Source organism: Pseudoalteromonas sp. SCSIO 43088 (assembly GCF_023650795.1).
GTDB classification, from domain to species: Bacteria; Pseudomonadota; Gammaproteobacteria; order Enterobacterales; family Alteromonadaceae; genus Pseudoalteromonas; species Pseudoalteromonas shioyasakiensis.
In genome coordinates this window covers 173,014-229,532 of sequence record NZ_CP072675.1, presented here as the reverse complement: position 1 = coordinate 229,532, position 56,519 = coordinate 173,014, and the positions used below count along the sequence as shown (strand labels likewise).

61 protein-coding genes and 4 tRNA genes (2 of these 65 only partly in view) are annotated in these 56,519 nt (G+C 42.0%); 28 read left to right on the top strand and 37 right to left on the bottom strand.

All coding sequences use genetic code 11. The annotated features are described in order from the left end of the window. Together J8Z28_RS01145 and J8Z28_RS01140 are read left to right on the top strand one after the other, a co-directional pair. Positions 1 to 146, top strand: partial view of a succinylglutamate desuccinylase/aspartoacylase family protein gene (locus tag J8Z28_RS01145; protein WP_250659719.1) — the final stretch only. 973 nt of this gene lie to the left of the window's left edge; the window shows 146 of its 1,119 coding nt (coding positions 974–1,119); its start codon lies beyond the left edge, outside the window; the stop codon is at positions 144 to 146. Positions 147 to 332: 186 nt separating this feature from the next. Continuing rightward, positions 333 to 1,370, top strand: a complete 1,038-nt coding sequence (locus J8Z28_RS01140; protein ID WP_054563462.1) for a phospholipase A — start codon at positions 333 to 335, stop codon at positions 1,368 to 1,370. A 43-nt stretch (positions 1,371 to 1,413) separates the two neighbouring features. On the opposite strand, the gene J8Z28_RS01135 is transcribed toward J8Z28_RS01140, so the two are convergent. Beyond that, on the bottom strand, positions 1,414 to 2,307 hold the full coding sequence (locus J8Z28_RS01135) for a bifunctional GNAT family N-acetyltransferase/hotdog fold thioesterase (protein ID WP_166340648.1): 894 nt from the start codon (positions 2,305 to 2,307) through the stop codon (positions 1,414 to 1,416). Between the two features lie 228 nt (positions 2,308 to 2,535). Between J8Z28_RS01135 and J8Z28_RS01130 the strand changes: the two genes are divergently transcribed. Further along, a complete protein-coding gene (locus J8Z28_RS01130) occupies positions 2,536 to 3,225 on the top strand; it encodes a spermidine synthase (RefSeq protein WP_054563460.1) in 690 nt (229 codons plus the stop codon). 7 nt (positions 3,226 to 3,232) lie between these two features. Here J8Z28_RS01130 and dtd read toward each other — a convergent pair whose 3' ends face one another. From dtd to J8Z28_RS01115, 3 genes are read right to left on the bottom strand one after another with little or no spacing between them, the layout of a single operon-like run. Further along, entirely contained in the window at positions 3,233 to 3,670 is a 438-nt protein-coding gene (gene dtd, locus J8Z28_RS01125) for a D-aminoacyl-tRNA deacylase (RefSeq protein ID WP_130167197.1), read from the bottom strand. Further along, a complete protein-coding gene (locus J8Z28_RS01120; RefSeq protein WP_250659718.1) occupies positions 3,658 to 4,611 on the bottom strand; it encodes an alpha/beta fold hydrolase in 954 nt (317 codons plus the stop codon). The genes dtd and J8Z28_RS01120 overlap by 13 nt, the downstream gene beginning before the upstream one ends. Positions 4,612 to 4,636: 25 nt before the next feature. Continuing rightward, positions 4,637 to 5,509 (bottom strand): virulence factor BrkB family protein, encoded by an 873-nt coding sequence (locus J8Z28_RS01115; RefSeq protein WP_054563457.1) that lies wholly within the window; start codon positions 5,507 to 5,509, stop codon positions 4,637 to 4,639. 86 nt (positions 5,510 to 5,595) lie between these two features. Here J8Z28_RS01115 and J8Z28_RS01110 point away from each other — a divergent pair, with 86 nt between their 5' ends. After that, a complete protein-coding gene (locus tag J8Z28_RS01110; RefSeq protein WP_054563456.1) occupies positions 5,596 to 6,252 on the top strand; it encodes a DUF2959 domain-containing protein in 657 nt (218 codons plus the stop codon). A gap of 133 nt (positions 6,253 to 6,385) precedes the next feature. Continuing rightward, entirely contained in the window at positions 6,386 to 7,477 is a 1,092-nt protein-coding gene (locus J8Z28_RS01105) for an MBL fold metallo-hydrolase (RefSeq protein ID WP_250659717.1), read from the top strand. A gap of 15 nt (positions 7,478 to 7,492) precedes the next feature. Here J8Z28_RS01105 and J8Z28_RS01100 read toward each other — a convergent pair whose 3' ends face one another. From J8Z28_RS01100 to typA, 3 genes are all read right to left on the bottom strand, one after another. Next, positions 7,493 to 7,918 carry a BLUF domain-containing protein gene (locus J8Z28_RS01100; RefSeq protein ID WP_054563454.1) on the bottom strand — a complete coding sequence of 142 codons (426 nt, stop codon included), beginning with the start codon at positions 7,916 to 7,918 and terminating at the stop codon, positions 7,493 to 7,495. A gap of 215 nt (positions 7,919 to 8,133) precedes the next feature. Further along, positions 8,134 to 8,439, bottom strand: coding sequence for a hypothetical protein (locus J8Z28_RS01095; protein WP_062566667.1), 306 nt, complete (start codon positions 8,437 to 8,439; stop codon positions 8,134 to 8,136). Between the two features lie 111 nt (positions 8,440 to 8,550). Further along, positions 8,551 to 10,374 carry a translational GTPase TypA gene (typA, locus tag J8Z28_RS01090; protein WP_054552393.1) on the bottom strand — a complete coding sequence of 608 codons (1,824 nt, stop codon included), beginning with the start codon at positions 10,372 to 10,374 and terminating at the stop codon, positions 8,551 to 8,553. A gap of 508 nt (positions 10,375 to 10,882) precedes the next feature. On the opposite strand from typA, the gene glnA reads away from it, so the two are divergent. The 5 genes from glnA to J8Z28_RS01065 all read left to right on the top strand — a co-directional run bounded on the left by glnA (position 10,883) and on the right by J8Z28_RS01065 (position 15,983). Continuing rightward, positions 10,883 to 12,289 carry a glutamate--ammonia ligase gene (gene glnA / locus J8Z28_RS01085; protein WP_062566669.1) on the top strand — a complete coding sequence of 469 codons (1,407 nt, stop codon included), beginning with the start codon at positions 10,883 to 10,885 and terminating at the stop codon, positions 12,287 to 12,289. Positions 12,290 to 12,422: 133 nt separating this feature from the next. After that, the gene (locus tag J8Z28_RS01080) at positions 12,423 to 12,944 is read left to right on the top strand and encodes a DUF4124 domain-containing protein (RefSeq protein WP_239963931.1); all 522 of its coding nucleotides are present in this window, start codon (positions 12,423 to 12,425) and stop codon (positions 12,942 to 12,944) included. An 80-nt stretch (positions 12,945 to 13,024) separates the two neighbouring features. Beyond that, the gene (glnL, locus tag J8Z28_RS01075; RefSeq protein ID WP_250659716.1) at positions 13,025 to 14,095 is read left to right on the top strand and encodes a nitrogen regulation protein NR(II); all 1,071 of its coding nucleotides are present in this window, start codon (positions 13,025 to 13,027) and stop codon (positions 14,093 to 14,095) included. Positions 14,096 to 14,113: 18 nt separating this feature from the next. After that, positions 14,114 to 15,499 (top strand): nitrogen regulation protein NR(I), encoded by a 1,386-nt coding sequence (ntrC, locus tag J8Z28_RS01070; protein ID WP_062566672.1) that lies wholly within the window; start codon positions 14,114 to 14,116, stop codon positions 15,497 to 15,499. Between the two features lie 25 nt (positions 15,500 to 15,524). Next, positions 15,525 to 15,983 (top strand): cyclic nucleotide-binding domain-containing protein, encoded by a 459-nt coding sequence (locus J8Z28_RS01065; RefSeq protein WP_054563446.1) that lies wholly within the window; start codon positions 15,525 to 15,527, stop codon positions 15,981 to 15,983. Here J8Z28_RS01065 and J8Z28_RS01060 read toward each other — a convergent pair. Beyond that, on the bottom strand, positions 15,980 to 16,642 hold the full coding sequence (locus tag J8Z28_RS01060; protein WP_250659715.1) for a hypothetical protein: 663 nt from the start codon (positions 16,640 to 16,642) through the stop codon (positions 15,980 to 15,982). The genes J8Z28_RS01065 and J8Z28_RS01060 overlap by 4 nt on opposite strands. A gap of 57 nt (positions 16,643 to 16,699) precedes the next feature. Further along, a complete protein-coding gene (locus tag J8Z28_RS01055) occupies positions 16,700 to 16,987 on the bottom strand; it encodes a hypothetical protein (RefSeq protein WP_250659714.1) in 288 nt (95 codons plus the stop codon). 235 nt (positions 16,988 to 17,222) lie between these two features. Here J8Z28_RS01055 and J8Z28_RS01050 point away from each other — a divergent pair, with 235 nt between their 5' ends. From J8Z28_RS01050 to J8Z28_RS01030, 5 genes are all read left to right on the top strand, one after another. Further along, positions 17,223 to 17,597, top strand: coding sequence for an RNA-binding S4 domain-containing protein (locus J8Z28_RS01050; protein ID WP_250660362.1), 375 nt, complete (start codon positions 17,223 to 17,225; stop codon positions 17,595 to 17,597). Between the two features lie 70 nt (positions 17,598 to 17,667). Next, on the top strand, positions 17,668 to 18,087 hold the full coding sequence (locus J8Z28_RS01045; protein ID WP_250659713.1) for a hypothetical protein: 420 nt from the start codon (positions 17,668 to 17,670) through the stop codon (positions 18,085 to 18,087). A 220-nt stretch (positions 18,088 to 18,307) separates the two neighbouring features. Beyond that, positions 18,308 to 21,058, top strand: coding sequence for an aconitate hydratase AcnA (gene acnA / locus J8Z28_RS01040; protein ID WP_250659712.1), 2,751 nt, complete (start codon positions 18,308 to 18,310; stop codon positions 21,056 to 21,058). Positions 21,059 to 21,410: 352 nt separating this feature from the next. After that, a complete protein-coding gene (locus J8Z28_RS01035; protein ID WP_130167795.1) occupies positions 21,411 to 22,298 on the top strand; it encodes a DUF4097 family beta strand repeat-containing protein in 888 nt (295 codons plus the stop codon). 81 nt (positions 22,299 to 22,379) lie between these two features. Further along, positions 22,380 to 22,625 (top strand): hypothetical protein, encoded by a 246-nt coding sequence (locus tag J8Z28_RS01030; protein ID WP_130167794.1) that lies wholly within the window; start codon positions 22,380 to 22,382, stop codon positions 22,623 to 22,625. Here the strand turns inward: J8Z28_RS01030 and J8Z28_RS01025 are convergent. From J8Z28_RS01025 to J8Z28_RS01005, 5 genes are all read right to left on the bottom strand, one after another. Beyond that, positions 22,622 to 23,164 carry a DUF4124 domain-containing protein gene (locus J8Z28_RS01025; RefSeq protein WP_062566678.1) on the bottom strand — a complete coding sequence of 181 codons (543 nt, stop codon included), beginning with the start codon at positions 23,162 to 23,164 and terminating at the stop codon, positions 22,622 to 22,624. The two genes, J8Z28_RS01030 and J8Z28_RS01025, sit on opposite strands and share 4 nt — an antisense overlap. Before the next feature lie 12 nt (positions 23,165 to 23,176). Further along, entirely contained in the window at positions 23,177 to 23,905 is a 729-nt protein-coding gene (locus J8Z28_RS01020; protein WP_062566679.1) for a substrate-binding periplasmic protein, read from the bottom strand. A gap of 100 nt (positions 23,906 to 24,005) precedes the next feature. Then, complete coding sequence (locus tag J8Z28_RS01015; RefSeq protein WP_062566680.1) at positions 24,006 to 24,746, bottom strand: phosphoadenylyl-sulfate reductase; 741 nt, start codon at positions 24,744 to 24,746, stop codon at positions 24,006 to 24,008. Between the two features lie 38 nt (positions 24,747 to 24,784). Continuing rightward, on the bottom strand, positions 24,785 to 26,482 hold the full coding sequence (gene cysI, locus J8Z28_RS01010; RefSeq protein WP_250659711.1) for an assimilatory sulfite reductase (NADPH) hemoprotein subunit: 1,698 nt from the start codon (positions 26,480 to 26,482) through the stop codon (positions 24,785 to 24,787). Positions 26,483 to 26,530: 48 nt separating this feature from the next. Then, a complete protein-coding gene (locus J8Z28_RS01005) occupies positions 26,531 to 28,345 on the bottom strand; it encodes an assimilatory sulfite reductase (NADPH) flavoprotein subunit (RefSeq protein ID WP_175083531.1) in 1,815 nt (604 codons plus the stop codon). A 347-nt stretch (positions 28,346 to 28,692) separates the two neighbouring features. On the opposite strand from J8Z28_RS01005, the gene J8Z28_RS01000 reads away from it, so the two are divergent. Next, complete coding sequence (locus tag J8Z28_RS01000; RefSeq protein ID WP_130167791.1) at positions 28,693 to 30,333, top strand: endonuclease; 1,641 nt, start codon at positions 28,693 to 28,695, stop codon at positions 30,331 to 30,333. Between the two features lie 60 nt (positions 30,334 to 30,393). Here J8Z28_RS01000 and J8Z28_RS00995 read toward each other — a convergent pair whose 3' ends face one another. The 10 genes from J8Z28_RS00995 to murB all read right to left on the bottom strand — a co-directional run bounded on the left by J8Z28_RS00995 (position 30,394) and on the right by murB (position 36,458). Continuing rightward, positions 30,394 to 30,708, bottom strand: coding sequence for a hypothetical protein (locus J8Z28_RS00995; protein WP_130167790.1), 315 nt, complete (start codon positions 30,706 to 30,708; stop codon positions 30,394 to 30,396). Between the two features lie 67 nt (positions 30,709 to 30,775). Then, entirely contained in the window at positions 30,776 to 31,498 is a 723-nt protein-coding gene (locus tag J8Z28_RS00990) for a hypothetical protein (protein ID WP_250659710.1), read from the bottom strand. Between the two features lie 418 nt (positions 31,499 to 31,916). Next, the gene (tuf, locus tag J8Z28_RS00985) at positions 31,917 to 33,101 is read right to left on the bottom strand and encodes an elongation factor Tu (protein ID WP_054564107.1); all 1,185 of its coding nucleotides are present in this window, start codon (positions 33,099 to 33,101) and stop codon (positions 31,917 to 31,919) included. A 136-nt stretch (positions 33,102 to 33,237) separates the two neighbouring features. Continuing rightward, positions 33,238 to 33,313: transfer RNA gene (locus tag J8Z28_RS00980), tRNA-Thr, on the bottom strand. A gap of 13 nt (positions 33,314 to 33,326) precedes the next feature. Beyond that, positions 33,327 to 33,401: transfer RNA gene (locus J8Z28_RS00975), tRNA-Gly, on the bottom strand. Between the two features lie 44 nt (positions 33,402 to 33,445). Next, a tRNA-Tyr gene (locus J8Z28_RS00970) sits at positions 33,446 to 33,530 on the bottom strand. Positions 33,531 to 33,570: 40 nt separating this feature from the next. Then, positions 33,571 to 33,646: transfer RNA gene (locus J8Z28_RS00965), tRNA-Thr, on the bottom strand. A gap of 117 nt (positions 33,647 to 33,763) precedes the next feature. After that, positions 33,764 to 34,462 carry a type III pantothenate kinase gene (locus tag J8Z28_RS00960; protein WP_062564702.1) on the bottom strand — a complete coding sequence of 233 codons (699 nt, stop codon included), beginning with the start codon at positions 34,460 to 34,462 and terminating at the stop codon, positions 33,764 to 33,766. Then, positions 34,459 to 35,451, bottom strand: a complete 993-nt coding sequence (gene birA, locus J8Z28_RS00955; RefSeq protein WP_062564701.1) for a bifunctional biotin--[acetyl-CoA-carboxylase] ligase/biotin operon repressor BirA — start codon at positions 35,449 to 35,451, stop codon at positions 34,459 to 34,461. Before birA ends, J8Z28_RS00960 begins: the two co-directional genes overlap by 4 nt. Then, positions 35,448 to 36,458 carry a UDP-N-acetylmuramate dehydrogenase gene (gene murB / locus J8Z28_RS00950; protein WP_062564700.1) on the bottom strand — a complete coding sequence of 337 codons (1,011 nt, stop codon included), beginning with the start codon at positions 36,456 to 36,458 and terminating at the stop codon, positions 35,448 to 35,450. Before murB ends, birA begins: the two co-directional genes overlap by 4 nt. Positions 36,459 to 36,603: 145 nt before the next feature. Here murB and J8Z28_RS00945 point away from each other — a divergent pair, with 145 nt between their 5' ends. Continuing rightward, positions 36,604 to 38,448, top strand: coding sequence for a M1 family metallopeptidase (locus tag J8Z28_RS00945; RefSeq protein WP_062564699.1), 1,845 nt, complete (start codon positions 36,604 to 36,606; stop codon positions 38,446 to 38,448). 52 nt (positions 38,449 to 38,500) lie between these two features. Here J8Z28_RS00945 and J8Z28_RS00940 read toward each other — a convergent pair whose 3' ends face one another. Continuing rightward, positions 38,501 to 39,130, bottom strand: coding sequence for a DUF2057 domain-containing protein (locus J8Z28_RS00940; protein ID WP_062564698.1), 630 nt, complete (start codon positions 39,128 to 39,130; stop codon positions 38,501 to 38,503). A 105-nt stretch (positions 39,131 to 39,235) separates the two neighbouring features. On the opposite strand from J8Z28_RS00940, the gene J8Z28_RS00935 reads away from it, so the two are divergent. The 8 genes from J8Z28_RS00935 (at position 39,236) to J8Z28_RS00900 (ending at position 46,786) form a co-directional block, all read left to right on the top strand. Beyond that, positions 39,236 to 39,607 (top strand): histidine triad nucleotide-binding protein, encoded by a 372-nt coding sequence (locus tag J8Z28_RS00935; protein WP_062564697.1) that lies wholly within the window; start codon positions 39,236 to 39,238, stop codon positions 39,605 to 39,607. 230 nt (positions 39,608 to 39,837) lie between these two features. Then, complete coding sequence (locus J8Z28_RS00930) at positions 39,838 to 40,494, top strand: helix-turn-helix transcriptional regulator (RefSeq protein WP_250659709.1); 657 nt, start codon at positions 39,838 to 39,840, stop codon at positions 40,492 to 40,494. Between the two features lie 112 nt (positions 40,495 to 40,606). Continuing rightward, positions 40,607 to 42,763, top strand: coding sequence for an ATP-binding protein (locus J8Z28_RS00925; RefSeq protein ID WP_058583721.1), 2,157 nt, complete (start codon positions 40,607 to 40,609; stop codon positions 42,761 to 42,763). A gap of 237 nt (positions 42,764 to 43,000) precedes the next feature. Then, complete coding sequence (locus J8Z28_RS00920) at positions 43,001 to 43,141, top strand: DUF3149 domain-containing protein (protein ID WP_119852677.1); 141 nt, start codon at positions 43,001 to 43,003, stop codon at positions 43,139 to 43,141. Positions 43,142 to 43,283: 142 nt separating this feature from the next. Further along, positions 43,284 to 44,264: a hydrolase gene (locus tag J8Z28_RS00915; protein WP_250659708.1), complete on the top strand. Its 981-nt coding sequence runs from the start codon at positions 43,284 to 43,286 to the stop codon at positions 44,262 to 44,264. Then, the gene (locus tag J8Z28_RS00910; RefSeq protein ID WP_054554495.1) at positions 44,261 to 44,518 is read left to right on the top strand and encodes a YheU family protein; all 258 of its coding nucleotides are present in this window, start codon (positions 44,261 to 44,263) and stop codon (positions 44,516 to 44,518) included. The genes J8Z28_RS00915 and J8Z28_RS00910 overlap by 4 nt, the downstream gene beginning before the upstream one ends. A gap of 60 nt (positions 44,519 to 44,578) precedes the next feature. After that, positions 44,579 to 45,772, top strand: a complete 1,194-nt coding sequence (locus tag J8Z28_RS00905; protein ID WP_250659707.1) for a dipeptidase — start codon at positions 44,579 to 44,581, stop codon at positions 45,770 to 45,772. A 129-nt stretch (positions 45,773 to 45,901) separates the two neighbouring features. Further along, on the top strand, positions 45,902 to 46,786 hold the full coding sequence (locus tag J8Z28_RS00900; protein ID WP_062564693.1) for a hypothetical protein: 885 nt from the start codon (positions 45,902 to 45,904) through the stop codon (positions 46,784 to 46,786). A 203-nt stretch (positions 46,787 to 46,989) separates the two neighbouring features. Here the strand turns inward: J8Z28_RS00900 and rpsQ are convergent, their stop codons facing one another. From rpsQ to rpsJ, 11 genes are read right to left on the bottom strand one after another with little or no spacing between them, the layout of a single operon-like run. After that, entirely contained in the window at positions 46,990 to 47,247 is a 258-nt protein-coding gene (gene rpsQ, locus J8Z28_RS00895; protein ID WP_054552372.1) for a 30S ribosomal protein S17, read from the bottom strand. Beyond that, positions 47,247 to 47,438, bottom strand: coding sequence for a 50S ribosomal protein L29 (gene rpmC, locus J8Z28_RS00890; RefSeq protein WP_054552371.1), 192 nt, complete (start codon positions 47,436 to 47,438; stop codon positions 47,247 to 47,249). The genes rpsQ and rpmC overlap by 1 nt, the downstream gene beginning before the upstream one ends. Continuing rightward, positions 47,438 to 47,851, bottom strand: a complete 414-nt coding sequence (rplP, locus tag J8Z28_RS00885) for a 50S ribosomal protein L16 (RefSeq protein ID WP_036974208.1) — start codon at positions 47,849 to 47,851, stop codon at positions 47,438 to 47,440. Before rplP ends, rpmC begins: the two co-directional genes overlap by 1 nt. Positions 47,852 to 47,863: 12 nt before the next feature. Further along, positions 47,864 to 48,565: a 30S ribosomal protein S3 gene (gene rpsC / locus J8Z28_RS00880; protein ID WP_054552370.1), complete on the bottom strand. Its 702-nt coding sequence runs from the start codon at positions 48,563 to 48,565 to the stop codon at positions 47,864 to 47,866. 11 nt (positions 48,566 to 48,576) lie between these two features. Then, positions 48,577 to 48,909, bottom strand: coding sequence for a 50S ribosomal protein L22 (rplV, locus tag J8Z28_RS00875; protein ID WP_004588690.1), 333 nt, complete (start codon positions 48,907 to 48,909; stop codon positions 48,577 to 48,579). Positions 48,910 to 48,923: 14 nt separating this feature from the next. Continuing rightward, entirely contained in the window at positions 48,924 to 49,202 is a 279-nt protein-coding gene (gene rpsS, locus J8Z28_RS00870) for a 30S ribosomal protein S19 (protein WP_010376377.1), read from the bottom strand. A 16-nt stretch (positions 49,203 to 49,218) separates the two neighbouring features. Continuing rightward, positions 49,219 to 50,043 carry a 50S ribosomal protein L2 gene (rplB, locus tag J8Z28_RS00865; protein WP_054552369.1) on the bottom strand — a complete coding sequence of 275 codons (825 nt, stop codon included), beginning with the start codon at positions 50,041 to 50,043 and terminating at the stop codon, positions 49,219 to 49,221. A gap of 17 nt (positions 50,044 to 50,060) precedes the next feature. Beyond that, positions 50,061 to 50,363, bottom strand: a complete 303-nt coding sequence (rplW, locus tag J8Z28_RS00860; protein ID WP_054552368.1) for a 50S ribosomal protein L23 — start codon at positions 50,361 to 50,363, stop codon at positions 50,061 to 50,063. Further along, positions 50,360 to 50,965 carry a 50S ribosomal protein L4 gene (gene rplD, locus J8Z28_RS00855; protein WP_054552367.1) on the bottom strand — a complete coding sequence of 202 codons (606 nt, stop codon included), beginning with the start codon at positions 50,963 to 50,965 and terminating at the stop codon, positions 50,360 to 50,362. The genes rplW and rplD overlap by 4 nt, the downstream gene beginning before the upstream one ends. Before the next feature lie 17 nt (positions 50,966 to 50,982). Beyond that, entirely contained in the window at positions 50,983 to 51,618 is a 636-nt protein-coding gene (rplC, locus tag J8Z28_RS00850) for a 50S ribosomal protein L3 (protein WP_036974218.1), read from the bottom strand. A gap of 27 nt (positions 51,619 to 51,645) precedes the next feature. After that, positions 51,646 to 51,957: a 30S ribosomal protein S10 gene (gene rpsJ, locus J8Z28_RS00845; protein ID WP_002957900.1), complete on the bottom strand. Its 312-nt coding sequence runs from the start codon at positions 51,955 to 51,957 to the stop codon at positions 51,646 to 51,648. Between the two features lie 431 nt (positions 51,958 to 52,388). Between rpsJ and plsB the strand changes: the two genes are divergently transcribed. Then, the gene (gene plsB / locus J8Z28_RS00840; RefSeq protein ID WP_062564692.1) at positions 52,389 to 54,839 is read left to right on the top strand and encodes a glycerol-3-phosphate 1-O-acyltransferase PlsB; all 2,451 of its coding nucleotides are present in this window, start codon (positions 52,389 to 52,391) and stop codon (positions 54,837 to 54,839) included. Here plsB and tesB read toward each other — a convergent pair. Beyond that, positions 54,836 to 55,693: an acyl-CoA thioesterase II gene (tesB, locus tag J8Z28_RS00835; protein ID WP_054552365.1), complete on the bottom strand. Its 858-nt coding sequence runs from the start codon at positions 55,691 to 55,693 to the stop codon at positions 54,836 to 54,838. The genes plsB and tesB overlap by 4 nt on opposite strands. Positions 55,694 to 55,772: 79 nt before the next feature. Between tesB and J8Z28_RS00830 the strand changes: the two genes are divergently transcribed. Beyond that, the gene (locus tag J8Z28_RS00830; protein WP_062564691.1) at positions 55,773 to 56,234 is read left to right on the top strand and encodes an EVE domain-containing protein; all 462 of its coding nucleotides are present in this window, start codon (positions 55,773 to 55,775) and stop codon (positions 56,232 to 56,234) included. 85 nt (positions 56,235 to 56,319) lie between these two features. Then, on the top strand, positions 56,320 to 56,519 hold the beginning of the coding sequence (locus tag J8Z28_RS00825; RefSeq protein ID WP_055199361.1) for a hypothetical protein. Its footprint extends 832 nt past the window's final position; only the first 200 of its 1,032 coding nucleotides appear in the window; its start codon is at positions 56,320 to 56,322; its stop codon lies off the right edge, out of view.

Below are 56,519 nucleotides of genomic sequence, written 5' to 3'. Positions count from 1 at the left end.
TAAGAATGGAGCGCTACCTTTCTGAGCAGCCGCTACAAACATTAAGTTTTGATAAAGACGCCATTGCTATTTTGCATTTTGCTTCAGCAAGCGTGAATCAAGGTACCGAACTTTATAAGTTTTTTACCAACGTATTTGAGCTATAAGCTCATCCCTTCTCATTGCGTGAGAGTCAACGGCTTATGCCCTTAGGCCGTTACAGCAGGGCTCCAAGCTTAGCTTGGGGCTCTCTATTTACCTAAAATTTCAACAATTCAGTACAAGTTCACGGTTACTTATGTAAAAATCGTTATAATTATACCAACTTACAAGTCTACTGAAAGGGAACTGCAATGGGATGGCGCATTTGGCTGGCAGCAGCTGGCTTATTTTCTGTACCTGTATTTGCTCAAACTGAACAACCACAAACTAACGAACAAGATGACGCGCTAGAACTCGTAAAGCAGTGTATTTTGAACGAAGCGATTGGCGGTGACGGTAAACAAACACTCGAAGAACTTCGTAAAAAATGCTCAGACTTAGACGAGAGTAAAAAGCTCACCGCTTTAGACAAACGTAAAGCCCGTGAAGAAGTAAGCAAGAAAAACCGTAATGTGATCACCCCGCATAAGCGTAACTACATATTACCGCTTTCATACGTATCTAACCCGAATGAGCGCCCTTTTGATGGTTTAAAAGATCTTGCTGAGCAAACTGATGGCGAGCCACTTGATAACCTTGAAGTGAAATATCAACTTTCAATTAAAGTGCCTATTTTCGAAGGCTTTTCAGATAAAGATCAGGGCGTATTCTTTGCGTTTACCATGCAATCGTTTTGGCAGTTTTATAACAAAGATATTTCATCACCGTTTCGTGAAACAAATTACGAACCAGAGATCTTCTGGGTGAACTACCTTGATCCTGAGCATGTGCTTTGGGGCGATGAAATGGCAATTGCAATTGGTGCCTCACATCAATCGAATGGCCGCAGCCAACCTAATTCACGTTCATGGAACCGTATCTATGCCGATTTCCTATGGGAAAAAGATGGCTTTGTTTTTAGCTTTAAGCCTTGGTACCGCATTCCTGAAGATAAAAAGGACGATGAGCTAGAAGCCCGTGGCGATGATAATCCAGATATCTACAAATACATGGGTTACTTTGAGTTCTCGGGTGCATACCGTTACAACGAGCATGAATTTAGCTTTATGACCCGTAATAACTTAAATTCAGATAACCGTGGTGCAATCCAATTAGATTGGTCTTTCCCTCTTTGGGGCCGATTACGTGGCTACGCACAATACTTTAATGGTTATGGCGAGAGCTTGATTGATTACAACGCCGATATTGAACGTTTTGGTGTGGGTATTCTGTTAACTGACTTACTTTAACTGTAAGAAGAGCGAGCTTTAGTTAGCTCGCTCTTTATTTTCGTTATTTTTTAACGATGAAGTGACCTTCGAATTCTGCTACTAACACATCACCATCGTACACATTAACCGGCACATGGTAGCTTGCTTTGCCACTGTCTTCTAAATCCACTAATTTGCCTTTACAGCCAGCCAACTCAACACTACCACGAGGGTCGTTATTGAGTGGTTTAAGATATTTAATGTTGGCATCAGCTAACACGATATTTCCTTCAAGGCCTGCTTCTTTCAGCGCTAGGTAAGTTGCGCCCCACCCTGTTAAAGTAGCTAAGCTATAAATCGAACCCGCAAACATAGTGTTATGAAGGTTTAAGTTCGCATCTAAATCAGCACGGGTAGTAAACTGCCAATCGGTATAGCTTTCAACTTTAATGCCCATCGCATCACTGATTGGGATCGACTCACGCCACGTGTTTTGCAGTACTTGTGTCCAGTTTGGATGACGGAACCAACCCGGTTCAGAGGGCTTTTGTTTTACCATTTTCCAATGCTGTACATCGTCATAAGCAAGGTGCGCTTTTTCTTTTAATTCGTAGCCATGACGCTTATAGAAATCAAGGGCTCGCTCACGAGCAAACAAAACCAGCTCGTCGGCATCTTGAGTCCATGCGATTTTTTCTAATTCATGTAATAAACGGCTACCAATATGCTGGTTACGATTACCTTCAGCAACCGCCATATAACGAACTTGCGCTTGCTGATGATTATTAAAATGCAGGCGCGCTACGCCTAATACTTCGCCGTCATTATTTTTGATAAAGCGGTGCTCTGCGTCTTGTTCTAAGTCATCTTGCTCAGAACCACGCGGCTCGCCCCAGGGTGCTCTTAAAACCTGCCAACGTAATGAATAGTACGCTTGCCAATCTTCGCTGCTTTGTGGGGTGGTCACTTTAAACATAAAAACTCCTGTGATAATTCAGCCACTGTCTGTTGTTTTTCTGTCGTGGCCTTTGGAATGCGAATTACGATACGCGATCTTCAAACAAGTTGGAATAATACTTTGGTGACCCAGCCTAAATTATTATTCTTAGCTGTAAAAACTAATGCACAATTGCACTTTAAGCCTGCTGGTCTATGCTGAAATAATTGTATTATTTTAATAAATAAATAGCTAAAGGCCCGAAATATGGAACATTTTCTTGAACCCAGTGGCGCAGTAAAACATAGTTTTATTGAGGACTGCCACCGATTAGGGCAACTCATCTATTGGCATAAACAAGGCAATTACAGTATTCAAGTTAGGCAACTTAACCAATTACGCTGGTTATTGATCAACGAAACTCTGCAATCGGTCATTGAAAAACGCCGACCTGCCAGATTACTTTTCCCGCATTTACAATATCTTGCAAAGCTTTGGCAAGACTTAGAGGAACCTAAAAAGATTTTAGAACTAGGGCTAGGCGGTGGTGCTATTCGTAATTACTTACAGCACACCTACCCTGACAGCCAACTGACATCGGTTGATAAAAACCCCGACATAATTCACTGCTATAAACGTTACTTTGGTGGCGATCATGCCAATAACTTGCACTGTTTTGATGCGCAGCAAGTATTAGAGCAAAACAACGAATATAATTGGATTATCCTAGATTTATTCAGTGAGGTAGATGCGCCATTATTTTTATACAAGCACCAGTTTTACACCAAGCTAAGAGCAGCGATGGCAAAAGATGGCTTGTTGTTCATTAATTTTTTATCTAATCACCCATCGCAACTAAAACAACTTGAGCACCTGCTAATCACCGAGTTTGGCAAGCGCCCAAGCATTGTAAAAATCCCCGACTACGTGAATCATATCGTGATGATCAAAAAATAGCTGTCTGCTAAACAGATAAATTAAAAGTAACGGGACCATCGTTACATAGGCTTACTTGCATATCAGCACCAAATTGCCCGGTAGCCACTGTTAAGCCTGCTTTTTTAGCCTCTGCAATAAAATACTCATAGAGTGTATTGGCTTGTTCTGGCGTGCCAGCACTTGAAAAGCTTGGACGCATACCCTTTTTAGTGTCGGCTGCTAAGGTAAACTGCGAAACCACTAAAAGCTCACCCTTGATATCATTCAAACTTAAATTCATCTTTCCTTGTTCATCGGTAAAAATGCGGTAATTGCTGACTTTGTGTAAAAGCTTCTGGGCGCTTTGCTCGGTGTCCTGTTTTTCAACACCTAATAGCAGCAAAATACCTTGTGAAATTTCACCAACTACTTCACCTGCCACTTCTACTTTTGCTTGTTTTACTCTTTGAATTAAGCCTTGCATTGATCCCTCGATAACTTGATATACATTAAATCTGCGGCCCGTCGCATTGCCGCCAAATATACCTGATTATCGCTGCTGTGCCCAATGCCATCTAAAATCAATAATTGTGCATTTAACTGTTCAGCAAGCTGCTGTACGGCACTATATCGACAGATCAAATCGGCGCGGCCATGAATAAACCAAATAGGTAAATGAGTCAGTAGATGTGCATTTTCTGCGATAAAGCCTTCTTCAATGAAACAGTGATGACGAAAATAATGCACCATTAATTTTGCTTGATTTAACCCGACATGGGGCTCCTGTAAACTCCAGTTTGTCAAAGGCTCACCATGACATAGTACCTGCTCCCAATGACACCATAACTTGGCAAATTTACTGGCTTTAATTTGATCGTCACTGTTTAGTTGTTGCTGATAAAAATCGAGTAAGGCATGCCAATCAGTGTAATCATGTGCAAATTCATTAAAGCACTCAGGGTAAAAATGCGCGCCAGCTCCTTTTGTTGTGTAAAGCCACTCAAAATCACTGTTACAAGCTAAAAAACTTGCCCGTAGAATAAGCCCCGAAATGTGTTCCCAGTGCTTAATTGCATATACGAGCGCTAAGGTTGCCCCCCAAGATTCGCCACACACCAGCCACTTCTCAATACCCAACTGATTGCGTAAAAACTCGAGATCTGCGACTAACTCTGAGGTGGTATTTTGAGAGATATCATGCGGGGTTGAGTGACCACAGCCACGCTGGCTGAACATGATCACCCGAAAACGTTCTAAGTCGAAAAAGCGGCAGTTTTCAGGGCATAGACCCGCACCAGGCCCGCCATGGCATAACACCACAGCAATCCCAGTAGACGCACCATATTCTTGCACATGGATTTGATGACCATCGCCAACACTCAAGTGATAATCACGGTTGGCAACATATTGTGGATGTAACTGCACCTCGCTCTCCTTAGGTGCAGTGAATTTAAACCTCTATATCAGGCGTGTCCTCGATATTCTCAGGGCTGATACATACAGTAAATTCTGCACCGAGTAATACGACAATCCACGACAAATACACCCATACAAATAAAATAGGGATTGTCGCCAACGCCCCATAAATAACTTCGTATGATGGGAAGTGGCTGATGTACAAAGCAAAGCCTTTTTTTGTCAGCTCAAACAACATAGCTGCAAACAAAGCGCCCGGAATTGCCGCTCTAAATGGAACTCGTGTGTTAGGAACTAAAGTATAGAGCATAATGAAGCCAATCATTGAAATTATGTAAGGTAATAATTTCAATAAAAAGCCGCTAAAGCCGGGGATACCTTGATCGGCAAACGACACTAACGACACGATGTATGAAGTAACACCAATACTAGCCCCTAATAACACAGGGCCTAAACTAAGCACCATCCAATAAACGGCAAACGAAATCATCATTGGGCGCTTTTTCTTAATACGCCAAATTCGATTTAATGTAGCATCGACATTGCGAATAAGTAACAAAGATACCGCCGCTAAAAAACCCACACCAACGGCAGTCATTTTATTCGCATTACCGGCAAAAGCGCTGATATGCTCTTTAATTACATCTGTAGAGGTCGGCACAAGGTTAGTAAACAAGAAGTTTTCTATGGTCACTAACGTGCTTTCGAATCCTGGAAAAGCAGAAAAAATAGCAACACCAACCGCGACTAAAGGCACGATTGATAATAAGGTCACATAAGCCAAGTACCCAGCATTAACAGTGATTTGATCGTCAATACAACGATTAAGATACTGCATCCACCAAGTAGGTTGTTGCTTTAAAAAAGTGCTTAATTGCAACTTATATCGACTGAGCTTCTCATCCATAGAATCTAATTTCTGCTAAAATGTTTTGATAATCATAGCAATCCACCACATAATTTGAAATGAAAGGTACCTAAAAAGGATTCTCAATGAAAAAACTGACACTTTTAAGTGCACCACTATTTGCAGTAACAATGGCATTATCAGGCTGTCAGTCAGCTTATTACTCAGCCATGGAGTCTGTCGGTGTGCATAAACGCGACATTTTAGTAGACCGCGTAGAAGAAACAAAAGAAGCACAGCAAGAATCACAAGAAGAGTTTCAATCAGCATTAGACAGATTAACCACGCTGATTAACTTTGATGGTGGTGAACTACAAGATGCCTACAATCAACTGAATGATGATTACGAGTCGAGCCTCGCGGCAGCAAACGACGTAACAAGCAATATCAATAAAGTAGAAGATGTCGCTGAAGCGCTATTTGATGAGTGGGCCGATGAGCTAGAGCAATACAAAAGCGCCTCTCTTAAACGTGAAAGCAGCAAAAAGCTCAATGCAACTAAGCGCCAATTTGATCAACTACTTCGCTCTATGCGCAGCGCAGAAAGCAAAATGGAGCCGGTATTATCATCACTTCATGATAATGTTTTGTACTTAAAACATAATCTAAACGCACAAGCTGTAACTGCTATCAAAGGTGAGTTCACAAGCCTAAAACGCGATATAAAAGTGTTAATGGACGACATGAACAAATCTATCGAAGACTCTAATAAGTTCATTGAGCAAATGAACAAAGCGGGCTAATCAGCTCAAGCTATTCATAAAAAAAGCCTACTTAAACGTAGGCTTTTTTATGTAACCTCTTGTTACTTTTTAATGATTTATCTTAAATTTTATTTTGCTAAACTCACTGCAAAGAATAAAAAGTAAGCATGGTATGCATTTAAAAACACTCTCAACACTTATTGCAGCAGCACTTTTAAGTGCATGCAGTAATTCAAACACTGTTAATGTTATTGCCGGTGAAGGCACTATCACTCCGTTAAAAACAGAGGGTGAGTACGAAGGTCGCTACCACAACCTTTATCCGGGTGATAAAGAATACCCAACAACCTGCACTGACAATTGCTATGAAGCATCAGAACTCCTTGTGTGCGACGACAGTAACTCACAATGCGAGTTTCACGCAGAACAAAATGTGCCTGCAATCAATTCAGGTTTTACGGTGCGCTGGTTAGGTCATGCTGGGTTTTATATTCAATCACCAAATGGTGAGCAGCTGTTGTTTGACCCAGTTAAAGATCAGTTTGATTCGCCCGTAGACTTTGCCTTTAAGCTTGCTGGGGGCATTTATCGCAAACCTGGTTTTTGGCCATCACATGCTGAACTTAATGACTTAGATGCAGTAATGTACTCACACATTCACTATGACCATTTTAACAAGGCGGATATAGAAGAGATTGGCAATACCCCCCGCTACTTAGTGCCATTAGGCTTTGCAGATAACTTCCCGACGGGTGGCTTTAATATTTCAGAAATGGCGTGGTACGCAAGTACACAAATTAATGATTTAACGATTCATGCGCTGCCAGCTCATCATTTTAGCAGTCGCATTATGGTGCCTTTCATTTACGACGACCACAATAAAGATTTATGGAATGGTTGGTTACTTGAGCAAAATGGTAGAACCTTGTTTTTTGCTGGTGATACCGGTTACTCAAAACACTTCCAAGATATTAATCAAAAATACGGCGAGATTGATGTATGTTTAATGCCTATCGCTTCTTATTACCATGAAGAAAACGGTAAGTGGTATCGCTATGTTCATACAACGCCAGAAGACAGCTTAAACGCCGCAGATGAGCTAAGTTGTAAAGTGATGATCCCATGGGGTTATGGCAACTCAAGCTGGCAAATGGGTGACCATTCAAGCCACTCTGCATTATTAAGATTACTGCATATGCAAAAACAGATGAACAGCCAAGTCCCTCTTTACATATTGAATGAAGGTGAGCAAGTGTCACTGTAGTGACACTTACAAGCCCTACATAGTATGTTTGAGCAATGAGTCCCGTAAAGCCAACATAAGTTTATGGGCGCTTCCTGCCGACATGGCTAATGGATTAAATTCGCTGGTACCTGAGTATTTAAGGTTAATAGGGGTCACTTGTTTAGTGTAAGGAATGTAACCCATAGACCAATTTTCAAACTCTCTTTCATAAATTTCACAATAGTTCAGCATAATTATATTGCAATGACGTTTGTCATTAAGAATACGATGATAAGTTTCATTCACCGCTTTTCGTGACCCCTCAAGGCATTGCATAAAGTGGGTACTATTAAAACAAAGTAGCCCAGTTACATTACTTTCTGCATTATTCTGCTTAGCTTTCTCGAGAATATCTTCGATGTCATTGGGCCCAAACCCATCGCTAATTTCACTTGTGTAAATCAGTCTAACTAAATACATCTTACTCTCCTGCAAGTTGGATTTAGAAAAGATAGTACAGATGGGGGAGTTAGTAAAAAGTTGCTAGCTGCGAGTTGCGAGTTGCGAGTTGCGAGTTGCGAGTTGCGAGTTGCTCAATAAACAAATTAACTAGGTTAGAAATACAAACAAAATAAGTAAAGCTACAATTCTGATAGCAATGTTGGAACAATTTACTCCTAGAAAATTAGCTTAGGCTAAATTCCAGTGGTATTAACTTTGTTATGGAAATATTTTCCTAAAATTCCTGTAGGTAGCAATAAAACATTAATCACTATAGTACGAAATATTACGCCAACAAGAAAAATAATATCAAGGTCAGGATTACCATCCCACTCAGGTTGGGACATTAGTTGCGACACATAGCGTAAGTCACTAGCAAATACACTCACAAAAATGATGCAATGCGCAATGAACAAGCCTAGATAGCCATATTTCTTTGCAGCGAGAACTGTTATCGCTAACCATCCGAGCCAGTAATAAAACTCATACCCAAAAAACATTTAATCTTCCATTCGATCTGACAGCTGAGAGCTGACGGCTAATCATTACAACAAAAAACCGCCGTATTTTTCAATACGGCGGTTTTAATTTTGTGAAACTAAAAGACCTTATTAGTCTTTAGCTGCACGGCTCGCACGCTTACGCTCACTTTCAGTTAAGTGACGCTTACGAATACGGATGTTCTCAGGTGTCACTTCCACTAACTCGTCATCATCGATGAACTCAATCGCTTGTTCAAGCGTGTAGTTTAGTGGTGGAACAAGCGTTTGTGCTTCATCTGTACCAGATGCACGAACGTTTGTAAGTTGCTTACCTTTAAGCGCGTTTACTGTTAGGTCATTGTCACGGCTGTGGATACCGATAACCATACCTTCGTAAACTTCAACACCGTGACCGATGAATAACTTACCACGGTCTTGTAAGTTGAATAATGCGTTAGTAAGTGCTTTACCTGTTGCGTTAGCAATCATTACACCATTCTTACGAGCACCGATAGTACCGCCTTTATGTGGACCGTAGTGATCGAATGTGTGGTAAAGAAGACCAGATCCAGACGTTAATGTCATGAATTCAGTTTGGAAACCAATTAAGCCACGGCTTGGGATCATAAAGTCCATACGTACACGGCCTTTACCATCTGGAGACATGTCTGTTAGTTCACCCTTACGAAGACCAATTTGTTCCATGATAGAACCTTGGTGCTCTTCTTGACAGTCGATTGTAAGTGTTTCGTATGGCTCTTCTTTTTGACCATCAACTTCACGAAGGATTACTTGTGGACGAGATACAGCAAGCTCGTAACCTTCACGACGCATGTTCTCGATTAAGATACCTAAGTGTAACTCACCACGACCAGAAACACGGAAGCTATCTGGGTTGTCAGTTTCTTCAACACGTAATGCAACGTTGTGAACAAGCTCAGCTTGTAAACGCTCAAGGATGTTACGTGAAGTTACGAATTTACCTTCTTTACCAGCAAATGGTGATGTGTTTACAGAGAACGTCATTGTTACTGTAGGCTCATCAACGCTTAGCGGTGGTAATGCTTCAACGGTATTTACATCACAGATAGTGTCTGAGATTTTCAACTCACCAAGACCTGTGATTGCAATGATGTCACCTGCGCCTGCAGATTCTGCTTCATGACGCTCAAGACCTAAGTAGCTCATTACTTGGCCAACTTTACCGTTACGCTTAGTACCGTCTGCGCTTACAACAGTAACCTGTTGGTTAGGACGAACAGTACCACGCTTGATACGACCTACACCGATAACACCGATGTATGAGTTGTAGTCAAGCTGAGAAATTTGCATTTGGAAAGCACCTTCAGGATCTGCATCCGGTGGAGATACTTCGTCAACGATCATCTGGAACATTGGTTCCATGTTATCTGATGGCTCGTCTAAATCCATTGTTGCCCAGCCGTTGATAGCTGATGCATAGATTACTTTAAAGTCTAACTGTTCATCAGTTGCACCTAAGTTATCGAATAAGTCGAAAACTTGGTCCATAACCCAGTCAGGACGTGCACCAGGCTTGTCGATTTTGTTGATTACAACAATCGGCGTTAAACCTTGTGCGAATGCTTTTTGCGTTACGAAACGCGTTTGCGGCATTGGACCTTCTTGAGCATCAACAAGTAGTAATACTGAGTCAGCCATCGAAAGTACGCGTTCTACTTCACCACCGAAGTCGGCGTGTCCTGGGGTGTCTACGATATTGATATGGTAGTCGTTCCAAGAGATAGCTGTGTTCTTAGCTAAAATGGTAATACCACGCTCTTTCTCAATGTCGTTTGAGTCCATTACGCGCTCTTCGTTACCGCCGCGCGTTTCTAATGTGCCTGATTGCTCAAGCAGTTTATCAACCAAAGTTGTTTTACCGTGGTCAACGTGGGCGATAATCGCTATATTTCTTAACTTTTCGATGCTCATATTTTTTCTCAGAGAAATTGAATCTCATTGATCCTGCAAGATCTACGCACTCACCTGCGTTTTCACCAGATGTCCCAGCATAGGATTTAAAAGGGCGCATATTATCCCTTAATAATGGCATGGATGAAAGTTTATCCAATATAAATTTATAAACTTTCTTCAGGCTTTTTATAAGTATCTGTTTTATAAATGACAAATTTATGAAAATTAAAGTGAATCTTAGCTCAAAACTGGCGAAATTTTCGTTTTTGAACCATATTTTGGCACTAAATCGTGTTCATAACAGAAAAATTGGCACGCTCAATAATTGTGCAAAACAAGGTCGCACTTTTTACGCACCAGAATGATCTTTTTACGCACCAACTTAGTGCAATAGAAGTTAACAAAACAAAGCCTTGTTTGTTTTTTGTAAGTCTAAACAAGGTGTTAAAAAAATGGCACGAAACCAGCTTATATAAGCGAAAAGCAATAATGCAGCAAAAAATAAAACCCAACAATTGGAGGACACATGTCACAATCGGTTTTAGATTTTATCAAAGAAAATGACGTTAAGTTCATTGATTTACGCTTTACTGATACCAAAGGTAAAGAACAGCATGTTTCTATTCCTCATCATCAAATTGATGAAGATTTCTTCGAAGACGGCAAAATGTTTGACGGTTCTTCAATTGCTGGCTGGAAAGGTATCAACGAATCAGACATGGTACTCATGCCTGTTCCTGAGTCTGCGAAAATGGACCCATTTTCTGAAGAAGCTACACTAATCGTACGTTGTGACGTAGTTGAGCCTTCAACACTTCAAGGTTATGAGCGTGATCCACGTTCTGTTGCAAAACGCGCTGAAGAGTACATGCGCTCTACTGGTATTGCTGACACTGTATTATTCGGTCCAGAGCCAGAGTTCTTCCTTTTTGATGACGTTAAATACAAATCAGACATGTCTGGTTCTATGTACAAAATCGATTCTGTAGAAGCTGCTTGGAACTCAGATAAAGATTACGAAGGTGGCAACATGGGTCACCGTCCAGGTGTTAAAGGCGGTTACTTCCCGTGTTCACCTGTTGATTCATCACATGACTGGCGTTCAGCGACTTGTTTAGTTCTTGAAGAACTAGGTCAAGTAGTAGAAGCTCACCACCACGAAGTAGCAACTGCAGGTCAAAATGAGATCGCAACTCGCTTCAATACAATGGTATTAAAAGCTGACGAAATCCAAGAGATGAAATATGTTATCCATAACATGGCTCACCTTTACGGAAAAACAGCGACATTCATGCCTAAGCCAATCGTAGGTGATAACGGTTCTGGTATGCACTGTCACCAATCTCTAGGTAAAGATGGCGTAAACATCTTCGCTGGTGACAAATATGCAGGTCTATCTGAAGAAGCACTTTACTACATCGGTGGTATCATCAAGCACGCTAAAGCAATCAACGCATTCGCTAACGCGTCAACTAACTCATACAAGCGTCTAGTACCAGGTTTCGAGGCACCAGTGATGCTTGCATACTCTGCACGTAACCGTTCTGCTTCAATCCGTATCCCAGTGGTACCTTCTGCAAAAGCACGTCGTATCGAAGTACGTTTCCCTGATCCAACAGCTAACCCATACTTAGCATTCTCTGCAATGCTTATGGCTGGCCTAGACGGTATCAAAAACAAGATCCACCCTGGCGATGCAATGGACAAAGACTTATACGATCTACCTGCTGAAGAAGCAGCTGAGATCCCACAAGTTGCATCTTCTTTATCTGAAGCACTAGCATCATTAGACGCTGACCGTGAGTTCTTAACTCAAGGTGGCGTATTCACTGATGACCTAATCGATGCATACATCGCGCTTAAAGGTCAAGAAGTTGAAAAACTTAACATGACAACTCACCCTGTTGAGTTCGAAATGTACTACAGCGTGTAACACACGCTGTACCAGAATTATCTGAAAGATAATAAATGTGTGTTCTCAAGCCCGCTCTGCGGGCTTTTTTAATGGTAATTGAGCGGGTTCTACTCTACAGTTTTATTTAGATTAAAAAATGCAGGGTTGCAGGGTGAAAAGCACAACTTTATTGGTACTATCGCTGATTTTTATAAGCTTTTTTGGCTATAGCGCAGCGCAGAAAGTGTATTCTTGGAAAGATAAAAACGGCGTTTTAGTATTTTCTGATACACCGCGCCCTGGCGCTACCGAAGTAAAGATGAATACCCAAAACCTGACCATGCCAGCTACCGACACCAGCATACTTGATAGCGCACCAAGTGCGACACCTGTCAAATTTAAAGTCAGTATTGCTTCTCCTGCTAATGAAGCGACCGTGCGAGAAAATACCGGTTCAGTGTATGTCACTGCTCGAATTAGCCCACGCTTTGAAAACGGATTTAAAGTACAACTTTTATTTGATGGTTCTGCCCATGGTGCACCAAGTAATAGCACGACCTTTGCACTAAGAGAGGTCGAGCGTGGAGAACACACATTACAAGCTAAACTTTATGATGCTAATAATAAACTCGTTTCGGTTAGCCCAGTCAGCACCTTTTTCATGCACAGAACCTCAATTTATGGCGGAAACTAAGGTTTTTGACATGACTTCTCGCAAAGTAAAAAGAGTATGCTAAGCTGCACTAAATTGAAACGCACTAAAATGGTGCAACCATGCTCAGTGAAACACATTTTAACTCTGAAGTGCTCGACAGTATTTGGAAAAATTTAAGTACTGCTGTCATTTTACTCGACCGAGATTTTAAACTGGTTTATGCAAACGATAGCGCCAGTGAGCTTTTAGGTTTAGGGCCCAAGCGCATTATCAACCAACCGTTCGATAACCTATTCAATTACCACTCGATAGACTTAAAACGCATTGCTCAGTATTCGTTGTTCGATGGTGTTGATTGCCACCAGCATAGAGCTGACGTGGTTTTCGTCGATTCACGCCATGCCAAACTGACCATTAGCACGCGCCGAATAAGCAGCCATGATGAAAATTATATTTTGTTTGAATGCCGCCAAATGGATGATGAAATTCGCCACGATCAAGCTTCGAATCAAATGCATCAATATCAAGCAGCACGTAACCTAATTCGTGGTTTAGCACACGAAATTAAAAATCCTTTAGGTGGAATTCGCGGAGCGGCGCAATTATTGCAGTATGAGGTTGATCAGCAAGAACGTGATCAATGTGCCGAATTAATCATTGAACAAGCAGACCGTTTACGCGAGCTTGTAGACCGCTTACTTGGTCCGAATCAATTGCCACATAAATCCTATGGCAACATTCACCAAGCGTTAGAGTCAGTGATTAAACTGAGCATGTTAGATAACAATGCCAATATCACTTTAGTGAAAGACTATGATCCAAGTATACCGAGTGTGTACATTGACCAAAGTAAAATTCAACAAGTGGTACTGAACATTATTCGTAATGCACAACAGGCACTGGTTGATGGTGGCGAGATAAGAATAAAAACCCGTATCAATCATCAACACAGGCGCCCAGGTAAGGCGCCGAAAAAAACCTTGCTGATCCAAATTTCGGATAACGGCCCAGGTATAGACAAGAGCTTACGTGAAACCTTGTTCTACCCAATGATCACCAACAAAGAAAATGGATCAGGGCTTGGTTTATCGATAGCGCAAACCTTGGTTGACCAACATGACGGCCACATTGATTGTGACAGTTGGCCAGGCCATACAGAATTTAATATCTATTTGCCTTTTACGGATTAATGGTTTTTTGGAGTAGTCATGAAAACAGTCTGGTTAGTTGATGATGATGCCTCAATTCGCTTTGTACTAGAGAAAGCGTTGGCACGTGCAGGATTTGAAACTGAAAGCTATGCGAACGCACAAGATGTGCTTAATGCATTAAAGTTTAGCCAGCCAACGGTATTAGTATCTGATGTACGAATGCCGGGTATGGACGGCATGGCGTTACTTGAGACTATTGCTGAGCAAAACCCTGGCCTGCCAGTGATCATCATGACCGCTCACTCAGACTTAGATTCAGCGGTAAATGCTTTCCAAAAAGGGGCATTTGAGTACCTCGCTAAACCGTTCGATTTAGATGAAGCTGTCGCGCTGGTTGAAAGCGCATGCCGTGCTAATTCAACGAAAAAAACTAAACGTAAGCAAGCACCACAAACCAATGCGCATATCATAGGCGAAGCGCCTGCTATGCAAGAGGTGTTTAGGGCAATTGGTAAATTATCAGCATCAAGTATGAGCGTGCTGATTAATGGTGAGTCAGGGACAGGTAAAGAGCTAGTTGCAAGTGCCCTGCATAACCACAGCCCTCGTAAAGAAAACCAATTTATAGCTTTGAATATGGCTGCCATTCCAAAAGAATTGGTCGAGTCAGAGTTATTCGGTCACGAAAAAGGCGCGTTCACTGGAGCCGACAGTATTCGTAAAGGCCGTTTTGAACAAGCGAATGGCGGCACCTTATTTTTAGATGAAATAGGTGATATGCCGCTCGATGTACAAACGCGTTTATTACGCGTGTTAGCCGATGGTGAGTTTTACCGTGTTGGTGGTCATCAAAGTATTAAAGTTGATGTACGTATTATCGCTGCAACGCACCAAAACCTCGAAGACTTGGTAAAACAAGGTAAGTTTCGTGACGACTTATTCCATCGCTTAAACGTGGTGCGTTTACGCTTACCCGCGCTACGTGAGCGTACTGAAGATATTGAACGACTAGCACAACACTTTTTACATAAAAGTGCCAAAGAGCTGCAGGTTGAAAGCAAAATTTTAAGCCCTAAAGCTACTGAGCAACTGCGCTTATTCAATTGGCCAGGTAACGTGCGCCAATTAGAGAATACTTGCCGCTGGTTAACGGTTATGGCACCGGGTGAACTGATCAGCGAGCAAGATTTACCACCAGAGATTGTTGCTGTTGCACCGACTGAGCAAGAAGGTGATTGGCTGGATGCATTTCAACAATGGCTTAACCTTGAACTTAAACAAGGCAAAGAAAATATTTGGCCTGCCATTCAAGCACAACTCGAAACTCGTTTGATTAAAACCGCCCTTGCCAACTGTGCTGGCCACAAGCAAGAAGCCGCAGTGAAGATTGGTTGGGGCCGCAATACATTGACCCGCAAGCTAAAAGAGCGCAATATTAGCTAATTTCGCGCTATACCTATGTGAGTCAATGAAGTTAATCGAGCACATTCCACTAATTAAACAAATGGAAATTATTAACAGATTGTCGTTCTTTAGAGAGTTTACTCTCAGTGAACGACAAGTGTTATTAGAGTCATTCAGTCATTTGTATTTGGTCAAACAAGGCCGGGCTGTTTTTAAACAATACGATGCTGATAAACGGCTTTATATCGTGCTAAGCGGATCACTGATGGTATTCAAACAAAGTCATTTACTCGAACTTGGTACCATTGAGCCCGGTGAATTTATCGGTGAAGGTGCTTTTATCAATAACCGAGAGCACAGTACCAGCGCACGCGCTAGAGTCGATACCATTTTGTTAGCTATTTCCCCTGAAGCACTCACCCGCTTACCCAATGTGATCCGTGAGAAAATTAAAGATCGCATCATCGAAGGCATGAGTGAGCGTATTACTAAGCTTAGTAATTACCTTGAGTCGCGAAGCTAGTCCATATACACAATTTGTAATGAGCAATTTAACCAGCTTGGGCTATTAACACGTGCGGTGTAACGGTAAGTATCTGATGGTTTCATACCAAAAGGAGTGCTCACTTTAGGCGTTAAATGACTGTATGTTTGCGAATAATTTTTATAATAAATGACTAGGTAGCCATATAAATAACCCCAATCTAGGGAGACTTTTCTCCCGCTTGTAAGGGTAAAGTGCGCCTGCTTATCATTAAATGTAACAGCAAGATCATTATACTTGTCTTCAACGCATCCAGTGGTGAGCACACGAGCCGGCATAGTAAAACTGGTAGTGGTATTTTTAGCTCTTAAGTAAAAGCCAATATTGCCATGATTGTAAAAGTGATTAGCATCTGTGGTGTATTTAATTTCAGCTTGATAACCCAGTTCCTGCATAATGTCAGCTAGTTGCTCGGCTTCATGAGTAAGAATTTTATCGCTCGATAGCATTAAGGTTGCATCGGTAAACTCTCTTGGCACAGGAAGCTGGGTATATTCATAGGGTAAGCTTTGTTTATCTAATGCTTGCTCTAATGATTGCAACTGCGACTGTTCAAGGTTTTCTGTGTATACGTAGACTGTAGCTTGCTGACAACCTGCCAAAATTAAAAATATGGCTGCTGAAATTATCCTTTTCATGTTCTTTCTCACTTTGGATTACAAATGTAGTCTAAAGTGAGAAAAACAATAAATCAATTAATTAAGATGTTTTTTTAGCCAACTATTAACACTTTGACGGGTATATAGAATATCTTTAAATAAACGGTGAGTTTGATGATGAAGCAGCTTTTCTTTGTTTGTTTCACCTGAACTTAACTGGCTATGGTTATCATTAAAGCGCGAAATTAACGCAAAACCTTGTTCTGATTTTTCAGGCTGAGACTTAATTGTTTGCGTTAACAAAGCTCGCACATCATCTGCAGCAAGCAATGACGAATCTTGCAAACCCATTAACTCTTTTCTTAGCGCTGATCTTACGCCCATTACAACTTCTCCTGAACGAATAAAAAATGAAACGGACATGCATTTAGCAATTTGTACACCAATTCCAAACGCGCGCAGTGTACCCAGTAAATACTGCAGTTTTTTTACTGTTTATAAAAATGTCAGATTATTTATTGCTGCAAATTTTAACCGCTTGAAGAGCTTAAAAATTTAATCTTGGTTCAATTGAGTGCTAGGCTTTATAATGGCTGCGATTGAATTAAGAGAGACCAACATGAACGAAAATTTCATCGAAATTGAACTAGAAGAAGAGCCAATAGAGTTATGTAACTTGCTAAAAGTGCTCGACCTAGTCGAAACAGGCGGCCAAGCAAAAGCCTTAATTGGTGAAGGTTATGTTGGGGTTAACTATGAAATTTGTACAATAAAACGGAAAAAATTATACAGTGGTGACGTATTGGCATTCGATGGTGAGTTGTTCCAACTGACACTAAGCGAAGATGCAACACCAAATCCTCGCCCACCGGAACCTGTACAAAAAGCACAACCACAAAGCGCTGAAGAAGCGCCAAAAAAATCAAAGCGTAAACGTACTAAAAAGCCAAAAGTAGACGAAAAAACCGGTCGCCGCCCTATCTCGTTTGGTTAACTAGAGCTTGCTTAGTTAGCATAAATCACCTTTAATTGAATGCGATTATAACAACAATAAAAGGTGATTTATGAACCCTCCAGCTTGGCTCAAGCCGCTTGCTTGGGCAGCCCTTGTATGGAATCTTTTAGGTGTCATTGCGTTCGTAATGCAACTGTTGATCACACCCGAAATGATTAACCAACTCCCCGAAGCACAACAAGCCGCATACCGCGACATACCGCTCTGGTCAACGACTGCCTTTGCGATAGCCGTGTTTGCAGCAAGCTTCGCGAGCATCTTATTACTGGCAAAAAAAGCCCTTGCGCGCGAGTTATTTTTAATCTCGTTTATCGCCGTATTAGTCCAGCAATATTATAATTTTGTGGTGATAGATAGCCTTGCTATGTTTGGTACTAGCGCATTAGCAATGCCATTGTGTGTTATCGTTATTGGTTTACTATTACTGTTTATTAGTCATAAAGGTAAACAACATAACTGGCTTAACTAAAAACACTTATTTCTGAGGGTAGTTTAAAGTGACTACCCTTTTTATCTGCCTCCTTCCCTTGAAATAAATCACATCAGCAGCAACTATATTAGGTAGCATATTTTTTCATCAGCTAGATGAATTTCTCAGCTGGTATTAAGTTTGCAACAACACTGTGTCTATTTCGAAAAGGAAACAACAAAGCAAGCCAAATTGCTTGCTCAAACCACAGGGGCAAATAATGAATAACAGTTTTGATACCCAAAAACAGCTTACGATTAATGGTGAGCAATATCATATTCACTCTTTACAAGGTTTAGGCGACAAAGCAAAACGTCTGCCATTCTCTCTAAAAATCTTACTTGAAAACCTGTTGCGCAATGAAGATGGCGTTAATATTAAAAAGCAAGATATCGATGCTTTACTAAACTGGGACCCTCAAGCGAAACCATCAGCAGAAGTAGCGTTTACGCCTGCTCGCGTTGTAATGCAAGATTTTACCGGCGTACCCGCCATTGTCGATTTAGCCGCGATGCGTGATGCCATGGAAAAACTTGGCGGCGATCCTGCAAAAATTAATCCGCTGTCACCTGCTGAGCTTGTTATTGACCACTCAGTGCAAGTTGACGGCTACGGTGAAGATGGCTCATTCGACTTAAATGCGAAACTTGAATATGAGCGTAACAAAGAGCGTTACGAATTTTTACGCTGGGGGCAAACTGCCTTCGATAACTTGAAAGTCGTGCCACCAGCAACCGGCATCGTACACCAAGTTAACTTAGAATATTTAGCCCGCGTGGTATTTAACGATAGTAAAAATGGTAAATCACTCGCCTACCCAGATACCCTAGTCGGAACCGATTCGCACACTACCATGATAAATGGTCTTGGGGTATTAGGCTGGGGTGTGGGTGGTATTGAAGCCGAAGCCGCAATGCTTGGTCAACCAATCAGCTTACTTATTCCACAGGTCGTTGGCTTTAAGCTCAATGGTCGCCTGCCAGAAGGCACAACTGCAACAGACTTGGTACTAACCGTAACAGAAATGCTGCGTAACCATGGCGTAGTGGGTAAATTTGTTGAGTTTTATGGTGATGGTCTTGCTGATTTACCGCTTGCAGACCGTGCAACTATCGCAAACATGGCGCCTGAGTATGGTGCAACCTGCGGTATTTTCCCAATTGATGATGAAACCATTAACTACCTACGTTTAACAAACCGCGATGACAAGCAACTTAAACTCATCGAGGACTATGCTAAGCACCAAGGCTTATGGCGTAACCCTGGCGATGAAGCTCACTACACAGATACGCTTGAATTATCACTTGATGATGTCGTGCCAAGCCTTGCCGGACCTAAACGTCCGCAAGATAGAATTGCCCTTGATAAAGCAGGTAGCATTATTGGTGAGCACTTAAAAGGCTTTCAAGAAGAACGTATGCAACATCGCGATAAAAGCGATGTTCAAGAGGCGCGCATTGAAGATGAAGGCCCAACCACCAACCCTGATGAGCCAGTAAACGAAGCACAGTTTATGGGCGCAGCTAAGGTTAACTTTAAAAGCGAAGAGTTTGAGCTTAATGATGGCGCTTGTGTCATTGCTGCAATTACAAGTTGTACAAACACGTCAAACCCAAGTGTTATTTTAGCTGCTGGCCTAGTGGCTAAAAAAGCCAAACAATTAGGATTAAAGGTTAAGCCATGGGTTAAAACCTCACTTGCTCCAGGCTCACAAGTGGTGACTGATTACTTGAAAAAAGCCGACTTAATGGATGACTTAGATGCCTTAGGCTTTAACCTTGTCGGTTATGGTTGTACAACCTGTATCGGTAACTCAGGCCCACTAGCTGATGAAATCACCGATGCAATTCAAAAGCATAAACTGGTTGTAAGCTCTATCTTATCGGGTAACCGTAACTTTGAAGGGCGTATTCACCAAGATGTGAAAATGAACTTCTTAGCGTCACCACCCCTTGTGGTTGCATACGCAATTGCGGGTCGTACAGATATCGACGTTTACAATGAGCCGCTTGCGCAAGACCCTAATGGTAATGACATTTATCTAAAAAATATCTGGCCAAGTGTTAGTGAAGTAAACGAGCTCGTCCGCGAAACTGTAACCAAAGAAATGTTCGCATCAAGTTATGGCAATGTGTATCAAGGTGATGATCGTTGGCAGAAAATTCAAATTCCTGATGGCAAACTTTATGATTGGGATGATGCGTCAACCTACATCAAAAAAGCACCTTTCTTTGATGGCATGGAGATTGAGCCTCCTGGTATTCCGAGCATTAGTGGTGCGCGCTGTTTAGCAAAATTAGGTGACTCAGTTACCACTGACCACATCTCGCCAGCAGGTGCGATTAAAGCGGATGCCCCAGCAGGTCTTTACTTGCAAGAACACGGCGTGCAAAAAGCACAATTTAACTCGTATGGTTCGCGTCGTGGTAACCACGAAGTAATGATGCGCGGTACCTTTGCGAATGTGCGTTTACGTAATCTATTAGCACCGGGGACCGAAGGTGGTGTGACCCGCATGCAACCAAGCGATGAGCTCGCCAGTATTTATGATGCAGCGATGCAATACCAGCAAGATGGCACGCCTCTGATTATTTTAGCGGGCGCCGAATATGGCACAGGCTCATCACGCGACTGGGCTGCTAAAGGTTCACTTTTACTTGGTGTTAAAGCCGTTATTGCACAAAGCTATGAGCGTATTCACCGTTCAAACCTGATTGGTATGGGTGTTTTACCCCTACAATTTAAAGAAGGTGAAAGCTATGAGTCACTGGGTCTAACCGGCCAAGAGTCATTCGACTTTGAAGGCTTATACGACAAAACCAATGAAGTCAGTGTGATTGCCACTAGCAGTGAAGGCAAACAAATTAGCTTTAGTGTTGATGTGCGTATAGATACCCCTAAAGAGTGGGATTACTACAAACATGGCGGTATTTTACAGTATGTATTGCGTAATATGCTGGCTGAGCAGTAATTGCTTTTAAGTTAACTAAGGGGCTGAATTTTCAGCCCCTTTTTTTGTTTAAAACACCAGTAATACCAATCCGCAATAATACTTAATCATTTTGAGGGATTAAACCTGTCGCTACCTGCGTTAAAAATTTCTGATTTAGAACAAACTAAATAACGAAATTTTTGCCTTGTTATCAACGAGGTTTTATTGCCTCAAAATAGACCACTTAATTAAGCGAATTGGTATAAATTGCAGTTTAGACCAACACACTTATTTACAAAAAATGAAAAGCACATAAAAATCAGCATGTTAAAATTGGACCATAGTTTGCAAATGCTAACCAGATAACAATCACAATAATTTTGGAATCCATATGACTATTGCATCATTCAAACGCGCAATTTGCGCAACGGCCATTTCATCAAGTTTATTATTAACGGGCTGTGTTATTCATGTCTCTCCGGGTCAAATCGCAGAACAAAAACAACAAGACTTAAGCATTTCTGCTGCCAATATAAACGAGCTAAAAATCGATGCCGAAGCCGGTTCACTGATCATCAAAGGCGACAATAACGCCACGGCTATCACAGTGAATGCTAATATCTATGCGGCTAAAGGCGATGAGACTTATACACTAACCCTCGAAAAGCACGGCGACACCGCAGAGCTTATCAGTAAGCTCAATAATGGTAGCTTATCGTTTTACAGTGGCTCATCACCTCATATTGATTTAATCGTCTCTGTGCCTAGTACCCTTAACTTGGATATCGATGATGACTCAGGTGATATCGTGATACGTGCAATGCAAAACGATATCAGCATTGATGATGACTCAGGATCAATTGTGATCGAAGGTGGTCGCACTATTAATATTGATGATGACTCGGGGGATATTCGCATTAGCAATGTCAGCGGCAATATCAGCATTGATGACGATTCTGGCTCAATTATGATAGACCAAGGGCAAGGGCGTATTGATATTGAAGATGACTCTGGTGATATCCGCATCGAAAACAGCCAAGGCCCTGCACGTATTATTGATGAATCAGGTAGTATCAGCATTAAAACATTGGCTGGTGCGCTTACTATCGAAGATGGCTCTGGTGATATAGATGTAAGACAAATCAAAGGGCTGGTTACCATTACCGATGGCTCTGGCAGCATTTATGTGGATGACACACTCGGCCTGACAATTATCGAAGCGGGTTCAGGTGATTTAAGTATCGATAACATCAACGGCCCAGTAAAGTTGGACAAATAACCGACAATTGCTTGATTTAGAACAATCCTATTAATGACAACAGCACCTACACTTTAATTAAGGCTAAAGTGAGGTGCTTGTATGACCGAACAAACTATCATTCGAATCTTAAAAACCTTTATTATTTTAGGTATTTGCCTAATTATATTGGGGCATTCTTTATTAGCTGGTAATTACTTAAGTGATAGTATGGGTATACATGGCATTATGATCAGCGCAGCGTGTATTGCCGTTGGTGTGCTATTCTCTTTGCCTACCAAAATTTATCTCACTATTTTACTGATGAAAATGGAAAGTGACCTCAAAGCACAGAACAAACAGAGCTAATTTCCACCTTGCTCTTTAAGCTGCTGTTCAAGTTGCTTGTTACGTTGCTCCATAAGCTGTTTTACTTGCTCAGCGTCTTGCATCATCTTTTGTACATTTTTAGGGTCGTATACGCCAAGCGTTGAAGATGTTTCGTCAGTTTTAACGGTTGCTGGTTGCTCTTCATCAGCTTGAAATGTCTCTGCGGGTAACACTGTTATGTCGTTAGGATCTAAACTTACCGCAGTACTTACGTAATTAGGGTGAGGGGTATCAGCATAGTGCCACTGACCATGTTCATCTTGCCATTTATACACGACGACAGATGAATTTGCGTCTTTGCTCAAGCTCAACTTCTCAGTGAGCTTTTTTGCTTGGCTGGTAAGTGTATCGGCACTTTGCGAAGCAAAATCACTCACATCGCCACTTACTTTGTCTGAGTAACGCTCGAACATGCTCAGCTCTAGGTAAGGTTTACCGTCTGGCTTTTTAATGTAAAACAGTAGCGCAACACTGGTTAGTAGCAGCATAACGGCAAGGTAACAAAAACGCTTAATCATTCGATTTACCGATTATTGGTAGTTACTCTCAATCTTAGCAAATTCACCGGATGATTTAAGATTTTTCATAAATTCGTTAAATTGCTCGCTCATGCGCTTCCCTTTTTCATTGTAAGTAAACTGTAATTGCATCGGAGCCTTACCAACACTGTAATCACTCACCGTGAATTTTTTAAAAGCATTATTTTTTGAGGCATACCACTGTAGTGTGTTTTTTGCGATCACAGCAACACGTTGATTTTGCTGCATGTCGACTAAAGCCTTCAGCATATCTAGTTCTGAATAAAAGTCCTCACGGTGCAATTTTCCAGATGCAAACAACGCTTCAAATTGCGGATAGGTGTAGCCAAAGCGGGCCATCAACACATAACCACCTAGCTCATCAATAGCTGGAATATGACAACCACTCGGCATCACTAAAATATCTTCTACAACAGCGATACTATCACTCCAATAGTATTGCTTATTTCCGCGATACCATTGCTCAGACTCTAAGCGTACATCAACCTTGCCTTCATCAAGTAAATGCTGTGAACGCACCTCAGGTACCAGCATGTATTGAATATCATGATTATATTTCTCAGCAAAACGAATTAATAACTCATCAACAAGCCCTTTATGACTACTGTCAGCAAAATGATATGGCGGGTAATCCGTGTCATAAAGCGCAACCCTCAAAGTTTCTGCTCGCACTAAAGGCACAATTAAAAACAACAATAAAAAAACAACAGCACGACTCATAATTTTCTCTCATAAAATTGAGCCAGGGATTGTATATAAATAGCACAAAAAAAGCGCAACCTAGGTTGCGCTTTACGAAAATTCTGATAGGAATTTAGGATTAGATACCATCACCATCGATATGTAAGCCACATTCACGGTTTAAACCAAAGAAACGTGTCTCTTCTTCTGTCATGCCCGGTTCAAGTTTACGGGTTGTATGAACATCGCCCATCGACACATAACCTTGCTCCCAAAGTGGGTGATAAGGTAAATCATGTTTAGTTAGATACTGATAGATGTCACGGTTGTTCCACTCAATAAGCGGATACACTTTCACAGTCCCTCGGCTGATTTCAACAATTTGCTTATCAGCTCGGCTAGATGACTGATCGCGACGCAAGCCACTAAACCAAGTACCTGCACCCAGCTCGTTTAAGGCACGAGTCATTGGCTCAACTTTATTCAGTTGATTGTACTGCTTAATGCCTTCTTCACCTTGCTCCCAAAGCTTACCAAACTTCGCTTCTTGCCACGCAGGGCTAAGCTCAGCTTTATAAACTTTTAGATTAAGCGAAAGTCGCTCCGTCATTTGCTCGATGAACTGATAGGTTTCAGGGAACAAATAACCAGTGTCAGTCAGTACCACAGGAATATCTGGCTGCTGCGATGTTACTAAGTGCAACATCACCGCCGCTTGAATACCAAAGCTCGACGACAAAAAGTGTGTGCTTGGTAAGTTTTCAAGTGCCCATGCAACACGCTCTTCTGCGCTTTTATCAGCCAGAAGACCATTTATATCAGCCAACATGGCTGTTTGGTCTTCTTTGCTCATCGTTAAGATGTTTTTAAATTCACTCATGGTTAATTCCAAACCTTAAAGCGGTATCGCTTATAAAATTATGCGTGAAAATCGGTTACTGAAACTTTAACTTCAGCAACAATGCCTTTGCGAATTACAAAATCACCAAAACACTCGCCTTCATTACGCTCACTTGCCCATTGGCCAATTAGCTTATCGAATGCGTCTAGGTATACGTCTTCGCCAACATTTTCTAAATACAGTTTTGGAATACGCGTGCCTTCACGGTTACCACCTAAGTACACGTTGTATTTTCCTGGACCTTTACCAACCAGACCCGCTTCTGCCAACATTGCGCGGCCACAGCCATTCGGACAACCCACAACACGCATAATGATGTTGTCATCGCTGATGCCGTGCTTAGCTAATAACGCTTCAGTTTTCTCAATTAAGCTTGGTAAATAACGCTCAGCTTCAGCCATCGCTAACGGACACGTTGGTAATGCCACACACGCCATTGAGTTTTTACGCTGCTCTGTATGGCTGTCATCAATCAGGCCATGGTTGCGAGCGATCTCTTCGATTACCGCTTTTTGATCAGCCGGAACACCTGCGATGATCAAGTTTTGGTTTGCAGTCATGCGGAAATCACCTTGGTGAATTTCAGCAATTTTACGGCAGCCTGTTTTTAGCGGTTGATTTGGGTAATCTAAAATACGGCCACTTTGAATAAACAGCGTTAAGTGGTGCTTGCCATCAATACCTTCAACCCAACCGATACGGTCACCACGGTGAGTGAACTCATACGGGCGGCTCTGTTCAAATTTAACACCAGCACGTTTTTCAACTTCTGCTTTAAATACATCAGAACCTACACGGTCAAGTGTGTACTTAGTTTTCGCATTTTTACGATTAGAGCGGTTACCCCAGTCACGCTGTACAGATACCACGTGCTCAGCAATTTTCAACGTGTGCTCAAGTGGAATAAAACCAAAGTCATCTGCTTTACGAGGATACGTTGCGGTATCACCGTGAGTCATCGCAAGACCACCACCCACTAACACGTTAAAGCCAACTAACTTGCCGTTTTCTGCAATTGCTACAAAGTTTAAGTCGTTCGCATGCACATCCACTTCATTGTTCGGTGGAATTGTTACTGTGGTTTTAAACTTACGTGGTAAGTAAGTTGAACCTAAAATTGGCTCTTCTGTGGTTTCACTCTTTTCGCCATTTAACCAAATTTCAGCGTATGCTTTAGTTTTTGGTAATAGGTGCTCAGAGATCTTCGCAGCCCACTCGTAAGCTTCTTGGTGCAGCTCAGATTCAACAGGGTTCGTTGTACATAATACGTTTCGGTTTACGTCGCCCGCCGTTGCAATTGAATCAATGCCCACGCTATTAAGCATTTGGTGCATGCCTTTAATATTTGGCTTAAGCACACCATGGAACTGGAAAGTTTGACGCGTGGTTAAACGAATACTGCCATAACTGGTTTTCTCTTCAGCAAACTTATCAATTGCTAACCATTGCTCTGGCTTGATGATACCGCCAGGCATACGAGCACGTAACATTACGTTATGTAACGGCTCTAATTTTTGTTTAGCGCGCTCAGGGCGAATATCACGGTCATCTTGCTGGTACATGCCGTGGAAACGGATCAGTTGGAAGTTATCAGCAGTGAAACCACCTGTGATCTCGTCTTTTAAATCTTGCTCAATTGTGCCACGTAAAAAGTTACTTTCTCTTTTCAAACGCTCGTTATCAGAAAGCTTTACGTTTTTGTCTTGTTCGCTCATGGTATTTCCTAAATTTGTTACAGTGACGGCTGTTAGCTTTAAACGTGATTAATACACGTCTTTCTGATAGCGATTTGCGCTACGTAAATCTTTTAAATATTGCTCAGCTTGTTCATCATCTTTGCCGCTATTTTCTTTGATAATGTCGACAAGCGCCTGATGAACATCTTTCGCCATACGGTTTGCATCACCACAGATATAGAAATGAGCACCCGCTTCTAACCAAGCAAATACTTCTTGGCTGTTTTTGCGAAGTTTGTCTTGAACATATACTTTTTCCGCTTGGTCACGGCTAAACGCCACATCCACTTTTGTCAGTAAACCTGACTTCAAGTAACCTTGAATTTCTACTTGATATAAAAAGTCTTGAGTAAAGTGTGGGTTACCAAAGAATAACCAGTTTTTACCACTTGCTTCACGAGCATCACGCTCTTGTAAAAACGCGCGGAATGGTGCAATACCCGTACCCGGACCTACCATGATAATTGGCGTTTCATCATTAGCCGGTAAACGGAAGTTATCGTTATGCTCGCTAAATACTTTTACTTTGCAGCCTTCTTCAGCACGACGTGCTAAATAGCCAGAACAACCACCTAAATGCTCGCTACCGAATGCATCAAACTCAACCAGACCCACAGTTAAGTGAACTTCTTCTTCAACTTCTGCTTGGCTAGATGCGATCGAATATAAACGTGCTTGTAGTTTACGTAAGCAGTCTACTAAGGTTTGTGCTTCAAGCTGAGCTGGGTTTTGACGAATAATATCGAAGATTTGGCGAGGTTCGATGTACTCACGCATTGCCGCTTTATCTTCAACTAACTTTAATAAATCAGGGCTGCCAGTTGCTGTTGCGTATTTTTCAACAAAACCTGGATACGACTGAGTTAATTCTAATTTTTCGATTAATGCATCACGAATAGTTAGCTCTTCGTCGCCAAGTTTAACCGTGCTAGATGCATCGACTTGTGTAAGGGTAAGTACTTCATCAACAAGCGCTTCGTCATTTAAGAAGTAAACGCCTAGCGAATCACCAGGTGTATAGGTAATGTCTGAACCTTCTAATGAGATTTCAACATGACGCACATCTTTAGTTGAGTCACGACCGGTAATTTTTTGCACAACACTTAGTTCTGCAGCAAATGGGTTTTGCTTGGTGTATTGGCTTGCTGCTGGTGCCGCTGCACCAAATGGCATAGCCACAACTTGACCACCGCTTGCTTGTTGCTGCGCTTTAAGATCAGGCTCAAACGCATCAAGTGCACCATCAATCCACTTAGCTGCTTCATCATCGTAATCTACATCTAGGTCAGCACGCTGGAAAATAGTTTCTGCGCCAAGCTTGTTAAAACGCTCTTCAAAATCTTTTGCTGTTTGGCAGAAGAACTCGTAGCTTGAATCACCTAAGCCAATCACAGCCACTTTAACACCATCTAGTTTAGGTGCTTTTTTAGTTGTTAAGAATTCATGAAGGCTTTCAGCGTCTTCTGGTGGCTCACCCTCACCGTAGGTTGAAACAACAACCGTGATAAACTTTTCTTTTTTCAGGGCTGTTGGTTTGTAGTCAGCCATGTTTACTAGCTTAACAGTTAGACCGCGCGACTCTGCCTGCTCTTTTAACTTGCTCGCCACGCCTTTTGCGTTACCCGTTTGCGAGCCGTATAAAATAGTTAGCGGCGGTGCATCACCTGCAGCTGGAGTGGCAGCAACACCACCGGTTAATGCACCTGCGTTGGCATTCGCAGCTAAGTAACCACTTACCCACGCTTGCTGAATTGGATTAAGTTCAGCCACTAAGCCTTGCAGCTTCTGTACTTGCTCTTGCGATAGCGGGCTCGCCGCTGCATTTAGTTGACTTAACAACATGAATTTATTCCTCGTAACCCTGAAAAGTTAACTGCGAAACGAACTTGCTACTGTCATTTCGCGAACAATTTTTTCGACTTTAAAGACTCAATAGAAATGCTTTAAAGGTTTATCTGAGCGTGAAGAATAACGAGGTCTGAGGCGATTAAAAAAGAATAGAATCTGCTTTGATATTCCATTTAGTTATTAATTTAGTGTTTATCCAAAAAAAACATGTTAAAAGCAAAAATTCCCAAATAAGAAACCTTTATTAATTAACATTATTGCAACATAAGCCAATTAGCCTATACTCGCTGTGTTCATTTTGAGAACAGCAAAAACTATTAAAATATAAAAAGGAAAATACAATGTCACACGGGACATGTAAAAAATATATGCTAGCCAGTAGCTTACTTTGTTTAGCAAGTTCAGCATTGGCAAATGTTAGTAACGCCGACTTCGAAAGCTGGTCAGCAAATACCCCTGCAAGCTGGAGCACTATTGATAGCGGTATTAGTCTTAGCGCTAATACTAATGTGGTTTACTCAGGTAATTACTCAGCACAAGTCGTGGTTAATACTGGCACCCAAAGTAATACCGATTTACAACAATTAGTAGAGGTAGTGGCGGGTGAAAGTTATGAGTTTTCTGCTTGGGTTTACCATACAGAAGGTGGCGTAAAAGCTCGCTTAGTAGTTGATGGCTATCAAGGTTATTCTAACTCAGCATTAACCAATCAATGGCAACAAATCAGTTATCAGTACACAGCCTCTGCGACCACATCAATTAATGTTGGCCTGCGCTTTTACGATGTAACTGGTTTTGATGGCAGCGAAGTCGTTTATGTAGATAACTTTGCACCAAACACAGACTCAACTCCACCACCTACGGGCAGCTGCGCCGATAACCAAGTGTCTTTAACCCTCACTACCGATAATTATGGGGAAGAAACCAGTTGGCAAATCACCAATAGCCAAGGTAGTGCAGTAGCATCAGGCGGCAGCTATGCAGCAAATACTCAATACAGTGAGCAAGCATGCTTAACTGATGGTGACTATACCTTTACTATTTTTGATAGCTATGGTGATGGCATATGCTGCTCTTACGGTAACGGTAGCTATAGCCTTTCGTTCGGTCAAACAGTACTTGCCAGTGGTGCAAGCTTCCAAAGCTCAGAAGCTACGCCGTTTAGTTTGGGTGATAGCTCAGGCGGCAGTGACGGGGGTGGTACAACCCCAACAGAGCCAACGGGATACTATGTTACAACGCAAGGCCTTAGTGGTTATGCACTGAAAACAGAGCTATACAACATAATTAAAGGTCACAACTCGCAGGGCTATTCCGCGATTTGGAGTTTTTATGATGTTGCTTCACGCGATAAGTATTTTGAAAACGACAACTCTATTTTAGACCGTTATTCAGAAAACCCTGCAGGCCAAGACAGCTACAACTATGTTGCTGTGAGCGACCAATGTGGTACATACAACAGCGAAGCAGATTGCTACAACCGTGAGCATTCTTTCCCGAAAAGTTGGTTTGGTGGAACAGTTGAGCCAATGAATTCAGACGTACATCACATTTTTGCCACTGATGGTTATGTCAATTCAAAACGCAGTAATTACCCATTTGGTGAAGTAGCTAGTGCAAGCTATACCTCTAGTAACGGCAGTAAATTAGGCAGCGCTGCTAGCACATTAAATTACTCAGGAACGGTTTTTGAACCTATCGATGAGTTTAAAGGTGACTTTGCAAGAGCGTATTTCTATATGGCAACACGCTATGAAAACGTGATTGGCTCATGGCAAAACAACACAACTTACAGTAACGCTGTACTGAATGGTTCATCTAATCAGGTTTTTGAGAGCTGGGTCGTTGCTATGTTATTAAAGTGGCATAACGAGGATCCCGTTAGCCAATTAGAGCTTGACCGTAACCAAGCCGCTTATGAACATCAAGGTAACCGCAACCCATTTGTGGATCACCCAGAATTTGTAGAAATGATTTGGTAACTTCGTTAAGTCAAGGCACTTAGTTTCGGCTAAGTGCCTTTTTATACGATAAAACATGACTTAAGCCTCATTAGGGTTTAACTGCTCAACAAGACGAATGTCATGTAACAAATGGTTATGCCTTACCGACAAAGTATTTTCTGCTGTTGGCTGTATTTTATAACCGAGTTGCTGTAAAACCAGTGTAAATAGGGCGGCATGTTGGTAATGCGTAGACTGCCCATTTAATTCAAACTCTTTGATTACATTATGAGCATAACTAGAACTATTTTGTAATGACTGCCAAATACGTGTTTGTACTTGAGAAATCTGCATCACTGATGTGTGGTAGCAATTGATTTGTAGGCTTAATAAATAGTTTTCAAGTGAGCTCATAGCGATATCCATTACAAAAAACGCTACTTTAAAAGCTCAAGTTAAGTTGAGGTAAAGTGTTTTGTTATTACTTTTTACTCCACTTATTCATTATATCTTTAAATAGTTTTGCTTCTTTATCTTCACAGGGTCTGGGCGATCCACTTGGCACTCCAGATTTACCAAACACCGAATTAAAATCTATGCCGTAACACATGCCATTTAGCACCTCGATACGCTTGCTGCCATCGCCGTTTTGCCAAACGACAGTTGCTTTATCAGAGACGGTTAATTGTGCGGGCACTGTAACCCTGCCTGCGGGGCTATTACTAATCGTCGCTTCACCCTGCCCAAACAAAGACTCATTAGCAGAACCATTTTCAAAATTAAGCTGTGGGATTGGTGCATAAGGGTTGAGCTTTTTAAAAGGCTCTTCGGCTATTTTTGAATTCTCAGCTGTCTGAATAGGCTTTACAACCTCAGAGGTAGCTTTTTTGGGTTCGTCTATTGTGGGATTAACTGTATTAGAATCACTTATCTGCCCAGAGCTACTCTGCGAAGTTTCTTCGTTTTTTGGCAAAGAATTAACCTCATCAGGCATTCCTTCTGTTTGCTCAGGTGAAGGTTTTTCTTGGATTTTCTGCAAACTAGGTAACGAAGTTAAATCAACACTCACATACGCGTTGATTACTTTTGGCGGTTCAGCGACTGCGGGTAGTTTTAAAGACTTTCCATATCGAGTAAATAACAGCAACAAAACAGCATGTAACGAAATTGAGATGATCCATGCTTTGTAATTCCCTTTTAACACCCTAGCGCCTCGTTTTATTTTTAAGAGTGCTAAATGAGTGAATTAGTTCATAGGAAAGTTGCGAGTTGCGAGTTAGCGAGTTTGCGAGTTGCGAGTTGCGAGTTAGCGAGTTTGCGAGTTGCGAGTTAGCGAGTTTGCGAGTTTGCGAGTTGCGAGTTGCGAGTTGCGAGTTGCGAGTTGCGAGTTAGCAAGAGTAAAGTTTAAAGAGTCTAGGTCAAACCTAATTGTAAGAATGCTTCTAATTCGGCACTAAAGTGCCTCTCCTACGGGATTTCATGGCTTGAGTAGGCACCGCACAAAACAACTCCACCAATCTAATCTGACGTCTGAAAGCTGACAGCTGATAGCTTTTCTACAGACATTAAAAAAGGCCGCCTAGGCGACCTTTTTATAAGCTGTGAAGCTCTATCTGTTGATATTACTCAACGATAGTTGCAACAACACCAGCACCAACTGTACGGCCACCTTCACGGATAGCGAAGCGTAAACCTTCGTCCATCGCGATTGGGCAGATTAGTTCTACAGTCATCTTGATGTTATCACCAGGCATTACCATTTCAACGCCGTCTGGTAACTGTACGTCACCTGTTACGTCAGTTGTACGGAAGTAGAACTGTGGACGGTAACCTTTGAAGAATGGAGTGTGACGACCACCTTCATCTTTAGAAAGTACGTATACTTCTGAAGTGAACTTCGTGTGTGGAGTGATTGAACCAGGCTTAGCTAGTACTTGACCACGTTCAACGTCTTCACGCTTAGTACCACGTAGAAGTGCACCGATGTTCTCACCCGCACGACCTTCGTCTAGAAGCTTACGGAACATCTCAACACCTGTACAAGTTGTCTTCGTAGTTTCTTTGATACCTACGATTTCAACTTCGTCATTCACGTTGATGATACCAGCTTCAACACGGCCAGTTACAACAGTACCACGACCTTGGATTGAGAATACGTCTTCGATAGGCATGATGAATGGCTTATCGATGTCACGCTCTGGCTCTGGGATGTAAGAATCTAGTGCTTCTGCAAGCTCAACGATTTTATCTTCCCACTCTTTCTCGCCTTCTAACGCTTTAAGCGCTGAACCTTGGATTAGTGGTAAGTCATCACCTGGGAAGTCGTACTCAGAAAGAAGTTCACGAACTTCCATCTCAACTAGCTCAAGTAGCTCTTCGTCGTCAACCATGTCACATTTGTTCATGAATACGATGATGTAAGGTACACCAACCTGACGAGAAAGTAGGATGTGCTCACGAGTTTGTGGCATAGGACCGTCAGTCGCAGCAACTACTAGGATTGCGCCGTCCATTTGAGCAGCACCAGTGATCATGTTTTTAACATAATCGGCGTGTCCTGGACAGTCTACGTGTGCGTAGTGACGAGTTGGAGTATCGTACTCAACGTGTGAAGTTGAGATTGTGATACCACGCTCACGCTCTTCTGGAGCGTTATCGATTGATGCGAAGTCTTTAGCTACACCACCGTATACTTTTGCAAGTACGTTAGTGATTGCTGCTGTTAGAGTTGTTTTACCGTGGTCAACGTGGCCGATTGTACCAACGTTTACGTGCGGTTTTACGCGTTCAAACTTTTCTTTTGCCATGACGGAACCTATCAGTTTTGTGTATCTAGATTACATATGAAAATAATCCACCGAGGGTAGATTAATTTAATTTTTTCAAATTTCAAATAGTTTTTTCTGACAGATAAAGGAAGAAATTAAGATGAGTTCTCGATACTGGTGCTGATAGGCAGATTTGAACTGCCGACCTCACCCTTACCAAGGGTGCGCTCTACCAACTGAGCTATATCAGCAACACCAGAAGTCTGGAGCGGGCAGCGGGAATCGAACCCGCATCATCAGCTTGGAAGGCTGAGGTAATAGCCATTATACGATGCCCGCATAGGAACCTGTTCTTAAACTACCTCTAACCGTCAAGAATAAAGTGGTGGAGGGAGCTGGATTCGAACCAGCGAAGGCTGAGCCGTCAGATTTACAGTCTGATCCCTTTGGCCGCTCGGGAACCCCTCCACGAAAATTCTTTACTAAGTCACTTCCGGTAAAAGGAAAGTGGTGCCGACTATCCGAGTTGAACGGATGACCTACTGATTACAAGTCAGTTGCTCTACCAACTGAGCTAAGTCGGCACTGCTTTAGTACGGGGCGAGATTCTAAGGTAAGGTTTATTGTGATGCAACCATAAAATTAAAAAAAATGTGAATTTATGTGTTAAACGCTCACTATTCAGGCAAAAACCCGTATTTTTACTGCTTTATAGCTAATTCACGCCAGTAATTCAGTCCTTTAAACACGAGCAAGCTGTCAAACTTAGCATCTATATATGTATCTGCTAACAATTTGCCATAACCACCAGCAAATAATAACTGACAACTCTGTTGGTTAAGATGTTGTTTTGCTTGCTCGATTGCACCAAGAGTAGCAACCATAGCGCCATTTTTTAGGCCATTTGGCGTATTACGCCCTAACTCAGTCGTAAATGGGGTTTGCTCATCATCAAACACGCGTTGCGTATTTTGGGTAAGTGATGAGGTCATTAAATCAAGGCCTGGTAAGATCCAGCCTCCTAGATGCGCGCCTTCTTTATTAAGCACATCAATTGTCGTTGCTGTACCGGCATCGATAATAATGCAGTTTTGCTCGGGATATTCTACATACGCAGCGATCACCGCGAGCCAGCGATCAATTCCTAGGTTTTGAAACTGCTGATAGGCACAGGTTAACGTAGCGAGTTTTGCTGTGACCTCTGCTTCAAAGTAAGGAACAGCATGTTGCTGCGCCTGTGCTAATAACGGTTTAAGTAGCGCTGTACTACCTACGCAGGCATAGACCAGCTCTGTTATTTGTGACCAAGGTAAATTGCTGAGTTCACAGCTTTGGTAATCCTTGCCATCAAACAAAACGGCTTTAATTGCGGTATTGCCAACATCCACTAATAGTTTCATAGCTCAGCCTTACGTAATGAAATTTCACCACCATAATAACTTTTCACTTCGCCGTCTTGGCGAATACGCACGCCACCTTGGTTATCAATTCCTTCGCAAATACCACGCCAGCTACGATGCCCCGTGTTTAGCTCAACACACTCACCTGCAAATGCATTTAATTGATTCCACTGTAGATACATATCGTTTAAACCCGATTGCTGATACTGAGCTAAACGTTTTTCTAAATAAAAGCATAAATAGGCCACCAGCTTGTTTTTATCTAACCCCTGCACATGCTGACTTAAGTCAGTCCATGCTTGATCTATGTGTTGGCTAACACTTTCTGGCATATGTAAATTGATACCTATACCTATTACAAGCTGACAAGGACCTTGTGGTTGGCCGTCAAGTTCAACTAATACGCCCGCTAATTTTTCACGGTTCAAGTAGATATCATTTGGCCACTTAAGCTCTACATCTAATTGATATAAGGCTTTAAGCGTATCGTAAACAGCAAGCCCAACAGCAATAGAGACCCCCATAGCAGCTTGCAAACCATCATCCAAACGCCAAAAGTAACTAAAGTATAAGTTTGCGCCAAATGGAGATTGCCAAACGCGCCCACGGCGCCCTCTTCCCGCTTGCTGCATTTCTGCAACTAATACGCTTCCAGATGGCAGAGATACTTCTGTTTGCAAACGGCGCATTAACTCACTGTTGGTTGAGTCAATAATAGGCTGCACTTCAACATTAGCGGTGCTGCCACCTAACTCATTATAATGCAGACCGATCTTTTCTTTGTTCATTAAGCCTGCACTATTATTTAGGCAATACCCTTTACCCGTAACCTTAAATATATCGAGCCCCATCTCCTGCAAAGAGTGAATATGTTTACCCACTGCTGCACGGCTAATACCGAGCTGCTCGCCCAATTGCTGACCAGAAATAAAACCACCGGTATTTAGAGCTTGTAAAATAGCGAGCTTATTTCCATCTGGCGCTTTCATGATGAAGCTCCCGATTCAATATGACACTCATTATCGGCATTGATCAGGCGTACTTCGTGCTGTAAAGCAATCTGATATTTATGCCAAACCTGTTGTTGTACATGCTTTACCATGGCAATTAAGTCATCACCTGTACTATTACCGTGGTTTACTAGCACTAAAGCTTGCTGCTGATGCACTTCAATACCGGCGACCTTAAAGCCTTTTAACCCTGCTTGCTCAATCAACCACCCCGCCGCAACTTTATGATGCTCAGCATCCACAAAGTAATGAGGTAGCTCTGGGTAGCTTTTTAAAAGTAACGCAAGTTGCTCATTCCTGATCACTGGGTTTTTGAAAAAACTGCCTGCATTTGCAAGTTCACTGGGGTTTGGTAGTTTGCTGTTTCTTGTTGTGATGATTTGCTCAAATACCTGCTGTGGAGAGGGTTCTGAAAGCTCTTGCAATGGTCCATAACTCAGTACTGGCTGCCATTTCTTAGGTAACAGCAACCCTACTTGGGTGATCACCGCTTGATTTTTCAGTGCATGCTTGAAGATAGAGTCACGATAGCCAAATTGGCATTCGCCTTTAGTTAAGCGCTTTATGGTTTTGGTGGCAATATCAAAGTATTCGACATAACTCACAAACTTTTCAAGCTCTACACCGTAAGCACCTATATTTTGCACTGGTGCAGCACCAACAGTCCCAGGTATTAAAGCAAGGTTTTCAAGCCCAGGCATATCATTAGCAATAGTCATAGCAACTAATTGGTGCCAGTTTTCTCCGGCTGCAATGTGCAATAAAAAGCCATCGCTTTGCTGCTCTATATCTATGCCCTTCGTATTCATGTGGATCACAGAACCTTGGTAGTCAGATAAAAACACCGTATTACTGCCTTCACCTAAAATACAAAATGGCCCAGAAAAGTCTGTGCTTAAAAGCTGATTCATTTCATCAATTTGATAAAAATGCTGGCATTGGCTTGGCAAAGAAAAGGTATGAAAAGATTGCAGGGACTGGGCCACAAAACGCCTCAAAGGTTACCGGTAACTAATCGCATTAGTGTAACCTATCGTCGCAAAATACGCATTAGATTGTAAAAATCACTCAACCCACTGCACTAATCATGTTATAAAACGGGCTCTTTTTCATTTCCGTTCCAGGGTTATTATGAAGTTTAAACCATTACTTTTAAGTCTTGCTATGGCCGGTGCTTGCTCTCAAGCAACTGCAGATGCAATCAGCCAGCACACTTACGCAAACTTAGATGACGTAACAACCACTCACCTACTACTAGATTTAGATGTTGATTTTGATGACAAACAACTAGAAGGTTTTGTTGAGCACACGCTAGATTGGCATAACGCAACAAGCAAAACACTGGTACTTGATACACGCGATTTAGATATCGACAAAGTAATGTATCAAGATCAAAATGGCAGCTGGCACAAAGCTGACTTCACCCTTGCTGCACGTGATGACGTGAAGGGCTCAAAATTAACAATTAAATTTAAAAGCCAAGCGGTTAAAGCACGTATTTACTACAACAGCCGCCCAGAAGCTTCAGGTTTACAGTGGTTAACGCCAGAGCAAACAGCCAGTAAATCACACCCATTTATGTACAGCCAATCACAAGCAATTCATGCTCGTAGTTGGATCCCAGTACAAGATACGCCAGCAATGCGCGTAACCTACTCGGCACGTATTCACACTCCTAAAGACATTCGTGCGGTAATGAGTGCTGATAACAAAGATGCACTTTATAAGGACGGCGATTATCTCTTTAATATGCCACAACCAATTTCGCCATACTTAATCGCAATTGGTGCTGGTAATTTAGAATTTAAAGCTATGTCTAAGCAAACGGGTATCTTTGCTGAGCCAACAATTTTAGATGCATCAGTTGCTGAGTTTAACGACACGCAAGCGATGATCGATAAAACTAACGCGATGTACGGCGAATACGCATGGGGTCGTTATGACTTATTAATGCTACCGCCAAGCTTCCCATTTGGTGGCATGGAAAACCCACGTTTATCATTCATCACACCAACGGTTGTTGCTGGCGATAAAAGCTTAGTAAACCTAATTGCTCACGAGCTTGCTCACTCTTGGTCTGGTAACTTAGTGACTAATGCGACTTGGGAAGATTTATGGCTAAATGAAGGTTTCACGTCTTACGTTGAAAACCGCATTATGGAAGAAGTGTTTGGTCGTGACCGTGCAGTTATGGAACAAGCGCTTGATGCAGCCGGCTTACGTGCATTACTTAAAACTCTACCAGCACCAGATACGCGTCTTAATTTAAAACTTAATGGCCGCGATCCTGATGATGCATTTAGCTCAGTGCCTTACACTAAAGGTCAGCTTTTCTTAATCTATCTAGAAAACAAATTTGGCCGTGATAAGTTTGACCCATTCGTAAAGGGTTACTTTGACCAATTTGCGTTTAAGTCTCTTACAACAGCGCAATTTGTTACTTACTTAAAAGCTAACTTGATCGACAAATACCCAGGCGTTGTGAGCATGGATAAAGTTAATGAGTGGATCTTTGAGCCTGGTTTACCAAGCGATGCTCCTAACCCAACGTCTGATGCCTTCGATAAAGTTGATGCTGTAACCAAAACATGGTTAAACGGTGAGATCAGTGCAGCCCAGTTACCAACAGCGGATTGGTCAGTTCACGAGTGGCTACACTTTTTGAATAACCTACCTCGCGATTTAAGCATCGAAAAAATGACTGAACTTGATAATCAATTCAACCTAACACAGTCAACTAATGCAGAGCGTGCTTTCGCATGGTTTATGCTAGCGGTAGGTAATGGTTATCAACCAATTTACCCTGCGCTTGATGAACACCTATCAGGCATCGGTCGTCGTAAATTAATTGTGCCACTCTATAAAGCACTTATTAAAAACGGTAAAAAAGACTGGGCGCATGATGTGTACTTAAAAGCACGTCCGGGTTACCACCCACTTGCACAAGGTACTGTTGACGACTTATTTGCAAAGTAAGTCATCAAACACAAAAAAGGCGCTGCAATCAGCGTCTTTTTTAATTATTTTATTAGTTACTTACTTTTTGTAAGAACGCACGGCGCTCTTCAGGGCTTGCTTGTTGCCACCAAAACTCAAGCATCGCAGCCGCACTTGGCGTATTTTTCAAACCCGCTTGTCCGCCGGGTACTTTTGCAGGCAATGTGACAGGGACTGCTGTCACAGGCTTGTTGCTTGTACTTGTAGCAGCAACTGGGGCACTGGCTACAGCTTGTACAGGCGCGCTAGCTGCACGATAGCTCACTATCGATAGCGGCACAGCAAGTTCACTGCCCTTGGCTTTTAAGCTCACTTGCGGTGATTCAGCAAACACTTCTGCCGCAACAGCATTACTGGCACGATTAAACACTAGGTCATAGTCTTTGCCACTCTCTACCGTAAGCTCAACCCAAAATGGCTCTGACTCAACAACTTGATGGTCATCATAACCTTGCTCGTAAAGATCGGTATATTTCATCTTCACTTGGTAAGTACCAGGGGCAAGCTCAACATCGTCAACACGACTGAAAAACGACTGTTCAATTAGGCGCTCTCCAACTTGTAAGGGTACAAACTCTTCGGGAAAGTGAATAGTCTCAGCTACACTGCTGAAACTATTAAATAGCATTAACGCACTACTCAGTAATACTAACTTACGCATGTTCACTCCTTGGTTGTTCAACTTGCGGCAGTTTCAGTTTGACACTGCAAATAAAGTTTGTCATTAGTGGACGGTCATTTAACCACATTTATAAGAGAGCTAAGTATGAGCCAAGAGACTATTTTTACAAAGATTATTAACCGAGAGATCCCAGCTGATATTGTTTATGAGGACGATCTATCTCTAGCTTTTAAAGATATTAACCCACAAGCCCCTTTTCATGTGCTGATCATCCCAAAAACGCCAATAGCGACGATTAATGATGTTACGGAAGAAAACGCCGCTTTAGTCGGTCACTTATATGTAGTTGCTGCAAAACTCGCTAAACAATTTGGCTTTAGTGAAGACGGATTTCGCGTCGTAATGAACTGTAATGACCACGGCGGACAAACTGTGTACCATATACACCTACACATGTTAGCAGGTAAAGAAATGGGCTGGCCTCCATATCAGGACAAGAAAAAAACAGCAATCTAATACTTTAACATGTAAACAAATGTAAAAAGTAGCACAAACATATTATTTTTGGCTATAATAAATATATATCAGTTAGTTAACATATTGCGATTAGTTAACTAACTGTAATTTTTGACACAAAACAGACACAAACTGTACTTTTCCTGCACAACTCTCAGAAATTTCTAATACGAAAGGGGTGGATTGCGTGATAGGATTTAACTGTCAACTTTATTCAAGAGTGTATATATATGAGTAGTTCAGCCTTTTTATTATTAGATCCAGAGCCAATTAACACTATTGGCATTAACGTATTAGAGCCATTGTTAAAAACACAAGGACTAGCAGTGACATCTGGTACTGATATCTCTGAAGTACCAGAAGGAACACGCTTGTTATTTATTGAAACGTCAAGCACAGATCCGTGGGGCAAGTTAAAAGAGCAGCTAGTTAATTTACGATTAAAATGCGATATCGTGCTGTTTAACCTAGATGAAAACCCTGAACTTGCAAACCGTGCTCTATTAAGTGGTATTCGTGGTGTGTTTTACACAACAGATAATGCTGATGTGTTAATGAAAGGCATTCGTTTATTACTTGAAGATCAACTATGGTATCGCCGCGACATCATGTGTAATGCACTAAATCGTATGTTGCAGTTCAATAAAGACGCACTCCACAAATTGACAGATGGTGACATCGAACCGGTTAAACTTACTAAACGTGAAAAAGCAATTATCTCACTAATGAGTAAAGGTTCGAAAAATAAAGAAATTGCTGAAGACTTAAGCATCAGCCCACATACAGTTAAAACTCACTTATATAGTGCATTTAGAAAAACTAAATGTCGTAACCGTATCGAGCTATTGTCTTGGGCACAGCAGAATATTCCAGACGAAATTCTCTAAACTAAACATCCTACAAGTTAAAACAGACGCAGCCGCGTCTGTTTTTGTTTCTGGTTGCTAAACACTGTAATTGACTTTATGCTCAAACTGATTGCAAAACACCGGAAATACAATGCTCGACTCAGCCACTTTATATTACGCCAGTGCTGCCATGATGGCAGTGATGACTCTTCTTAATTACCTTACATGGCGAACCAATAATAATACTCCGGGCACCTTACTCTATATTTTCTACCCTCTAGTGATGTTTGCATCGGTAATGAGTTTTGCATTGCATGGTCATATCAATAATATTGCCAGTGTTGCTATCGCAAACACCCTACTCTTTAGTGCTTCCATTATTCATGTACTTGCGATTTGCCAATTTTTAAATGCCAAATGCGTTGGCTTTAAAACCTTTGTTGCGATAACGGTGGCGCTCGCGATTACCATGATTTACCTTGCCACTGATAGCGCAGAGTTACGTAGTCGAATTTTGGTTTCTGATCTTCAGCATATAGTTGAAGCCTTGTTTTTACTGGCATTATTTATTCGAAATGGCCGTAAAAGTTACCCTAATGGCAGTATTGTCTACATTTTAATTCTCAGCATTATTCTGGCTATATTTACAGGCCGAACCTTAATGATGGGAGATGTCACAACGGCAAGCTTATTGTCAGCGGATTGGTTTAGTATCACTTTATTTATTAATGGTGTTATTGCGCCGATGTTTTATGCAACTGGTATGGCACTATTATGTAATGAACGCCGCGAACAAAACCTCAATCAGTTAGCTGAAAAAGCTCATAAAGACTTAGAAATTCGTGGTTTATTCCTATCAACTATCAGCCATGAAATACGTACGCCGTTAAATGGCATTTTGGGTAGTGCACAGCTAATCATGAACCAGTCGAGTGACCCACGTGACAAACCTTATTGTGAAGCAATAATTAACTCAGCTGAGTCGCTAAACTTACTGGTCGATAAAGTACTCGATTACGCTAGCCTTGATCAGCGTGATGAAGCGCTCTACGAAGAAGATGTCGAGTTTAAAACCTGGCTCAATAACCTGTGCCTTTTACTCAGCCCTTTAGCAGAGCAAAAACATTTAAAGTTTGAACTTATATACAACTTGCCCGATCAAGCATGTTATTACTGCGACCAACAAAAACTCAGACAAGTTATTATTAACTTAGTAGGTAATGCGATTAAATTTACCGACCAAGGTGCAGTCAAAATCCAAGTAAAACTGCTCAATGAAGGGCAATTAGATCACCTTGTTCGCATTAGTGTTATTGACTCAGGACCTGGTATTGAAGATGAAGAAATTGCATACCTAACAGAACCTTATGTTCAAAGCAGCGCAGGTAAAGAAAAAGGTGGTACAGGCCTTGGCTTAGCAATCACCAGCCGCTTACTGGAAAAGTTAGGCAGCAAGCTCAATATTGAGAGTGAACTTAATAAAGGCAGTACTTTCAGCTTTGATATTCCACTTGCCATTGGCGAGCTTAGTCTTGTTGAGCAGCGCCACCAATCAAAAGATTATGTTACTGGCCTAGACGTGTTATTAGTTGAAGACCTCGACTTAAACCAAAAAATTGCCATTGAATTTATGGCCGATGACGAGCACAAGATTAAGCTTGCAAAAGATGGTACTAGTGCCATTGAACTAATGCAAAAACATCACTTTGATGTGGTATTACTCGATATGAATTTGCCTGATTTAACAGGCCAAGAAGTGCTGAAAAAGCTAAAAAATATCGACCATTTAAACCAGCGAACCCCGGTGTTAGCGTTCACCGCGAGTCTTAGCCCTGATGAAATAAAAGAATACTTAGCACTTGGCATCAAAGACATTGTTGGCAAACCAATTAAGCAACAAAAACTACGCCAAGCACTTAGTGATTCACAAAGTAATCAAGCAGCAAGCATTGCTGTTGAGCTGCGCGATACACTCTATGATGAAACAGCCGCAGCGACTCTTGTCAGCTCATTCAGTGAAGATGAAGTGTCATCGATTTACAACGAGTTTGTATTGTCAGCCAGAAACAAACTGATCCGCTGCCAACAGCTCGTCGAGGATGATAAAGAGCAGTGCATCAAGCTACTGCACCGCCAAGCCAGCACGGCTTTACAACTAGGCTTTAACCGCTATGGTTTAGAGCTTAAGAAAATCGAGCGTAAACTGCTCGACAACAAGCCTTTAAAGGAATCACTAACCGACGCATTAGTCCTATGGCAAGAAAGCCTACAAGCCTACTTAAAGCATGTTAGAAGTGAGTTAGCATAGGAGCTCCTAGCTCCTAGCGAGACTAATCCCTAATTATCCTCAAGCAAGCGACATTTGTCATATGCGTAGAAATTCTCCCTCTCCCATGCCTGAAAGCTCCGAACTCCCCTAATAAACTTGATCCAAATCAACTATTAAATCGCCTTATTTAGCATCAGGAAAATAGCTTGATCTGGATCATATCAGCCGCCCTCAAGCCAGCCTATGATTAACTCATAGACATTAGGAGGCACAACCATGAACGTATTCTTCAGAGATTTTTTTAGCGACCCAGTTTTATTTATGTCATTCGGCATTTTGGCAGTTGTTATCGTTTTATGCCTTTTCTATGTTGGTTTCTTTATTAAGAAAATACACGACGCAGAAGTTCCTAAGTAAGAATTAAGCACGACGCACAAAGCCCCTATCCAATTTATTGTTTAGGGGCTTTTTATTTGCAGCTAGCTAAAATCTTGTAGCGGTTCTCAAAAAGCAAAAACTTGCTACAATAGGCGCTTATTTTGTTTCGAAAGTGTCAGCTATGTTACCTGAGTTTAAGCCTGCGTGGTGGATGCGCAATCGCCATTTACAAACCATAATGCCGCGCTTTTTTCGCCCTTTTCATAATACCCGCTACGACTTATCGACAATCGATACTCCAGATGGCGACTTTTTAGAACTGGCTTGGGCAACACCTCATAACGAGCAAGCACCCCTCGCTATTGTATTGCATGGTTTAGAAGGCAATATAAACAGCTTTTATGCTAAAGGCATGATGAAAAAGCTTAAACAACAAGGCTTTGCTGTTGTATTAATGCATTTTCGAAACTGCTCGCGCGAAGTTAACCGTTTAGCACGTGCTTATCACAGCGGCGAAACAGAAGACCTGCGCTTTTTCATCAACCACCTGAAGAGCAAGTTTCCAAAACGCCCGTTATTTGCCGTGGGCTTTTCGTTAGGTGGTAATGTACTGGCAAAGTATTTAGGTGAGCAAGGTACTAAATCAAACTTAACTGGCGCAGCCGTTGTGTCTGCACCGTTTGATTTATCTTCATCTTGCGAAGTTATTCGTAAAAGCTTAGGTAAGATTTATCAAAAGTATTTGCTCGACCGTATGAAAAAGTCGATGCAAAGAAAGCTACCACAAATCGAACAGCAAATTAGCCTAACGCCAGAAAAGCTCATGGCGATTGATGACTTATGGCAATTCGATAATATGCTCACGGCACCATTGCATGGCTTTGCCAGTGCTGAAGATTACTATCAGCAAGCGAGTGCAAAACCATTTTTAAAAAGCATTGCAACACCTACGCTGATTGTGCACGCCAAAGATGACCCGATGTTATCAATAAAAGCCGTGCCAGATAGCTTAGATGTGAGTGAACATGTTACGCTGCGCATCTCAGAACAAGGGGGCCATGTCGGATTTATTAGCGGTAAAAACCCTTTTAAGCCCGAATATTGGCTTGAACGAATTGTTCCTGAGTATTTTCAACAATTAGTTAAAAAAGAGCAGTTATGATCATTCCCCACGAACGCCTCGATAAAGAGACTCTGTATAATTTAATCGAAAGTTATGTTTTACGTGAAGGCACTGATTACGGCGAACAAGAATTTAGCATTGAAAGCAAAGTAGCGCAGGTTCATCAACAGCTTAAAAATGGTGAAGCCATGGTGTTTTTTTCTGAGTTACATGAGTCAGTTACGATTATATCCAAAGCTGAATTCATTGCTCTACAAGCTGACCCAGAGTACCAAGCGTCGTTCAACGACTAAACTTGTAAGTTACACTGTAACCCTTCACAATGGCTTTTTAACTTAAAGAGCCATTAAAAAATGAAAAAACTAAGCTCACTGGTTGCCGCAGTTTCTTTGGCCTTAATTGGTCAAGCAAATGCAGATCAGGTTACTGCATCAGATAAAGCCATTAAACTGGCAAAAGACACTATTTTAATCGATACCCATATCGATGTGCCTTACCGTATTCATAACAAGTGGGCTGACGTAACCAAAGCTACAAGCGACGGTGACTTTGATTATCCGCGTGCTGTGCAAGGTGGTTTGAACGCTCCTTTCATGTCAATTTACATTCCTGCAAACCTAGAATTTGAAGGCAAAGGTAAAAGCTATCAATTAGCAAATCAGCTAATCGACTCTATGGAAGCGATTGTGCAACGCTCACCAAGTAAATTCGCTATTGCTGACTCAACTGCCGATATTAAAGAGCAGTTTAAACAAGGTAAAATGTCGATTGCTATGGGCATGGAAAACGGCTCACCTATCGAAGGCGACATTAAAAACCTTAAGCACTTTTATGAGCGTGGCGTACGTTACATCACGCTAGCTCACTCGCAGAGTAACCACATTTCTGATTCATCTTATGATATTCGTCGTAAGTGGAAAGGCCTGAGCCCATTCGGTAAAGAGCTGGTAAAAGAAATGAACAACATAGGTATGCTGGTTGATGTATCACATATTTCTGATGATGCGTTTTACCAAGTTATGGAAATCTCGAAAGTACCCGTGATTGCTTCACACTCGTCACTGCGTAAATACACTCCAGGCTTTGAGCGTAATATGAATGACGACATGCTGTTAGCTCTTAAAAAGAATGGTGGTGTTATTCAAATTAACTTCGGTTCAAGCTTTGTTACAGCAAAAGCAGGCTCTTGGTACGATCAACTTAAATCAGCAAAGGCTGAAAAGAAAAAAGACGGTACTAAGCTAAGCAAAGATTTTGATGCTGCTTATCGCGCTAAAAACCCGTTTCCATTTGCAAGCTTAGAACAAGTACTTGATCACATTGACCATGTAGTTGAGCTAATTGGCATCGATTATGTGGGTATTGGCTCAGATTACGATGGTGTAGGCGACTCTCTACCTACTGGCTTAAAAGATGTATCTAGCTATCCTAACCTTGTGCAAGGTCTAATGGACCGTGGTTATAGTGATAAAGACATCAAAAAGATTTTAAGTGGCAATATGCTACGTGTATGGCAACAAGCTGAAGCATACGCAAAAGCCCATTAATCGACACAAACTCTATTTAAAAGCGCAGCTAACTAGCTGTGCTTTTTATTTTTATCATCATAAGTATTTGATAATACAAATAGCTTGTTTTAATCTGCTGATATTACAAAGCAACTTGGATGATGTGATATGTCAACTTGGCAAGGGAATACTGCGCTGGCATTTGCAAGCATTGCACTTGGCTTATCAATTTATAGCTATACAAAAGTAAACTCGACTGACAAGCCTGTAGTTATTCAGCAAGCAAAACCTAACTTAAAAAAGTTAACCATTCCAGAGCAAGACAGAGAAAATCTAGTTGCCTTACATGGCTATATTTTAGATCTCGAAACACGCATTCACGAGCTTGAAAATCAAGCGCCAACAATTGATCCTGAGCGACTTGCCTCATTAGTTAAACAAGCAATGGAACAGCAAGAAAAAGAGCGACGAGTCGAAATTGAGAAAAGAAATCCAGCGCTTGGCTGGCTAAGTAATTTACCTGATGACTACCGCGAACGCATCAAAGCAGACCCACAATATGCCGACAGCTCAATAAATGAAGCTCTTGCCACCTTACTCAATTTGAGTAAGTCCGAAAATGAGCGCTTAGCAGCTTACGGGCAACTAAAAATGACCCTAGGCATGCTCAGACGCGACTTGGACGACAGCCAAGCAAATGCAGTAATCGATGCCATGATAAGCATTAGCGAATACACTAATGATCCTAAAATTCGTGTCAGTACATTAGAGAATTTATCTCGCCAAAATAACGTATCGCCTAAGCTCGCTGAGCACTTTCAAAAACTGTTACAAACTGACGATAATGATTATGTTCGCAATATTTCTGCCACAGCCCTCATTGGCCAATTTTTCCGTGCAACAAGAGACGGCAACAATAGTTATGCCAGTGATTTAGCAGAACGAATTACCACTCTTGAAAATAGCAGTAATGCAAAAGTTGCCGAAATCATGGCTGAAAACCTAAAAGGCCCACGGTTAAGAGAAGAAATAGATAAAGCGCTGGGGAAATGATTGAAGGTGCTAGGTGCTAGGTGCTAGGACAAACTAAATCCCGTTTAACCTATAGCAACTATGATTTTTGTTTTCTTACACTGAAATGAAAGCCCCTTCTCGATCTAATCTGACGTCTGACAGCTGAAAGCTTCCAGCTATTTTTAAAAACAAAAAGCCCCAGCAGATGCCGGGGCTTTTTAGTAAGGAAACTTAATTAAAAATTAAGCTTTCTTTGGACGCTCAACAACGTCTACTAAAGTCCAAGACTTAGTCTTAGAAATAGGAGCACACTCAGAAATAGTAACTACGTCACCAGTTTGAGCTGTGTTGTTTTCGTCATGTACGTGTAGTTTAGTCGTACGTTTGATGAATTTTCCATATACTGGATGCTTCACGTAACGTGCGATAGCAACAGTGAAAGATTTATCCATCTTGTCGCTGATTACACGGCCTTGAAGAGTACGGATTTTATCGCTCATTATTGACCTGCCTTCTGGTTAATAACTGTTTTTACACGCGCGATATCGCGACGTACTGTTCTTAGCGTGTGTGTCTGAGCTAACTGACCAGTGCTTGCTTGCATGCGCAGGTTGAACTGCTCACGAAGAAGTCCTAGAAGTTCAGCATTTAGCTCTTCTACGCTTTTGTCTTTTAGTTCGCTAGCTTTCATTACATCACCGTCCGAGTTACGAAAGTTGTTGTGAATGGTAATTTACGCGCTGCAAGGTTAAATGCTTCACGAGCAAGCTCTTCAGAAACACCTTCCATTTCGTAAAGTACTTTACCAGGTTGAATTTCAGCAACCCAATATTCAACAGAACCTTTACCTTTACCCATACGAACTTCTAATGGTTTGTTCGTAATTGGCTTATCTGGGAATACACGAATCCAGATTTTACCTTGACGCTTTACGTGACGTGTCATAGCACGACGAGCTGCTTCGATTTGACGAGCAGTCATACGGCCACGGCCAGTAGCTTTCAAACCGAAAGTACCGAAGCTTACTTTGTTACCGTTTTGCGCTAAACCGCGGTTGCGGCCTTTGTGCATTTTACGGAATTTTGTACGTTTTGGCTGTAACATTACTCGCTACCTCTACTTAGCACTTTTTTTGGCTTTCTTTGGCGCGCGTTTAGCTGGCTTCTCTTGCTCTTGTACTAGTGGTAAACCACCAATAACTTCGCCTTTGAAGATCCAAACTTTAACACCAATGATACCATAAGTGGTTAAGGCTTCAGAAGTTGCGTAGTCGATATCAGCACGAAGAGTATGTAGAGGTACACGACCTTCACGATACCATTCTGAACGTGCGATCTCAGCACCGCCAAGACGACCGCTAACTTCAACTTTGATACCCTTTGCACCAATGCGCATTGCATTTTGTACCGAACGCTTCATAGCGCGACGGAACATAACACGACGCTCTAGCTGTGACGCAATACCGTCAGCTACTAGTTGTGCATCAAGTTCAGGCTTACGAACTTCAGCGATATTAATCTGAGCCGGAACACCTGCAATCTTAGTTACTGCTTGACGTAGTTTTTCAACGTCTTCGCCTTTTTTACCGATAACAACACCAGGACGAGCTGTGTGAATTGTTACACGGATAGATTTAGCTGGACGCTCGATAACGATTTTAGACACAGAAGCCGCTTTTAATTCCTTAGTAAGGAAAGTACGTACTTTGTGATCGCCAAAAAGCTGATCAGAGAAATCTTTTGAATTCGCGTACCAGGTAGAAACCCAAGGTTTAGAGATACCTAGGCGAATACCAGTAGGATGAACTTTTTGTCCCATTACTTATACTCCTAGCTATCTGAAACCACAACAGTGATGTGGCTTGTACGCTTAAGGATGCGGTCTGCGCGTCCTTTAGCACGTGGCATAATACGCTTCATTGTTGGACCATCGTCCACAAAGATCGTAGTTACACGAAGCTCATCAATGTCAGCACCTTCGTTATGCTCTGCGTTAGCAATAGCAGACTCAAGTACTTTTTTAACTAATACAGCCGCTTTTTTAGGGCTGTACGCCAGGATTTCTAGAGCGCGATCAACCGGAAGTCCGCGGATCTGATCTGCAACTAGACGTGCTTTTTGCGCCGAACCAGAGGCGAATTTATGTTTAGCTAATGCTTGCATTTATCATTCCCCTCTTAACGTTTCTTCGCTTTCTTATCCGCAGCGTGACCGCGGTAAGTACGAGTTGGTGCAAATTCACCTAGTTTGTGACCGATCATTTCGTCTGTGATGAACACAGGAACGTGCTGACGACCATTATGGACAGCGATGGTCAATCCGATCATGTTAGGTATGATCATTGAACGACGGCTCCAAGTTTTAATTGGCTTCTTGTCACCGCTTTCCAACGCTTTCTCTACCTTCTTCAGCAAGTGTAGGTCAATAAAAGGACCTTTCTTGAGAGAACGTGGCATGGCTATTCCTCAACTATTATTTAGTACGACGACGTACGATAAACTTATCAGTACGCTTGTTCTTACGTGTCTTAGCACCTTTAGTCGGCTTACCCCATGGAGACACAGGATGACGACCACCAGATGTACGACCTTCACCACCACCGTGCGGGTGATCTACCGGGTTCATGGCAACACCACGAACTGTCGGACGGATACCACGCCAGCGATTTGCACCAGCTTTACCTAGTGAACGAAGCATATGCTCAGCATTGCCTACTTCACCAAGTGTTGCGCGACAGTCAGCTGGAACTTTACGAACTTCGCCAGAACGAAGACGTAGAGTTACGTATTGACCTTCACGAGCAAGGATTTGAACGTATGCACCAGCAGAACGTGCGATTTGCGCGCCTTTACCTGGTTTTAATTCTACGTTGTGAACAGTCGAACCTACAGGCATGTTACGCATTGGTAACGTGTTACCAGCTTTGATTGGTGCATCAATACCAGATTGGATTGAATCACCAGCTTTTAAGCCTTTAGGTGCAATAATGTAACGACGCTCACCGTCTGCATATAATACAAGAGCGATGTTTGCGCTACGGTTTGGATCATACTCTAGACGCTCAACAACAGCTGGAATGCCATCTTTAGTGCGTTTAAAGTCGATTACACGGTAATGATGCTTATGACCACCACCGATGTGACGAACCGTGATACGACCTTTGTTATTACGACCACCAGACTTAGAGTTTTTCTCTAGTAGTGGTGCGTAAGGTTTACCCTTATGTAGATCTGGGTTAACCACTTTAACCAGGTGACGACGACCCGCAGAAGTTGGTTTACACTTTTGAAGTGCCATAATTCTAACTCCCCTTATTACTCGGCGCCGCCGACAAAGTCTAGCTCGCTACCTTCTTTAAGAGTAACGTAAGCTTTCTTCCAGTCTGAACGACGACCGAAACGCATGCCAGTACGTTTTGTTTTACCCTTAACGTTTAGTGTGCGAACACCAGTTACTTCTACTTCAAAAAGCTTTTCTGCTGCAGCTTTGATTTCAGCTTTAGTTGCATCAGAAGCTACTTTGAAAACAATCGTGTTGTTCTCTTCAGCAGCGATAGTGCTTTTTTCAGAGATGTGTGGAGCAAGGATCACTTTTAAAAGACGTTCTTCACGGATCATGCTAGCGCCTCCTCAAGTTGCTTAACAGCAGCAGCTGTAATAAGTACCTTATCGAAAGCGATTAGGCTTACAGGATCGATACCAGCTACATCACGCGTGTCAACCTTGTATAGGTTACGTGCCGATAAGAAAAGATTCTCATCTACTTCTTCAGTCACGATTAGAACATCTTTAAGCTCAAGTTCTTTAAGCTTAGAAACTAGTTCTTTAGTTTTTGGTGCTTCAAGACCAAACTGTTCAACAACGATTAAACGCTCTTGACGAACTAATTCAGATAAGATGCTTTTGATCGCACCGCGGTACATTTTACGGTTTACTTTTTGGCTGTGATCTTGTGGTTTAGCTGCGAAGCTAACGCCACCTGAACGCCAAATTGGGCTACGAATTGTACCAGCACGTGCACGGCCAGTACCTTTTTGAGACCATGGTTTTTTACCACCACCGCTTACTTCAGAACGTGTCTTCTGAGCACGAGTACCTTGACGAGCACCTGCTGCGTAAGCAACAACTACTTGGTGTACTAATGCTTCGTTAAACTCACGTCCAAAAGTAGCTTCAGAAACTTCAAGAGCGCCAGAAGCGTCTTTAATTGCTAATTCCATCACTAAATCTCCAGGACTTATGCTTTAACAGCTGGTTTAACGATAACGTCACCGCCGATAGCGCCAGGTACTGCACCTTTAACTAAAAGCAGGTTACGCTCAGCGTCAACGCGAACTAGTTCTAAGTTTTGAGTCGTTACACGCTCAGCACCCATGTGACCGGCCATTTTCTTACCTTTAAACACCTTACCAGGTGATTGGTTTTGACCGATTGAACCAGGAGCACGGTGAGATAGAGAGTTACCGTGAGTAGCGTCTTGCATGCTGAAGTTCCAGCGCTTAACACCACCTTGGAAACCTTTACCTTTAGAAGTACCGGTTACGTCAACTTTGTTGATTTCGTTGAATAATTCAACAGTAAGCTCAGCGCCTACTTCAAAATCGCCTTCACCACCATTTAGGCGGAATTCCCACAGACCGCGACCCGCTTCAACACCAGCTTTAGCGAAGTGACCCGCTGCAGCTTTGTTTACACGGCTTGCTTTTTTAGTGCCTGCGGTTACTTGAAGCGCGTTATAACCGTCAGTTGCTTCAGATTTGATCTGAGCAATGCGGTTAGGTGTCGCTTCGATAACTGTCACAGGGATAGATACACCATCTTCAGTGAAGATACGTGTCATACCCACTTTACGACCGACTAGACCTAATGCCATTTTCCTAAAACCTCTCTAATCTTCCGATTAACCCAGGCTGATTTGAACATCAACACCAGCAGCAAGATCTAAACGCATTAGAGCGTCAACAGTCTTGTCAGTTGGTTCTACGATGTCGATCAGACGTTTATGGGTGCGGATTTCGTACTGATCACGCGCGTCTTTGTTAACGTGCGGTGAAGTTAGTACAGTAAAACGTTCAAAGCGTGTAGGTAGTGGGATTGGACCACGTACTTGTGCGCCAGTGCGTTTCGCAGTTTCCACGATTTCCGCCGTTGATTGGTCAATCAAACGGTGGTCAAAAGCTTTTAGGCGAATACGAATGCGTTGATTTGACATTCTTAAACCTCAATATAAAGAGCATTTAAAAAGAGCATAAAAAAACGACCGAAACAATCTTAATAACTAAGATGTCGGCTGCTTTCTTATATCTACGATGAATTCCAAATCGGAATTCCTGTTTATTAGCTTGAAATCCAAGCTTAATCTTTCCTTCCAAGTTCCCGAGGGAATTTTGAAAGCCTGCGTATTATAGATAGATTGGTGATAAATGCAACAACTATTTTGAAAATCTCAAAGGTCTAAATTAAATTTTGTTTAATTTTCGAACTTTATCAATAACATTAGCGTCTTTAAATTATACTTGTGCGAGTAAAGAGGCTAGAAAATCGCTTTTAAATGGTCAGTCCAGTTAATAATTGTTATTCTATGCCGCTTATTTTTGACCAGACTCGGTCTATTTAATATCTACTAATAACTTTGGTGAGTTGATGCGTATCATTAATCGTTGTTTAAATTTCATTTCTGCCGGTATGAACCGCTTGTTTGTAAAAAGTAAGGTGCTGCCAGAAAATCCGATTGAACAATACAACCTAAACCCAGCCAACCCTACTTTTTATATTGTTAGGCTAAATGCACGCTCTGATTTAGCGGCACTGGCAAGGGTATGTAAAAAATACGGCTTACCTAACCCGACCGAAGAGCAGTTATTAGGTAATGCAGAACTTGATCGCTTTATCGGTATTCAAAACCCACCACCGCTATTTGGTAACAAAAGCAAACCAAGCAATGCCCTGCAGCAAGGCAAACAAATTATTGACCACCTGATGCAATCAGGTGAGAAAAACGTCCAAGTGATCCCGGTGACGATTTTATGGGGTCGTAATCCGGGCAAAGAAAAGCCAGGTTTAGGTACTTTGGTGTCTCATTCATTAACACCCAGCTGGTTTCGTAAATTCTTTGTGTTGCTATTTTCTGGGCGCGATAACTTTATTCGCTTTAGTCAGCCGCTCGATTTATCGTTATTGGTCAATGAAAAAGCTGAGGTTGATGAACTACCACATAAGCTTTTACGTGTAGCCCGCGTGCACTTTCGTCGTCAAAAATTGGCAGCGACAGGCCCGAAAATGCCATCACGTGAGCAGCTATTTAATTCGCTTCTTGCCTCACCAACAATAAAAAAAGCAATTCAAATAGAAGCGAAAGAAAAAAACATCAGCCAAGAGCAAGCTCGCCAAAATGCGCTGAAGCTACTTGATGAGATTGCCGCCAATTATAGCGATGCCACCATTCGTGTTGCAGACCGTATTTTAACTTGGCTGTGGAATAAGCTTTATAACGGGATTGATATTAAGTTTTCTGAGCAGGTGCATGAGCTTACAGATAAAGGCCACGAGATTATCTATATGCCATGTCACCGCTCGCACATGGATTACTTATTGCTGACCTATTCTATTTACCATTTAGGCTTAGTTCCGCCACATATCGCTGCGGGTATCAACTTAAACTTCTTCCCAGCAGGGGGGATTTTCCGTCGCAGTGGTGCTTTCTTTATTCGCCGCTCATTCGCGGGCAATAAACTGTATTCGTCAGTATTTAAAGAGTACCTGAGCCAGTTATTTATTAAAGGCTATTCAGTAAAGTTTTACACTGAAGGTGGTCGTAGCCGTACTGGTCGCTTGTTACCGCCAAAAACAGGTATGCTCGCCATGACATTACAAGCTATGTTACGTGGCATAGACCGCCCTATTTCAATTGTGCCTGTATACATTGGTTATGAGCACGTAATGGAAATTAATACTTACTTAAAAGAGCTTGCCGGTAACGATAAAAAAGGTGAGTCGGTATTAGGTATCTTTAAGGCAATTAAAAACCTTAAAAACTATGGTCGTGGTTATTTAAACTTTGGCGACCCTATATCGATAAACCAATATCTCAATGATCAACAACCTGATTGGCGAGAGTCGATTCACCCAACTGATGTTCAGAAACCACAATGGCTTGGACCACAAGTCGCTAACCTCGCTGATAAGGTAATGGTTAATATTAATAGCGCCGCTGCACTCAATGCAGTGAATCTACTTGCGATGATATTACTGGTAAATGATAAACACGCGTTAAGTAAACCTAAGCTGATTGCTCAGCTTGAGTTTTATTTACATTTACAGCGAAGCGCAAGCTACAGCGAAAAGGTGACCACACCAGACGAAAGCGCCGAGCAGCTGCTAGAGCATGCACTTAAACTTAATAAGTTTGATGTGATCAGTGATGAGTTTGGCGAAATTATCGCGATTAACGATAAAGAAAAAACACTATTCAACTACTACCGTAATAACGTGTTGCACTTATTTGCAGTACCGAGCTTATTGGCGCTGCATTTATTCAAAGCACATCAAACTACCATGGCTGATTGCCAAGCCTTGATTGCACGTTTTTACCCACTGTTTGCCAAAGAGTGGTTCTTGCATGAGTTAGATGAAAACTACATTACGCGTGTTCTCGCTAGTTTCGTTGATCAAGACCTGATTGAAATTGATGGCGATAATATCAAGATCACTAACAGCAACGATTGCTTAGCGAAACTCGAAATGCTCGGTCGCGCCCTAAGCTTAACACTGCAACGCTACGCTATCGTGGTTGGCTTTATTCAAACTAGCAGTGGTATTGAGCGTGAAGAACTTGAACATGAAAGCCAAGTGTTAGCTGAGCGCTTAGGTACCTTGCACGGCATTAAAACCCCTGAGTTCTTCGACAAAAAAGTACTTATTGGTTTTATTTCAAGCTTGCGAGAGCAAAAGCTAATTACCGAAACAGAGCAAGGCTTAACGGGTAGCAATGAGCTGTGTGAAGTGTATTTATATCTTAAAGCATTGCTGCCAGCACGGGTCTGGCAGTCAATTGACGATATAGTGCAAAGCCAAGCTCAGCACGTAAAAGATTAACGCTGACGCATAACCCCTTCTTGGATCGTTGAGGCAACCAAATTGCCTTGACGGTCAAAGAACTGACCTCGCACCAAACCACGACCAGAGCTCGCACTTGGGCTATCAATCGAATATAAAATCCAATCGTCTAGTCTAAACGGGCGGTGAAACCACATTGCATGGTCAATCGTTGCAACCTGCATATTCGGCTGCATAAACGATACGCCGTGCGGCTGTAATGCAGTTGGTAAAAACTCAAAGTCAGATGCATACGCAAGTAAGTAATTATGAATGCGCTGATCGTCAGGCATCTCACCATTAGCTTTAAACCAAATATGCTTAACTGGCTCCATCACTTGTGGTTTGAATGGGTTATGAAAGGTCACAGGACGCATTTCAATTGGTACTTCTCGGATGAACTTATTTCGAATTGGTTCAGGAATAAGCTCTGCATTTGCTTGGTAAAATTCAAGCGATGACTTTAATTCTTCAGGCTGTGGTACATCAGGCATCTGCGCTTGGTGTGATAAGCCCTCTTCTTCACCTTGGAAAGAAGCAGTCATGTAAAAAATCGGCTTACCATATTGAATTGCTTTTACACGGCGAGTACTAAAACTTTTACCATCACGGATATTTTCTACATCATAGACAATCGGCTTTGCAGCATCACCCGGGCGCAAAAAGTAAGAGTGTAAAGAGTGAACAATACGCCCTTGTGGTAATGTTTCTTTTGCGGCAGATAGAGCTTGGCCCATTACTTGGCCACCGAATACAGCTCTAAATCCTAAATCTTGGCTTTGCCCGCGATACAAGCCTTGCTCAATCTCTTCTAACGACATTAATGACAGTAGGTCATCTAATACTTGGCTCATTTATTTATCCTCAATCCCGACAAGCGTTTAATGATACTATAGACTAATTGGAAGTAAATCTTTGTAAGAGCACCTCATTATGGCTTATTGGCTTTTTAAAACCGAACCCGATGCATTTTCAATTGATGATCTAAAAAACGCACCTGAGCAAACCTCTATGTGGGATGGCGTGCGTAATTATCAAGCCCGCAACTTTCTGCGCGATGGTATCAAGCAAGGTGACTTGGTAATGATTTATCATTCAAGTTGTAAACAGGTGGGTGTTGCAGGTATCGCTACGGTGACTCGCGAAGCTTATGCCGACCCAACACAGTTTGATTTAAATAGCGATTACTACGATGCCAAAGCAACTGCTGATAACCCGCGCTGGTTTGTAGTCGATGTGCAATACCAATTACACCTTAAAAAGCTAGTTAGCCTGCAGGCGATTAAAGCCAATGAGTCAATTACCGAAATCGCTCTTAAAAAAGGCGGCCGATTGTCAGTAATGCCTGTCACCGAACATGACTGGCAACAGATCATCGCAATGAGCGAGGGCTAAGCATATAAAGTAGCGGCCATTTTTAATTAGCTGCTATTTTTGCTATAATTTTGCCCCTTTATTTTAGAGGTAACGTGGGGGATGTATGAAATTATTGTATTGGTTAGAGGAATGGACCAATCTCCCACGCGATGAGCAACAAAGCCGTGTTCCTATGACTGGTGGTGATTTGCTCGGTGATGTTTATGTGAAATACCATATCATTGATGCCAATAAGCCCCTGCTAATTACCTTCTCTCCTGCTGGAACAAATTATCAAGAACATGATATCAATGATGATTTTTC

Excerpts from the sequence above, each read along its gene's own strand:
- rpsC (WP_054552370.1), bottom strand. The coding sequence starts at position 48,565 with ATGGGACAAAAAGTTCATCCTACTGGTATTCGCCTAGGTATCTCTAAA.
- rpsJ (WP_002957900.1), bottom strand. The coding sequence starts at position 51,957 with ATGTCAAATCAACGCATTCGTATTCGCCTAAAAGCTTTTGACCACCGT.
- J8Z28_RS00930 (WP_250659709.1), top strand. The coding sequence starts at position 39,838 with ATGAGTAGTTCAGCCTTTTTATTATTAGATCCAGAGCCAATTAACACT.
- J8Z28_RS01130 (WP_054563460.1), top strand. The coding sequence starts at position 2,536 with ATGGAACATTTTCTTGAACCCAGTGGCGCAGTAAAACATAGTTTTATT.
- J8Z28_RS01065 (WP_054563446.1), top strand. The coding sequence starts at position 15,525 with ATGAAGTTAATCGAGCACATTCCACTAATTAAACAAATGGAAATTATT.
- J8Z28_RS00900 (WP_062564693.1), top strand. The coding sequence starts at position 45,902 with ATGTCAACTTGGCAAGGGAATACTGCGCTGGCATTTGCAAGCATTGCA.
- cysI (WP_250659711.1), bottom strand. The coding sequence starts at position 26,482 with ATGAGCGAACAAGACAAAAACGTAAAGCTTTCTGATAACGAGCGTTTG.
- J8Z28_RS01055 (WP_250659714.1), bottom strand. The coding sequence starts at position 16,987 with ATGGGCGTAAGATCAGCGCTAAGAAAAGAGTTAATGGGTTTGCAAGAT.
- J8Z28_RS00910 (WP_054554495.1), top strand. The coding sequence starts at position 44,261 with ATGATCATTCCCCACGAACGCCTCGATAAAGAGACTCTGTATAATTTA.
- tuf (WP_054564107.1), bottom strand. The coding sequence starts at position 33,101 with ATGGCAAAAGAAAAGTTTGAACGCGTAAAACCGCACGTAAACGTTGGT.
- glnA (WP_062566669.1), top strand. The coding sequence starts at position 10,883 with ATGTCACAATCGGTTTTAGATTTTATCAAAGAAAATGACGTTAAGTTC.
- J8Z28_RS01030 (WP_130167794.1), top strand. The coding sequence starts at position 22,380 with ATGACCGAACAAACTATCATTCGAATCTTAAAAACCTTTATTATTTTA.
- rplV (WP_004588690.1), bottom strand. The coding sequence starts at position 48,909 with ATGCAAGCATTAGCTAAACATAAATTCGCCTCTGGTTCGGCGCAAAAA.
- J8Z28_RS00920 (WP_119852677.1), top strand. The coding sequence starts at position 43,001 with ATGAACGTATTCTTCAGAGATTTTTTTAGCGACCCAGTTTTATTTATG.
- rpsQ (WP_054552372.1), bottom strand. The coding sequence starts at position 47,247 with ATGAGCGATAAAATCCGTACTCTTCAAGGCCGTGTAATCAGCGACAAG.
- rplW (WP_054552368.1), bottom strand. The coding sequence starts at position 50,363 with ATGATCCGTGAAGAACGTCTTTTAAAAGTGATCCTTGCTCCACACATC.
- J8Z28_RS00905 (WP_250659707.1), top strand. The coding sequence starts at position 44,579 with ATGAAAAAACTAAGCTCACTGGTTGCCGCAGTTTCTTTGGCCTTAATT.
- J8Z28_RS00830 (WP_062564691.1), top strand. The coding sequence starts at position 55,773 with ATGGCTTATTGGCTTTTTAAAACCGAACCCGATGCATTTTCAATTGAT.
- dtd (WP_130167197.1), bottom strand. The coding sequence starts at position 3,670 with ATGCAAGGCTTAATTCAAAGAGTAAAACAAGCAAAAGTAGAAGTGGCA.
- J8Z28_RS01035 (WP_130167795.1), top strand. The coding sequence starts at position 21,411 with ATGACTATTGCATCATTCAAACGCGCAATTTGCGCAACGGCCATTTCA.
- typA (WP_054552393.1), bottom strand. The coding sequence starts at position 10,374 with ATGAGCATCGAAAAGTTAAGAAATATAGCGATTATCGCCCACGTTGAC.
- J8Z28_RS01005 (WP_175083531.1), bottom strand. The coding sequence starts at position 28,345 with ATGTTGTTAAGTCAACTAAATGCAGCGGCGAGCCCGCTATCGCAAGAG.
- J8Z28_RS01100 (WP_054563454.1), bottom strand. The coding sequence starts at position 7,918 with ATGTATTTAGTTAGACTGATTTACACAAGTGAAATTAGCGATGGGTTT.
- rplB (WP_054552369.1), bottom strand. The coding sequence starts at position 50,043 with ATGGCACTTCAAAAGTGTAAACCAACTTCTGCGGGTCGTCGTCACCTG.
- J8Z28_RS01115 (WP_054563457.1), bottom strand. The coding sequence starts at position 5,509 with ATGGATGAGAAGCTCAGTCGATATAAGTTGCAATTAAGCACTTTTTTA.
- rplD (WP_054552367.1), bottom strand. The coding sequence starts at position 50,965 with ATGGAATTAGCAATTAAAGACGCTTCTGGCGCTCTTGAAGTTTCTGAA.
- birA (WP_062564701.1), bottom strand. The coding sequence starts at position 35,451 with ATGAAAGCGCCAGATGGAAATAAGCTCGCTATTTTACAAGCTCTAAAT.
- J8Z28_RS01025 (WP_062566678.1), bottom strand. The coding sequence starts at position 23,164 with ATGATTAAGCGTTTTTGTTACCTTGCCGTTATGCTGCTACTAACCAGT.
- ntrC (WP_062566672.1), top strand. The coding sequence starts at position 14,114 with ATGAAAACAGTCTGGTTAGTTGATGATGATGCCTCAATTCGCTTTGTA.
- rplC (WP_036974218.1), bottom strand. The coding sequence starts at position 51,618 with ATGGCATTAGGTCTAGTCGGTCGTAAAGTGGGTATGACACGTATCTTC.
- J8Z28_RS01095 (WP_062566667.1), bottom strand. The coding sequence starts at position 8,439 with ATGTTTTTTGGGTATGAGTTTTATTACTGGCTCGGATGGTTAGCGATA.
- J8Z28_RS01140 (WP_054563462.1), top strand. The coding sequence starts at position 333 with ATGGGATGGCGCATTTGGCTGGCAGCAGCTGGCTTATTTTCTGTACCT.
- J8Z28_RS01020 (WP_062566679.1), bottom strand. The coding sequence starts at position 23,905 with ATGAGTCGTGCTGTTGTTTTTTTATTGTTGTTTTTAATTGTGCCTTTA.
- J8Z28_RS01050 (WP_250660362.1), top strand. The coding sequence starts at position 17,223 with ATGAACGAAAATTTCATCGAAATTGAACTAGAAGAAGAGCCAATAGAG.
- J8Z28_RS01060 (WP_250659715.1), bottom strand. The coding sequence starts at position 16,642 with ATGAAAAGGATAATTTCAGCAGCCATATTTTTAATTTTGGCAGGTTGT.
- J8Z28_RS01045 (WP_250659713.1), top strand. The coding sequence starts at position 17,668 with ATGAACCCTCCAGCTTGGCTCAAGCCGCTTGCTTGGGCAGCCCTTGTA.
- rplP (WP_036974208.1), bottom strand. The coding sequence starts at position 47,851 with ATGTTACAGCCAAAACGTACAAAATTCCGTAAAATGCACAAAGGCCGC.
- J8Z28_RS00940 (WP_062564698.1), bottom strand. The coding sequence starts at position 39,130 with ATGCGTAAGTTAGTATTACTGAGTAGTGCGTTAATGCTATTTAATAGT.
- J8Z28_RS00915 (WP_250659708.1), top strand. The coding sequence starts at position 43,284 with ATGTTACCTGAGTTTAAGCCTGCGTGGTGGATGCGCAATCGCCATTTA.
- J8Z28_RS00960 (WP_062564702.1), bottom strand. The coding sequence starts at position 34,462 with ATGAAACTATTAGTGGATGTTGGCAATACCGCAATTAAAGCCGTTTTG.
- acnA (WP_250659712.1), top strand. The coding sequence starts at position 18,308 with ATGAATAACAGTTTTGATACCCAAAAACAGCTTACGATTAATGGTGAG.
- J8Z28_RS01015 (WP_062566680.1), bottom strand. The coding sequence starts at position 24,746 with ATGAGTGAATTTAAAAACATCTTAACGATGAGCAAAGAAGACCAAACA.
- J8Z28_RS01000 (WP_130167791.1), top strand. The coding sequence starts at position 28,693 with ATGTCACACGGGACATGTAAAAAATATATGCTAGCCAGTAGCTTACTT.
- J8Z28_RS01135 (WP_166340648.1), bottom strand. The coding sequence starts at position 2,307 with ATGTTTAAAGTGACCACCCCACAAAGCAGCGAAGATTGGCAAGCGTAC.
- J8Z28_RS00925 (WP_058583721.1), top strand. The coding sequence starts at position 40,607 with ATGCTCGACTCAGCCACTTTATATTACGCCAGTGCTGCCATGATGGCA.
- J8Z28_RS00935 (WP_062564697.1), top strand. The coding sequence starts at position 39,236 with ATGAGCCAAGAGACTATTTTTACAAAGATTATTAACCGAGAGATCCCA.
- J8Z28_RS01110 (WP_054563456.1), top strand. The coding sequence starts at position 5,596 with ATGAAAAAACTGACACTTTTAAGTGCACCACTATTTGCAGTAACAATG.
- rpmC (WP_054552371.1), bottom strand. The coding sequence starts at position 47,438 with ATGAAAGCTAGCGAACTAAAAGACAAAAGCGTAGAAGAGCTAAATGCT.
- J8Z28_RS00945 (WP_062564699.1), top strand. The coding sequence starts at position 36,604 with ATGAAGTTTAAACCATTACTTTTAAGTCTTGCTATGGCCGGTGCTTGC.
- J8Z28_RS01105 (WP_250659717.1), top strand. The coding sequence starts at position 6,386 with ATGCATTTAAAAACACTCTCAACACTTATTGCAGCAGCACTTTTAAGT.
- glnL (WP_250659716.1), top strand. The coding sequence starts at position 13,025 with ATGCTCAGTGAAACACATTTTAACTCTGAAGTGCTCGACAGTATTTGG.
- plsB (WP_062564692.1), top strand. The coding sequence starts at position 52,389 with ATGCGTATCATTAATCGTTGTTTAAATTTCATTTCTGCCGGTATGAAC.
- rpsS (WP_010376377.1), bottom strand. The coding sequence starts at position 49,202 with ATGCCACGTTCTCTCAAGAAAGGTCCTTTTATTGACCTACACTTGCTG.
- tesB (WP_054552365.1), bottom strand. The coding sequence starts at position 55,693 with ATGAGCCAAGTATTAGATGACCTACTGTCATTAATGTCGTTAGAAGAG.
- J8Z28_RS00995 (WP_130167790.1), bottom strand. The coding sequence starts at position 30,708 with ATGAGCTCACTTGAAAACTATTTATTAAGCCTACAAATCAATTGCTAC.